43 protein-coding genes (2 of these 43 only partly in view) are annotated in these 57,671 nt (G+C 71.2%); 25 read left to right on the top strand and 18 right to left on the bottom strand.

Going from position 1 to position 57,671, the window contains the following annotated elements:
• The 4 genes in view from AB0A90_RS20340 to AB0A90_RS20325 are tightly spaced (at most 50 nt apart) and all read left to right on the top strand, a layout consistent with a single transcriptional unit that may run on beyond the window.
• A protein-coding gene (locus AB0A90_RS20340) for a multicopper oxidase domain-containing protein (RefSeq protein WP_357249971.1) crosses the window boundary here: on the top strand, positions 1–629 show its 3' portion. The gene continues 901 nt to the left of window position 1, outside the view; 629 of the gene's 1,530 nt are visible here — the last part of the coding sequence; the start codon falls outside the window, past its left edge; the stop codon is at positions 627–629.
• A 5-nt stretch (positions 630–634) separates the two neighbouring features.
• On the top strand, positions 635–1,798 hold the full coding sequence (locus AB0A90_RS20335; protein WP_357249967.1) for a sensor histidine kinase: 1,164 nt from the start codon (positions 635–637) through the stop codon (positions 1,796–1,798).
• Positions 1,795–2,460 (top strand): response regulator transcription factor, encoded by a 666-nt coding sequence (locus AB0A90_RS20330; protein ID WP_357249964.1) that lies wholly within the window; start codon positions 1,795–1,797, stop codon positions 2,458–2,460. Before AB0A90_RS20335 ends, AB0A90_RS20330 begins: the two co-directional genes overlap by 4 nt.
• A 50-nt stretch (positions 2,461–2,510) precedes the next feature.
• The gene (locus AB0A90_RS20325; RefSeq protein ID WP_357249961.1) at positions 2,511–3,419 is read left to right on the top strand and encodes an NAD(P)-dependent oxidoreductase; all 909 of its coding nucleotides are present in this window, start codon (positions 2,511–2,513) and stop codon (positions 3,417–3,419) included.
• Here AB0A90_RS20325 and AB0A90_RS20320 read toward each other — a convergent pair.
• Both AB0A90_RS20320 and AB0A90_RS20315 read right to left on the bottom strand, forming a co-directional pair.
• A complete protein-coding gene (locus AB0A90_RS20320) occupies positions 3,401–4,525 on the bottom strand; it encodes a glycoside hydrolase family protein (protein ID WP_357249958.1) in 1,125 nt (374 codons plus the stop codon). The genes AB0A90_RS20325 and AB0A90_RS20320 overlap by 19 nt on opposite strands.
• Positions 4,526–4,657: 132 nt before the next feature.
• Entirely contained in the window at positions 4,658–5,620 is a 963-nt protein-coding gene (locus AB0A90_RS20315; RefSeq protein WP_357249956.1) for an AraC family transcriptional regulator, read from the bottom strand.
• Between the two features lie 204 nt (positions 5,621–5,824).
• Between AB0A90_RS20315 and AB0A90_RS20310 the strand changes: the two genes are divergently transcribed.
• The 5 genes from AB0A90_RS20310 to araD all read left to right on the top strand — a co-directional run bounded on the left by AB0A90_RS20310 (position 5,825) and on the right by araD (position 11,756).
• On the top strand, positions 5,825–7,396 hold the full coding sequence (locus AB0A90_RS20310; protein ID WP_357249953.1) for an NAD(P)/FAD-dependent oxidoreductase: 1,572 nt from the start codon (positions 5,825–5,827) through the stop codon (positions 7,394–7,396).
• A gap of 137 nt (positions 7,397–7,533) precedes the next feature.
• Entirely contained in the window at positions 7,534–8,733 is a 1,200-nt protein-coding gene (locus tag AB0A90_RS20305; RefSeq protein WP_357249950.1) for a low temperature requirement protein A, read from the top strand.
• Between the two features lie 158 nt (positions 8,734–8,891).
• Positions 8,892–9,797, top strand: coding sequence for an acetyltransferase (locus AB0A90_RS20300; RefSeq protein ID WP_357249948.1), 906 nt, complete (start codon positions 8,892–8,894; stop codon positions 9,795–9,797).
• Between the two features lie 75 nt (positions 9,798–9,872).
• On the top strand, positions 9,873–10,847 hold the full coding sequence (locus AB0A90_RS20295; RefSeq protein WP_357249945.1) for an alpha/beta fold hydrolase: 975 nt from the start codon (positions 9,873–9,875) through the stop codon (positions 10,845–10,847).
• Positions 10,848–11,054: 207 nt separating this feature from the next.
• On the top strand, positions 11,055–11,756 hold the full coding sequence (gene araD, locus AB0A90_RS20290; protein WP_357249942.1) for an L-ribulose-5-phosphate 4-epimerase AraD: 702 nt from the start codon (positions 11,055–11,057) through the stop codon (positions 11,754–11,756).
• Between the two features lie 69 nt (positions 11,757–11,825).
• Here araD and AB0A90_RS20285 read toward each other — a convergent pair whose 3' ends face one another.
• Positions 11,826–12,929, bottom strand: coding sequence for an aldo/keto reductase (locus AB0A90_RS20285; protein ID WP_357249939.1), 1,104 nt, complete (start codon positions 12,927–12,929; stop codon positions 11,826–11,828).
• Positions 12,930–13,058: 129 nt separating this feature from the next.
• On the opposite strand from AB0A90_RS20285, the gene AB0A90_RS20280 reads away from it, so the two are divergent.
• The 3 genes from AB0A90_RS20280 to AB0A90_RS20270 all read left to right on the top strand — a co-directional run bounded on the left by AB0A90_RS20280 (position 13,059) and on the right by AB0A90_RS20270 (position 16,277).
• Entirely contained in the window at positions 13,059–13,661 is a 603-nt protein-coding gene (locus AB0A90_RS20280; RefSeq protein ID WP_357249936.1) for a TetR/AcrR family transcriptional regulator, read from the top strand.
• A gap of 12 nt (positions 13,662–13,673) precedes the next feature.
• A complete protein-coding gene (locus AB0A90_RS20275; protein ID WP_357249933.1) occupies positions 13,674–14,411 on the top strand; it encodes an alpha/beta hydrolase in 738 nt (245 codons plus the stop codon).
• 237 nt (positions 14,412–14,648) lie between these two features.
• Positions 14,649–16,277, top strand: coding sequence for an ABC-F family ATP-binding cassette domain-containing protein (locus tag AB0A90_RS20270; protein ID WP_357249930.1), 1,629 nt, complete (start codon positions 14,649–14,651; stop codon positions 16,275–16,277).
• Positions 16,278–16,384: 107 nt separating this feature from the next.
• Here AB0A90_RS20270 and AB0A90_RS20265 read toward each other — a convergent pair whose 3' ends face one another.
• From AB0A90_RS20265 to AB0A90_RS20250, 4 genes are all read right to left on the bottom strand, one after another.
• Positions 16,385–17,014, bottom strand: coding sequence for a DUF305 domain-containing protein (locus AB0A90_RS20265; RefSeq protein ID WP_357249927.1), 630 nt, complete (start codon positions 17,012–17,014; stop codon positions 16,385–16,387).
• Positions 17,015–17,085: 71 nt separating this feature from the next.
• Positions 17,086–17,979, bottom strand: coding sequence for a DUF1996 domain-containing protein (locus AB0A90_RS20260; RefSeq protein ID WP_357249924.1), 894 nt, complete (start codon positions 17,977–17,979; stop codon positions 17,086–17,088).
• Between the two features lie 252 nt (positions 17,980–18,231).
• The gene (locus AB0A90_RS20255; protein ID WP_357249921.1) at positions 18,232–18,894 is read right to left on the bottom strand and encodes a C39 family peptidase; all 663 of its coding nucleotides are present in this window, start codon (positions 18,892–18,894) and stop codon (positions 18,232–18,234) included.
• A 718-nt stretch (positions 18,895–19,612) separates the two neighbouring features.
• Complete coding sequence (locus tag AB0A90_RS20250; RefSeq protein ID WP_357249918.1) at positions 19,613–21,496, bottom strand: Xaa-Pro dipeptidyl-peptidase; 1,884 nt, start codon at positions 21,494–21,496, stop codon at positions 19,613–19,615.
• Positions 21,497–21,826: 330 nt separating this feature from the next.
• Between AB0A90_RS20250 and AB0A90_RS20245 the strand changes: the two genes are divergently transcribed.
• Positions 21,827–25,177, top strand: a complete 3,351-nt coding sequence (locus AB0A90_RS20245; protein ID WP_357249915.1) for a S8 family peptidase — start codon at positions 21,827–21,829, stop codon at positions 25,175–25,177.
• Positions 25,178–25,318: 141 nt separating this feature from the next.
• Positions 25,319–25,975 (top strand): DUF998 domain-containing protein, encoded by a 657-nt coding sequence (locus tag AB0A90_RS20240; RefSeq protein WP_357249912.1) that lies wholly within the window; start codon positions 25,319–25,321, stop codon positions 25,973–25,975.
• 4 nt (positions 25,976–25,979) lie between these two features.
• On the opposite strand, the gene AB0A90_RS20235 is transcribed toward AB0A90_RS20240, so the two are convergent.
• The 3 genes from AB0A90_RS20235 to AB0A90_RS20225 form a co-directional block, all read right to left on the bottom strand.
• Positions 25,980–26,480, bottom strand: coding sequence for a DUF2231 domain-containing protein (locus AB0A90_RS20235; protein WP_357249909.1), 501 nt, complete (start codon positions 26,478–26,480; stop codon positions 25,980–25,982).
• Positions 26,481–26,764: 284 nt separating this feature from the next.
• Entirely contained in the window at positions 26,765–27,805 is a 1,041-nt protein-coding gene (locus AB0A90_RS20230; RefSeq protein ID WP_357249906.1) for an SEC-C domain-containing protein, read from the bottom strand.
• Positions 27,806–27,878: 73 nt separating this feature from the next.
• Positions 27,879–28,709: an NAD(P)H-binding protein gene (locus AB0A90_RS20225; protein ID WP_357249903.1), complete on the bottom strand. Its 831-nt coding sequence runs from the start codon at positions 28,707–28,709 to the stop codon at positions 27,879–27,881.
• Positions 28,710–28,812: 103 nt separating this feature from the next.
• Between AB0A90_RS20225 and AB0A90_RS20220 the strand changes: the two genes are divergently transcribed.
• Both AB0A90_RS20220 and AB0A90_RS20215 read left to right on the top strand, forming a co-directional pair.
• Positions 28,813–29,739 (top strand): AraC family transcriptional regulator, encoded by a 927-nt coding sequence (locus tag AB0A90_RS20220; RefSeq protein ID WP_357249900.1) that lies wholly within the window; start codon positions 28,813–28,815, stop codon positions 29,737–29,739.
• A gap of 79 nt (positions 29,740–29,818) precedes the next feature.
• On the top strand, positions 29,819–31,888 hold the full coding sequence (locus tag AB0A90_RS20215; protein ID WP_357249897.1) for a phosphocholine-specific phospholipase C: 2,070 nt from the start codon (positions 29,819–29,821) through the stop codon (positions 31,886–31,888).
• A gap of 165 nt (positions 31,889–32,053) precedes the next feature.
• Here the strand turns inward: AB0A90_RS20215 and AB0A90_RS20210 are convergent, their stop codons facing one another.
• The gene (locus AB0A90_RS20210) at positions 32,054–32,890 is read right to left on the bottom strand and encodes an aldo/keto reductase (protein WP_357249894.1); all 837 of its coding nucleotides are present in this window, start codon (positions 32,888–32,890) and stop codon (positions 32,054–32,056) included.
• Between the two features lie 763 nt (positions 32,891–33,653).
• Here AB0A90_RS20210 and AB0A90_RS20205 point away from each other — a divergent pair.
• The 3 genes from AB0A90_RS20205 (at position 33,654) to AB0A90_RS20195 (ending at position 43,074) form a co-directional block, all read left to right on the top strand.
• Positions 33,654–34,001, top strand: coding sequence for a hypothetical protein (locus tag AB0A90_RS20205; RefSeq protein ID WP_357249892.1), 348 nt, complete (start codon positions 33,654–33,656; stop codon positions 33,999–34,001).
• Between the two features lie 275 nt (positions 34,002–34,276).
• Positions 34,277–36,796 carry a DUF262 domain-containing protein gene (locus AB0A90_RS20200; protein WP_357249889.1) on the top strand — a complete coding sequence of 840 codons (2,520 nt, stop codon included), beginning with the start codon at positions 34,277–34,279 and terminating at the stop codon, positions 36,794–36,796.
• Positions 36,797–37,065: 269 nt separating this feature from the next.
• Positions 37,066–43,074: a DUF4011 domain-containing protein gene (locus AB0A90_RS20195; protein WP_357249886.1), complete on the top strand. Its 6,009-nt coding sequence runs from the start codon at positions 37,066–37,068 to the stop codon at positions 43,072–43,074.
• 17 nt (positions 43,075–43,091) lie between these two features.
• Here the strand turns inward: AB0A90_RS20195 and AB0A90_RS20190 are convergent, their stop codons facing one another.
• The gene (locus tag AB0A90_RS20190) at positions 43,092–43,331 is read right to left on the bottom strand and encodes a hypothetical protein (RefSeq protein ID WP_357249883.1); all 240 of its coding nucleotides are present in this window, start codon (positions 43,329–43,331) and stop codon (positions 43,092–43,094) included.
• A gap of 103 nt (positions 43,332–43,434) precedes the next feature.
• Between AB0A90_RS20190 and nhaA the strand changes: the two genes are divergently transcribed.
• A complete protein-coding gene (nhaA, locus tag AB0A90_RS20185) occupies positions 43,435–45,369 on the top strand; it encodes a Na+/H+ antiporter NhaA (RefSeq protein ID WP_357249880.1) in 1,935 nt (644 codons plus the stop codon).
• A gap of 23 nt (positions 45,370–45,392) precedes the next feature.
• On the opposite strand, the gene AB0A90_RS20180 is transcribed toward nhaA, so the two are convergent.
• Positions 45,393–46,793, bottom strand: coding sequence for an MFS transporter (locus AB0A90_RS20180; protein WP_357249877.1), 1,401 nt, complete (start codon positions 46,791–46,793; stop codon positions 45,393–45,395).
• A gap of 112 nt (positions 46,794–46,905) precedes the next feature.
• Here AB0A90_RS20180 and AB0A90_RS20175 point away from each other — a divergent pair, with 112 nt between their 5' ends.
• From AB0A90_RS20175 to AB0A90_RS20160, 4 genes are all read left to right on the top strand, one after another.
• Entirely contained in the window at positions 46,906–47,472 is a 567-nt protein-coding gene (locus tag AB0A90_RS20175; RefSeq protein WP_357249874.1) for a helix-turn-helix domain-containing protein, read from the top strand.
• A gap of 215 nt (positions 47,473–47,687) precedes the next feature.
• Positions 47,688–49,268, top strand: coding sequence for an alkaline phosphatase D family protein (locus AB0A90_RS20170; protein ID WP_357249872.1), 1,581 nt, complete (start codon positions 47,688–47,690; stop codon positions 49,266–49,268).
• Positions 49,269–49,547: 279 nt separating this feature from the next.
• Entirely contained in the window at positions 49,548–50,705 is a 1,158-nt protein-coding gene (locus tag AB0A90_RS20165) for an MFS transporter (protein WP_357249869.1), read from the top strand.
• Between the two features lie 103 nt (positions 50,706–50,808).
• Positions 50,809–52,599, top strand: coding sequence for a gamma-glutamyltransferase family protein (locus AB0A90_RS20160; RefSeq protein WP_357249866.1), 1,791 nt, complete (start codon positions 50,809–50,811; stop codon positions 52,597–52,599).
• 8 nt (positions 52,600–52,607) lie between these two features.
• Here the strand turns inward: AB0A90_RS20160 and AB0A90_RS20155 are convergent, their stop codons facing one another.
• The 5 genes from AB0A90_RS20155 to AB0A90_RS20135 form a co-directional block, all read right to left on the bottom strand.
• Positions 52,608–53,234, bottom strand: coding sequence for a response regulator transcription factor (locus tag AB0A90_RS20155; RefSeq protein ID WP_357249863.1), 627 nt, complete (start codon positions 53,232–53,234; stop codon positions 52,608–52,610).
• Positions 53,231–54,469, bottom strand: coding sequence for a histidine kinase (locus AB0A90_RS20150; protein WP_357249860.1), 1,239 nt, complete (start codon positions 54,467–54,469; stop codon positions 53,231–53,233). Before AB0A90_RS20150 ends, AB0A90_RS20155 begins: the two co-directional genes overlap by 4 nt.
• 5 nt (positions 54,470–54,474) lie before the next feature.
• Entirely contained in the window at positions 54,475–54,927 is a 453-nt protein-coding gene (locus AB0A90_RS20145) for an ABA4-like family protein (RefSeq protein ID WP_357249857.1), read from the bottom strand.
• Positions 54,924–55,850, bottom strand: a complete 927-nt coding sequence (locus AB0A90_RS20140; RefSeq protein WP_357249854.1) for a hypothetical protein — start codon at positions 55,848–55,850, stop codon at positions 54,924–54,926. The genes AB0A90_RS20145 and AB0A90_RS20140 overlap by 4 nt, the downstream gene beginning before the upstream one ends.
• A gap of 174 nt (positions 55,851–56,024) precedes the next feature.
• Entirely contained in the window at positions 56,025–56,420 is a 396-nt protein-coding gene (locus tag AB0A90_RS20135; protein ID WP_357249851.1) for a hypothetical protein, read from the bottom strand.
• A gap of 209 nt (positions 56,421–56,629) precedes the next feature.
• On the opposite strand from AB0A90_RS20135, the gene AB0A90_RS20130 reads away from it, so the two are divergent.
• Positions 56,630–57,671, top strand: partial view of a beta-propeller fold lactonase family protein gene (locus AB0A90_RS20130; protein ID WP_357249848.1) — the 5' portion only. The gene runs 131 nt beyond the window's last position; the window shows 1,042 of its 1,173 coding nt (coding positions 1–1,042); its start codon is at positions 56,630–56,632; its stop codon lies off the right edge, out of view.

The raw sequence follows: 57,671 nt of genomic DNA, 5'->3' as shown, positions 1-57,671 counted from the left end.
TCGTGGTGGAGTTCCGGGCCGGCGAGTCGGTCATCCTGCGCAGCTTCCCGGCGCCGCTGCGGGCGAACCCGCTCTACGGCCGGCTGGCGGGCGGCAGCGACACCCACGACCTGATCAAGATGACGGCGGCCGAGGCGCTGCGGCCGAGCCCGCCGGTGCCGGCCGAGCTGATCCCGGCCGCGCCCGCGCCGACGGTGACCCGGCCGGCGCCCTTCCGCCTGGAGATGGGCGACTTCCTCCTCAACGGCGCGACGATGGACCCCGCCCGGATCGACCGCGTGACGCGGACCGGTTCGGTGGAGGCGTGGGAGGTCGTCAACGGGCAGTCGATCCCGCACAACATCCACGTGCACGGCGCGTCGTTCCACGTGCTCGACGTCGACGGCGAACCGCCCGCCGCCGAGTCGCGCGGGGAGAAGGACACCGTCTACGTGCCACCCGGCAGCGTCGTCCGGCTGGCCGTGCGCTTCCTGCAACACTCCGACGTCCGGACGCCGTACATGTTCCACTGTCATGTGCTGGCCCACGAGGACGCCGGGATGATGGGTCAGTTCCTGACCGTGTCGCCGCAGGACGAACCCTCCGTACCGGTCACCCTCGACGGCGGTCACGCCCACCACGGAGGATGAACCCCATGCGTGCCGCCGACCTCCTCCTCGCGTTGGCCAGCGCCGCCGCCATCACGATCGCGACCTCGGTGGCGGCCGAGCCCGCCAGCGCGTCGTCGGCCGTCGCCGCGTACGCGCTCGGGGCGGTGCTGGGCGCTCTGCTGCTCTTCCGGCGTCGTCGACCCGTCACCGTGCTCGTCCTGTCGCTGATCGCGATCATGGGTTACAACCTCACCGAGCTGCCGAGCGTCTCGCCGATCTGGCCACTCCTACTGCCCCTCTACACCGTCGCGAGGGCCGGGCAGGCGGCGATCGGCGCGGCGATCGGCGGTGCCACGCTGCTCGTCTCCGCCGGCTGGGTGCTCAACGCCGGCGTACCGCTGCTAGAACTGTTCGACGGGGTGTTCCGCGAGGCGGCCCTGCTCGCTCTCGCCCTCGTCGCCGGCACGGCGGTCCGCCACCGGGAGCTGTTCGCCCAGGAGTTCAGCGCCCGCCTCGCCGCCGAGCGCCACCAGCAGGAGCGCGAGTCGGCGCGGCAGGTCCTGGAGGAACGCCTGCGCATCGCCCGGGAGCTGCACGACGTCACCGCGCACACCGTCGCGGTCGTCGGCATTCAGATCAACCTGGCCCGGGAGCTGGTCGAGGACGATCCCGACGCGACCCGCGAGCTGCTCGACACCGCGCGCCGCGTCAACACCGACGCGATCGGTGAGCTGGAGACCGCCGTACGCCTGTTGCGGGACCCCTCCGACGCGGCGGCGACGGACCGCCACCCCGTGCCCGACGAGACCATGATCGAGGCTCTGCTGGCCCGTGCGACCGACGGTGGCCTGCGCGTCGAGTTCCACCGCGAGGGCACCCCACGGCCGCTGCCACCGGCGGTCGGGTTGGCCCTCTACCGGATCGCCCAGGAGTCGGTGACGAACGTGCTGCGGCACGCCGACGACGCGGCCGTCACGGTGACGTTGCGCTACGGCGACGAGGACGTGCGCCTCGACATCGTCGACGACGGCCGGCAGGCGACGGCGGCGGACCATCGGCCCGGCCACGGGCTCACCGGCATGCGCGAACGGGCCGCCAGCGTCGGCGGGAGCCTGACCGCCGGACCGCGACCCGACGGTGGCTTCAGCGTGCGCGCCAGCCTGCCGTCCGCCCCGGCCGAGGAGTCGACGGCGGCGAGCGCCCGGTGAGCGTACGGGTGCTTCTCGCCGACGACCAACCGCTGGTCCGCAGCGGTCTGCGGGGTCTGCTCGAACGCGACGGCGACATCACCGTCGTCGCGGAGGCGCAGGACGGCGCGGAGGCGCTGCGGCTCGCCCGACAGACCCGACCCGACGTCGCCCTCCTCGACATCCGGATGCCGCACCTGGACGGCCTCGCCGTCACGCGGCGGCTCGCCGAGGACCCGGCCACCCAAGGAGTACGTGTCGTTGTGCTCACCACCTACGACATCGACGCGTACATCTTCGAGGCGTTGCAGGCCGGCGCGAGTGGGTTTCTCGCCAAGACCGCGAGCCGGGAGGAGCTGTGTCGGGCCGTCCACGTGGTGGCGGAGGGGGAGGCCCTGCTGAGCCCGAGCGTGACCCGCACCGTGATCGCCGAGCTGGCCCGCCGCCCACGCCCGCCGCAGCGCTCACCCGAACGGTTGGCCCCGTTGACGGCCCGCGAGCGGGAGGTGCTGGCCTCGGTCGCCACCGGGCTGAGCAACGCGGAGATCGCCCAGGCGCTGCGGATGAGTCCGCTGACGGTGAAGACCCACGTCAGCCGCATCATCACCAAGCTCGGCGTCCGAGACCGTACCCAGCTCGTGGTCCTGGCGTACGAGAGCGGGCTCATCACGCCCGGCGGCTAGGTTTGTGGGGCGCGTGCGGGCCTGCGGTCGCTTTGGGCGAGGATGTGGTGATGAGCAACCCCGCACTGCCCAGGCGTGTCGTCGTCACCGGGGCCACCGGAAAGCTCGGCCGGGCCGTGGTCGCCCACCTGCGCGCCGTGGGCGTCGACGTGCTCGCGGTGGACCGCGCCGGCGGCCGCGACCCGCGCGACGTGGCCGGTGAGTTCCTCCTGGCCGACCTGACCGACTACGGGCAGGTGGTGGAGGCGTTCACCGGGGGCGCCGACGAGCACGCCGGTGGGGTCGACGCGATCGTGCACCTGGCGGCGGTCCCGGCCCCCGGGCTGAGGTCCAACGCGACGACGTTCGCGAACAACTCCGCCGCCACGTACAACGTCTTCGCCGCGGCGCGGGCGGCCGGGATCAAGCGGGTGGTGTGGGCGTCCAGCGAGACGGTGCTCGGGCTGCCGTTCGACACCCCGCCGCCGTACGCGCCCGTCGACGAGGAGTACGCGCCGCGGCCCGAGTCGACGTACTCGCTGAACAAGGCCCTTGAGGAGGAGATGGCCCGGCACTTTTGCCGCTGGGACCCGGAGCTGGTCATGGTGGGTCTGCGCTTCTCCAACGTGATGGACGTCGAGGACTACGCGCCGTTCCCCTCCTTCGACGCCGACCCCCAGGCGCGGCGGTGGAACCTGTGGGGCTACATCGACGCCCGCGACGGGGCCCAGGCGGTCGAGCGTGCGCTCGCCCACGACCGGCCCGGCGCCGACGTCTTCATCATCGCCAACGCCGACACCGTCATGACCAGGTCCAGCGCCAGCCTGATGGCGGAGGTCTACCCGGGTGTGGAGATCCGCAAGGAGCTTGGCGAGCACGAGACGCTCCTCAGCATCGACAAGGCACGACGGGTGCTGGGCTACGAGCCGCGTCACTCCTGGCGGGACCACGCGAATCCGGTTCAGCGCGCGGCCTGGTAGGCGCGACCGACGGCGGTCGCCTCGCTGCCGGTGCGGAAGAGGCCGCTCTGGTCCTTGTCGGTGGCGGGCAGGCCGAACCACGCGTACCGGTGCAGCCAGGACTGGCCGGCCAGCATCCGGGTCGCCGCGCTGAGGAACGCGGCCTGCTCGGCCTGGGTCGGGAAGCGAACACCGTTGGAGAAGTCGATCAGGGCGAACTCGGTGAGCCAGATCGGCAGCTGGTAGCGGTCGTGCACCGCCTGGAGGTACGACCTGAGCTGGTTGACCGCGTTGGCGGTGGTGAAGTCACCGCCGTACCAGTGCAGGGCGATGAAGTCGACCCGGTAACCGCGCTGCTTCGCGCCGGCCATGAAGCGGTCGAGCCACTCGCCCGGCCGGTCACCGCCCCAGGCCACCGCCGGGCTGCCCAGCGGCAGACCCGTCGCTTCCAGCTGCGGCCACAGCTCCAACGCCTGCTCCACGCTCATCTCCGCCTGACCCTTCAGGTCTGGCTCGTTGAACCCGAGCAGGTAGCGGCCGTTCTGCTTGGCCTTCTCCAGGTTGCTGGCGGTGACGCTCTTGGCGCCCCAGATCATCGGGACGAACTCGGCGTTCTTCGGGCTGGTGACGCCCTGGTGGGCGACGTCCCAGGTGTAGTACCAGCTCGCCCCGGAACTGGCCAGTGCCTGACTGACCCCGTCGAAGGTCCACACCCCGACACCCTTGCGCTTCGAGGTCACGGCGGTCGCCGCCGGGGCGGCCGGACGCCTGGTCGTCGGCGTCGCCGTCGCCGTCGGCTTGGTCGTCGGCGTGGGGGTCGGGGTCACCCCGGCCGGGCTGGCCGTCGCGGCGGGCGTGGTCGCGGTGGGTGCGCCGGACTCCGGGCTCGTCGTCGACGGTGGCGTGTCGAGCGCCTGCGTGGCAGCGGGAGCGGGCGTCGGCGCGGTCGGTTGCGCCACGACGGCCACCCCGGTCACCAGTACGGCGACCGCGGCCGCCACGGCGAGGGGCCACCGCAGGCGCCAGACGCCGATCGGAAGGCGACGGACCATCAGGCGTCGGGGCTCCGCGTGGACTCCCCGGGACCCTTTCGGGGTGTCCGCTTCACCCGGGCCGGTTGCGCGCATCGTCTCGACTCCTTCGTGTGATCGCACCGCTGATCGATGCTCCGCTGGCGGGAATCCCGCCAACACCTCACCTCAGGAGACTTGCCAGACGCGACCGGATAACAGTTTCGAAGGTGGTCGGCCGGACGATCGTCAGCGACGGAGGGTCGCCGACGGCGACTCACCGAACCGGCTCCGATACTCGGTCGCGAACCGACCGAGGTGCACGAACCCGTGCCGCAGCGCGACGGTCGTCACCGAGACCCCCGGCTCGGCCGCCCGCAGCGATCGGTGCGCCGCGTCGAGGCGACAGGCACGCAGGTACGCCGTCGGGGTGGTCCCCAACTCCCGCCGGAAGCAGTCCTGCAACGTCCGTACGCTCACCCGCAGCGCCTCGGCGACATCACCGACGGTCAGTGCCTCGCCGTGGTGGTCGGCGATCAGCGTGCAGGCCCGGCGGACCAGCCGCCCGGGGTTGGCGTGGTGGCCCGGCTCGGCGAGCAGGTCGGAATGGCTGTGCCGGTGGGCCAGCAACAACTGGCCGATGAGCCCCTGCTCGAAACGTGCGGCGACCTGCGGATGGTCGAACAGGGACGCGTCCGTCGGCTGTGCCAGCTCGTCGGCGAGGAACGCCACCCCACGCGCCCACGCCTGCGCCCTCGGCGTGGTCATGACCATGCCGATGTCCAAGCGGACCGGGTCGTCCACCGGGCGGCCCAGGAGACGGGTGAGTTCCCGGTCGACGGCGCGCCGGTCGGCGTAGAAGATCCGATGCGGCGATCCCTCGGACCACCGCATGTCCGAGGGATCGTACGGGGACAGGACGGAGGCGACGTCGGGTGTCGAGGTCACGGTGTGGCCGGAGTGTCGGACCACCGTGCTGCCGGCCCGGGGGATCTGGACGAGATAGAAGCTCTCCAGGGCGGGGGGTTGGATCCGGACCTCCTGCCCGTAGTCCAGGTCGACGACACCGACCCCGCCCACCCGGCGTGCCGCCATCCGCAACTGAACGGCGCGCACGCCCGCCTGCGGGGTGAGTCGGTGCGGACAGAAGATCTTGCCGACCTCGGCGCGGGCCTGGTCGATGTCGTCCGTCCGGACCGTCACCGCATCCATCCGACCCCTCCCGGGCGTCTCGGTGCGCTGACCATAAGGCGGGACTAGGAACGGCAGTGCCGCAAAGCCGTACACCCGACACGGGCCGGTCGGCTGCGCGGAGTGGACACACCTCGCGCGCAGCGGATAGCGACGGTCGCGGCCCGCTCGTTAGCGTGCGCTCACCACCGCTGCCGCAGTGGTGGACCCGCTTCGGAGGATGCCATGAGAATTGCCGTCGTCGGCGCCGGATTCGCCGGTCTGAGCGCAGCGAAGGTGCTGCGGCAGAGCGGGTTCGACGTCACCGTGTTCGAGAAGGCCCCCGACGTCGGTGGGGTGTGGAGCCGCACCCGGCGTTATCCCGGTCTGCACACGCAGAACAACAAGGGCACCTACCACCTGTCCGACCTGCCGATGCCCACCGACTATCCGCAGTGGCCCTCGGGCGAGCAGGTCCAGCGGTACCTCGAGAGCTACGTGGAGAAGTTCGGACTCACCGGCGTGCTGCGTCTGTCCACGGAGGTCGTCACCGCCGAGCTCATCAACGACGACACCGGGTGGCTTGTCACGTCACGGCCGGCGGGCGCATCGGAGCCGGTGACGGTGCAGCGGTACGACCACCTGATCGTCGCCAACGGCATCTTCTCCGACCCGGTCGTGCCGTCGTTCGACGGGCACGCGGCCTTCGCCGCCGCCGGCGGGCGGGTCCTGGCCACGGGGGAGTTCCACGACGTCGAGGCGGCCCGGGGCCGCAACGTCCTCGTCGTCGGGTACGGCAAGTCGTCCTGCGACGTGGCGGTTCCGCTGAGCGACCTCGCCGCCCAGACCCACGTGGTGGCCCGGGGATTGCTCTGGAAGATGCCCCGCAAGCTCGGCGGGGCGCTCAACTACAAGTACCTGCTGCTCACCCGGATGGGTGAGGCACTGTTCCGCTACCTCCACCTGAGGGGCTTCGAGCGGTTCCTGCACGGTCCGGGCAACGGTCTGCGCCAACGGATGGTCGACAGCGTCGGCTCGGTCGCGACCAGGCAGCTCAAGCTGCGTGAGTTGGGTCTGGTGCCGAATGGCAGCTTCGCAGACATCGCCCGCAGCACGGTCAGCCTCGTCACGGAGGGCTTCTTCGAGCGCGTCGCCGACGGCCGCATCGCCGTGCACCGCGACCAGGTGATCACCGAACTGCTTGTCCACGACGGTCGGCCCGCCGCCCGCCTGGCCGACGGCACGGTGCTCCCCGCCGACCTGGTGATCTGCGGCACCGGCTTCCGCCAGCACGTGCCGTTCTTCGACGACGCGCTGCACACGCGGTTGCAGGACGAGGCGGGCAACTTCCAGCTCTACCGCCAGATCCTGCCGCTCGGCGTGCCACGGCTGACGTTCGCCGGCTACAACTCGTCGTTCTTCAGCCCGCTCAGCGCGGAGATGGCGGCGGTGTGGACGGCCGCGTACCTGCGGGGTGGGATCACCCTGCCCGCCGAGGACCGGATGCGCGACGAGGTCCGCACCCGCCTGGCCTGGATGGCGGCGCGCACCAACGGGCGGCACGCCCGCGGGACGAACATCATCCCGTTCTCGATGCACAACATCGACGAGGTGCTCGACGAGATGGGGCTCAACCTCGGCCCGCTGACCCGGGCACGGCAGTGGCTGCTCCCCGTGGACCCGCGCTCCTACCGGGGCGTGACGGCGCGAATGATCGCCCGTACCGCCGATGGGGGCACGACGGGCGAGGCCGCATCGGCCCGGTCGGCGCGCGGGGGGATCCGGCATAACCACGAAGAATCTCACGTATCCGGATAAAGTACGCAGACAGGAAGCAGGCGGTACGGCCAGCGGGAGGGCCCGGGACGATGGCAGCGGAGCAGGTCGCCGAACACCGTCACCGCCCCGGCGTTCCCGTGCCGGCGGCTGTGGTCGGCTGAGCTGTCCCGCCGTCCGTGCTGACGCGCCCCAGGATGCTGCGCGGGCTCGGCGACAGCAGGAGCCCCGACTCCGCGACCGTCCTGGAACTGCTGTTCGACATCGTCTACGTCTTCGCGCTCGCCCGCCTCGCCGGGCGGGTGGCGGACGATCTGACAATCGTCCGGCACACGCTGCTGTCGGAGGCCGGCCAGACGGTGCTGTTCTTCGCGGCGATGTGGATGATCTGGTCGCTCAACGCACTGCTGGCGAGCACCTACGACCCTCGCCGGGCGGACCTGCAGGCCGTGCTGCTGGCGACGATGTTCGGCACGCTGGTGCTGGCCGTCTCGTTGCCGGAGGCGTTCGGCAGGCGCGGCGTGGTCTTCGCCTGCACGTACGTCATCATCCAGATCGGCCGACCGCTCTTCCTGACGTTCGCCCTGCGTGGCCACCCCGGTCGGACGCTCGCGGCCCGGGTGCTGACCTGGCACACGGCCTCCGCCGTGCTGTGGATCAGTGGCGGTATCAGCGGCGGCCTCGGTCGGGGCGTCTTCTGGACCCTCGCCCTCGCCATCGAGCTCACCGGCACCGCCACGGCCTGGCCCGTGCCGTGGCTCGGCACGGGGTGGTTCCACCGGGCGGGGGTCGCGGTCTCCCACGTCCACCTCGCGGAGCGGTACAACCAGTTCTTCATGATCGCCCTCGCCGAGGTGGTGCTCGAAGCCGGTGCCGCCGTCAGCTTCCCCGGCTTCACGATGGCGGGGATCATCACCCTCGTCGCCGCCTTCGTGACGGCCGTCTCGTTCTGGCGGATCTACTTCTACCACGTCCGGTCCGGTCAGGCCGCGACCCCGGGCGGGCAGGGGATTCAGCTGTCCCGGTGGGCGAGCTACAGCCTGCTGATCATCGTCGGGGGCATCATCTGTACGGCGGTCGGCTTCGGGCAGATCATCGAGCACCCGCACCCGCCGATCGACTGGGCCCTGGTGGTCATCCTGTTCGGTGGCCCGGTGCTGTTCCTGCTCGGGCGGAGCTTCCTGGAGAAGGAGAACCGATACGCGCCACGCTGCCGGATGCTGTACGTCGGTGCGGCGGCGCTGCTCGTGGCGGCGCTGCCGATGGTGCTGCTCCCGCCGGTCGCCGTGGCGGCCTCGGCGGCGGTGATCCTGGCCGGCATCGCCGTGTTCGACCAGCGCGCCCACCGGCGTGGGTCGGAGACCAACCCGACCCTGTGACACATCGTTGCGGTTCGACGGCTGCCGCGCGTATGGTGCTCTGGCACGCCGTCGAGCTGGAAGGAGGTCAGAACGATGTCCGATGTTCTGCGCCCCCTCCGCGCTCCGGCGTCCGCGCGGATCTGATCCGGGGCGCGCGCTTCCCGGAGGTTCCACCCATGACTGATCTGGTCATCCGTCCGCTCGTCGCGGGCGAGGAAAATCTGTTCGACTCCATGCCTGATCCGCTGCCCCAACTGCGCCAGGTCGCCTACGCCGACGGGATCGCCGGCGGCGGCTACCGGCCCGAGACCACCTGGGTCGCCCTGCGCGCCGGCCGGGTGGTCGGCCGGGCCGCCTGGTTGCTCCCGCCAGGCGCCGTCGGAGCCCCCTGGCTGGACCGGTTCGATCTGGACGCCGAGCCGGAGGTGGGTGCCGAGTTGCTGCACGCCGCCCACGAGGCGCTCGGCGGCCCCGGCCGGTACTACGCCGCGCTGCCGGCGCACTGGCGGCGTCGGCCCGAGGTGCTGGCCGTGGTGCGGGCGCCGATGGCGGCGGCCCGGCTCGCCGGGCTGGTCGAGCGGGGGGAGCGGGGGGAGCGGCTCAGGTGTTCCTGGGCGGGCACCCCGCTGCCGGCGTCCTCCGGGCGCTACGACTTCCGGCGGCCCGCCGACGCGGCGGAGATCAACGCCCTGGTGACCCGGATCGCCGAGCCGGACGTGCTGACCGGCGTCGAGATCGCGCGAGCGGTCGCCGGCGTCGACCTGGCCACCGACCCGCTGGCCTGGCTCGGCGACGCAACCGAGGAATGGCGGATCGCGCTGGACGCCGGGGAGGCGGTGGGTCTGGTCGGCACGGCCGGAGACGCCTGCTACCCGCTGCTGGCCTACCTCGGCCTGCTCGACGACGCGGCCCGACCCGAGCTGTTGGTCGAGGCGGTCCGGGTGCTGGCCGCCGGCGGTGCCCGGGAGATCATCGCCGACGTGGACTCCCACCAGGTCGCGGTGCTCGCGGAACTGGAACGAACCGGGTTCCGGCAGTTGCGCTCCCGGATCGTCTTCGCGCCGCAGGACGCTCCGGAGTAGCCGACCGGGGTGCGCCCTGTCACCGGGGCGCACCCCTCGGCAGACCCCGACCCACACCCCTGTCAGCATCGGGGCATGCCGGAGATCATCGCCCTCGCCCTCAGTGGGTTGGCGCTGGTCGCCGGGCTGTATCTCTGGCCACCGCGCCGCCGTGGGCTGCGCGTCGCACCGTCGCCACCGCTCGACTTCGACACCGCCATCCGCGCCGCCGAGGCCATCATCGCCGCCGAGACGGCGGATCCGGCGGTCCGGCCGGAATCGCGGAGCCGCCTGCTGAGCCACGGCTCCCGTACCGGCCGGGTCGTTCTGCTGCTGCACGGATACACCCTCGCGCCCGAGCAGTACGACGGGCTGGCCGAGGAGTTCTTCGACCGCGGGTACAACGTCTGGATTCCGCGGGCTCCGCGCCACGGGACCGTCGACGAGCGGGCCCACCACCGGGTCGAGGCCGACGAACTGACGACGTACGCCGCCCGGGCGCTGGCCGTCGCGGCGGGCCTCGGCGACGAGGTGGGCATCGTGGGGATCTCCGGCGGCGCGGTGCTGGCTGCCTGGCTGGCCCAGGTGCCGGGCGACGTCGTACGGCATCTGCTGTTGCTGTCGCCTTTCTTCGGCCCGGACCCGCGTCAGGCGCCGGCCTTCGCGGTCCGACCGCTCATCACGCTGTACGGGCGGCGTCTCCTCCCGGATCGCGTCACGTCACGCGGCTACTCGCTCTCCGCCGTCACCCAGTACCTGACGATCGCGCGTAGTCTCCCGAATCCGCCGCGCCGGACCGGTCTGCGGACCGCCGCGGTCGCCGTCAGTCCGCTCGACGGTGTGGTGCACCTCGCCAGGGCGGTGACCGTGCCCCGCCGGATCGCCGACGCGAACGCGATCCCGCTGCGGGTCTGCACCCTGCCCGAGGCGTTGGGCGTCGGCCACAACATCCTCGACCTCGCCGCGCTGGGCGCGGAGGGATCCGAGCTGCGCCGGCGGTACGTCGCGCTCTACGAGGGCGATCCGGCGCCGACGCCCGGACTCACCCCGGCGGCCCGCGTCGACGAGTGACGTCCCCCGCGCGCTGTCGCGCCGGCGTCTAAACTGCGCCCGTGTCGTGCCCCGTGCGGGCGCGTCACCCCTACCCGGCATGGCGCTCCCGCTATTGACCGGGCAGGATGTTAGCGCTAACGTGCCGCGCTACCGCATCGCGTGGCGCCGGATGCCACCCCCACCCGAAAGGCGTCACCTGCAATGAGTACGGCCGGATCAACCGACTTGCGCGCCGCAGTCCTCGCCGCGAACCGCCTCATCGCCTCGGCCGGCCTGGCCGCGCTGACCTGGGGCAACGTGAGCGGGGTCGACCGCGAGGCAGGTATCTACGTCATCAAGCCCTCCGGCGTGGCGTACCAGGACCTCACGGCCGACCTCCTGGTCCCGGTGGATCTGGAGACCGGGCAGGTCGTCGCCGGAGAGCTGCGGCCCTCCGTCGACAGCGAGACGCACCGCGCGTTCTACCTGCACTGGCCGTCCATCGGCGGGGTGACCCACACCCACTCGACGAACGCCGTCGCCTTCGCCCAGGCCGGACGGGACGTGCCGGTGCTCGGCACCACGCATGCCGACACCTTTGCCGGCCCGATCCGGGTGACCCGCGACCTGACGGCCGACGAGTGCGCCCACGACTACGAGTTCAACACCGCTCGGGCGATCATCGAGCTGATCGGGGGAGAGGCCGAGGCGCTGGCCAACCCCGTCGCCCTCGCCGCCAACCACGGCCCCTTCACCTGGGCGAAGGACCCGCTCAAGTCGGTGGAGAACGCGATCGTCTGCGAGGCGGTCGCGGAGATGGCCATGAAGACGCTGTCGCTGAACGCCGCGGCGGCCGCGCCCCAGTGGCTGCTGGACCGCCACTTCACCCGCAAGCACGGCGCCGGCGCCTACTACGGCAACCAGCTTCCCGAGCAGAGCCGGCCGTGACCGTCGCCGTGCGGTGACACCGGCGCGGGCGGTCGCCCGTGCCGGTGCTCCGCGCGGTCCGCAGGTCTCTCACGTGGTGGGCTGGGTGGCCCCGTTGAACACCGGCGGGGCGTAACCCGCCGGCTTGTCGCCGATGCCGAGGCCGGGGCTCACCACCCAGGACTGGTACTGCGCCGTGAACATGCCGTACGGCAGCCCGAGGTCCGGGGCGCTGGCCTCGTCGAGTCGGCGACGAGCGTCGGCCGGGATCTCGAAGTCGAGCGCGCCGACGTTGCTGGCGAGCTGCTCGGAGCTGCTCGCCCCGACGATCACCGAGGCGACGGCGGGCTGGGTGGCCACCCAGTTGATCGCGACCTGGGCCATGCTGCGACCCAGGTCGGCGGCCACGCTCTCCAGCGCCTCGATGACCTTCCAGTCGCCGGGGCTGATCTCCCGACCCGCGGCGTCGGGGTTGGTCAACCGCCCGGTCCCGCTCAGGCCCTCGCCGGTCCGCCGGTACTTGCCGCTGAGCAGCCCGCCGCCGATCGGACTCCACGCGGTGAGCCCCATCCCCAGGCTCTGCGCCATCGACACGAACTCCGCCTCGACACCCCGGGTCACCAGGGAGTACGGAAGCTGCACGTTGATCATTGGGGCCAGTCCGTGTGCCTCGGCGTAGCTCTGTGCGCGGGCCGCGTACCAGGCCGGCACGTCGGAGAGCCCGGCGTACCGGATCTTGCCGGCGCGGACCAGGTCGTCGAGGGTGTGCACGACCTCCTCGACCGGGGTGATCCGGTCCCAGGTGTGCACCAGGTACAGGTCGATGTAGTCGGTGCCGAGCCGGCCCAGTGACCCTTCCACGGCCCGCGTGAGGTGCTTGCGGCCGTTGCCGCTGGCGTTCGGGTCGGTCGGGTCGACGGTGTTGGTGGCCTTGCTGGTGAGCACGAGCCGGTCACGGACGCCGGCGCGATCGATCAGACGACCGAGGATCCTCTCGCTCTGCCCGGCGGTGTAGAAGTCCGCCGTGTCGATGAGGTTGCCGCCCGCCTCCAGGTATTGGCGGAAGATCGGCTCCGCCTCCTCCTCGGTCTTGCCGTACGGGGCGTGGAACCCGTCGACGCCGAAGTTCATGGTGCCCAGCGCCAGCCGGCTCACCCGCAGGCCGGACCGCCCGAGCAGGTAGTAGTGGTTCACGGTGGTGCCCTCCCGATCGTGGTGTCGGCCCGGATCGGACCGCGCTCCAGACCCTTGCTCGCCAAATTTGGACCCGCAAGTCCAAAAGTTGAGTAGGGTTGGGTCCGCAGGTCCAGACCAGGAGGTCCCATGACACGGGCGTTGACCCGCAAGGGCGAGGCGACCCGCGCGCGGATCGTCGTCGGCGCCGCCGCCGAGGTCCGCGAGCGTGGCGTCGACGAGGTACGCCTGGAGGACGTGCTGGCCCGCACCGGCACCAGCAAGGGCCAGCTCTTCCACTACTTCCCCGACGGCAAGGAGGAGTTGCTGCTCGCGGTGGCCCAGCACGAGGCCGACCAGGTGCTCATCGACCAGGAGCCGATGCTCAGCAACCTGACCTCCTGGCCGGCCTGGCTGGCGTGGCGCGACCGGCTCGTCGAGCGGTACCTCGCGCAGGGCGTGAAGTGCCCGCTCAACGGGTTGCTCGGGCAGACCGGCCGACGCGCGCCGGGCGCGCAGGCGATCGTGACCGGGCTCATGTGGCGCTGGCAGGGGGCGATCACCGAGGGGATCCGGCACATGCAGTCGACCGGCGACATCGCCGCGGACGTGGACGCCGAGCGCGCCGCCGCGGCGCTGCTGGCCGGCATCCAGGGCGGCGTGCTGCTGCTCCTCTCCACCGGCAAGATCGATCACCTGGAGGCGGTTCTCGACCTCACCATCGACTCGCTGCGGGCGAGCGCCCGGACGTAGAAGGGTGAGGTCATGACGGATGACGACCGCGCACCTCTGGTGCTGCTGCACGGCCTCACCTTCGACCGGCGACAGTGGGACCCGGTCCGGCGCGAGCTCGCGGTGATCGATCCTGCCCGGCAGGTCCTCGCCCTCGACCTGCCAGGGCACGGTGACGCACCCCGGCGGCAGTCCTACGGGATGGCGGAGGTGGCCGACGTCGTGCACGAGCAGGTGACCGAGGCGGGCCTCGCCCAGCCGATCGTGGTGGGACATTCGGTTGGTGCGGTGGTCGCCACGACGTACGCGGCCCGGTACCCGGTGCGCGGCGTGGTGAATCTGGACCAGATCCTGTTGCCCGGCCCATTCGGCGTGGCCGTACGCCAGGCCGAGCCCGCACTGCGCGGCCCGGACTGGCGGCGGGTGTGGGACGGCATGCTGGCGGGGATGGGCATCGAGGCGCTGCCGGCCGAGGCACGCGAGATCGTCACCACCGCGACCGATCCCCGACCGGACCTGCTGCTGGGTTACTGGGGCGAGATCCTGAGCGGGTCCGACGAGGGGATCTCCACCGAGCGGCAGCGCGCTCTGCGGTCCATCGGCGAGCGGAGGGTTCCCTACCGGTGGGTGACCTCGTCCGAGCCACCGCCCCGTTATCTGACCTGGCTGACGGATGCCCTGCCGGAGGTCGCGGTGACGGTGCTACCCGGTAGCCACTTCCCGCACCTGGCGGAACCGGCGACGATCGCCCGGCTGCTGGCGACCGGCTGAGAGGACGATCGGGCGAACGCCAGCCGTGGCCGGGGCCGCTGACGGTGAGCTAATCTCGGACTCCAGTTGCCAGAGATCGGAGCAGGCGTGGCAGGTGACGACGACATCTCCGGGTGAGAGCCCGGACCGGCCGCCGACAGGCGCGTGAACGCGCCACCGTCGCCGCGGCCCCGTCGTCATGCCCTGCTCCCGCCGGGCCACCCGTGTGCGCCCGGATCTGCCTTCTCCGAGGTCCCCATGTCTGTTCGACCTGCTCTCATCGCCCGTGACCTGGTGCGGATCCGCGGCACCCGTCGGGTGCTCGACGGCGTCTCCCTGACCACCGCGCCCGGTCACCGGATCGGCCTGATCGGTGAGAACGGCACCGGCAAAACGACCCTGTTGCGGGTCCTGGCCGGTGTCGACGAACCCGACTCCGGCACCGTCTCCCGGCCGGCGGAGTGCGGCTTCCTGCACCAGGAGATGCCCTTCACCCCGTCGACGACCATCGCCACGGTCCTCGACGACGCGCTTCGCGAGGCCCGGGCGGACCTCGCCGAGCTGAACCGGATCGGTGTCGCGCTCGCCGACTCGCCGGGGGGCGGCGCGGAGCACGACCGGTTGCTGGCCGCGTACGGCGAAGTTCTGGAGCGGGCGCAGGACCGCGACGCCTGGGACGCCGACCGACGGGCCCGGACGGTGCTCGCCGGCCTCGGTCTCGACGGGATGCCGCACGACCGGACGCTGGCCGCGCTCTCCGGCGGGCAACGCGGCCGCCTCGCCCTCGCGGCGATGCTGATCCGTCGGCCGGCCGCGCTGCTCCTCGACGAGCCCACCAACCACCTGGACGACGGGGCGGCGGCGTTCTGCGAGGACCAGCTTCGGGCCATGCCCGGGGTGGTCGTGGTGGCCAGTCACGACCGGGCCTTCCTGGACGCGGTCTGCACCGACGTCATCGATCTGGACCCGGCGGTCGACGGGCCGGTCCGCCATGGCGGCGGCTACACCGAATACCTGGCGGCCAAGCGCGCCGAGGCGCAACGGTGGCGTCGGCGCTACGACGACGAACAGGCGCTCCTGGCCGAGCTGCGCGATGCCGCCGCCGTGACCGGGCACCAGGTCGCCCACGGCCGCGGCCCTCGCGACAGCGAGAAGATGGGATACGGGCACACGGCCGGCCGTGTGCAGAACCAGATCTCCCGCCGGGTCCGCGCTGCCGCCCGCCGACTGGAGACGCTGGAACGCGACCAGGTCCCCGCGCCGCCGGAGCCGTTGCGTTTCCACGCGCCCGTTCTCGCCAACGGCAACGGCGACGAGCCCATCGTCACGGTGACCGGGCTGGAGGTCCCCGGCCGGCTCGAAGTGGCGCACCTTGACCTCGCGGCCCGTGACCGGCTTCTGGTCAGTGGTCCCAACGGAGCGGGCAAGTCCACTCTGCTCGCCGTCCTGGCCGGTCACCTGACCGGTGCCGGAGTCGTTTGGCGGCGACCGGGTCTACGCGTCGGCCTGCTCGGTCAGGACAGCGTCTTCGAGGATCCGCACCGGACAGCCAGGGAGATCTTCGCCCGCGCGGTCGGGGAAGAACGGGCCGAAGCCGTGCCGCTGTCGTCACTCGGTCTGCTCGCCGCAACGGACCTCGACCGCCCGGTTGCCGACCTGTCCGCCGGGCAGCGTCGTCGGCTCGATCTCGCCGTGCTCGTCGCCGACCCACCGGAGTTGCTGCTGCTGGACGAGCCGACCAACCATCTCTCGCCGCGACTCTGCGACGAGCTGGAAGAGGCCCTCGGCACCGGACCGGGCGCCGTCGTCGTCGCAAGCCACGACCGGCGGCTCCGCTCCCGCTGGCAAGGCCGCAAGCTCCCCCTCACCGCACCCCTTCACCGGTGATCAAGAGGTTTGCGTCACGACACGCCGGGCCGGATGACAGCAACCATTCCGGTGCCACGTCGCGGGCTGCGTACCGCTATGGGCTCCATGGCGCTCCCGAGCCGCCATCACGGCCGGTCCAGCCGTCCGAGTCCGGCGAGGTCGATGTTTCCCGTCCGGATGACCGCCGTGGCCAACGCCGTGGTCGCGGGGTGGGTGCCGACTAGCTGCTCGGCGGTGGCGATCCGGATCGCCTGGTCCAGGTGCGCCCGGACGTGCTGGCCGGCCCGCCGCTGAAACGCGACGCCGGTGGCCGACCGCAACGCGGTCAACTCCTCGTCGGTGACCATGCCCGGCATGTCGTGGCCCTCGTGCGGATTGGTCGCCGGGGCGCCGGACTCGGCAAGCAGCCGTCGAGCCGTACTCAGGTCGGCGTGATGTCCCGTACCGAGCCGAGCGGCGAACGTTCGCCATGCCGGGTCGGTGGTCCGGCTCGACACCAGGTCCAGCACCGGCAGGAGTCGTTCGTTCATCGCCACCGTCAGCTGAAGCCACGCGATGTCGGTGGCGCTGAACGGACCCGCCGAGCCGACGGGTGCGGTAGCGGTCGTCGCGGTGGTTGACGCGGTGGTGGTGGTCGGCCCGGTGGTGGTGGTTGCTGTCGCGGGCTCGGTCGGTGACCCGCCGGTGCAGGCGGTGACGAGCAGTAGCGCCGCGAGGAGCAGGCACCCGGTCGCCCGCCCGGGGATTCCTCGCATCCGGCCTCCTCCCGCCCGGGACGGCGGGCCCGGCGTGACCGGACCCGCCGCCGCGGGATGCGCCTGTCGGCTCAGAGCGGTCGCCCGTCGGCACCGCACTTGATGACGGGACGGATGCAGTCCTGGACCCGCCGGGCCATCTCCGCGACCGGCCAGGCGTTGAAGAAGTCGCCGTGCATCGTGTAGCCCGGCCCGGAGGCCAGCCGGAACCGCGACGGGTCGCCGTTGACCGGGTACCGCAGCACCTGCCGCAACTTCGGCACGTGCACCGGGTGGGTGCTCGGGCAGGCCTGGTTCACCGGGTACGCCAGGTGGCTCTTGTGGTCCGACGAGTCCAGGTCGCGGCCGTTCCAGCACTGCGGGAAGTCCAGGTACGACTCCAGCATCGTGCCGGACGGGCAGTTGACGAAGTTCTTCGACGGCGCCACCTGTCCCGCGTGCAGACACGACCACCGGGCGATGCTGTCGTTCGACCCGGTTGCTTTCGCGTTGCCGGCGACGAGTCGCAGCCCGAGCGGGAACGGCTGGGTGTTCGCGACGACGTCGGAGCGTACGCCCTCGCCCAGGTAGTAGAACGTGGCGATCGCCGGCTCCACCGGGACGTTGTCACGGTAGAGGGTCGGCACCCAGTAGGACGAGACATCCACCCGCGGGTTGCAGGTGGTCTGGGAGTTGACCAGGTCGGGCAGGGTGGTGTTGGCGTTCGTCACCGTGCTGCCGAAGAAGCTGTGCATGTGCGACGCCCCGGGCAGGCCGGGGAAGACGATCGGGTCGTCCGGCAGCCGGTGGCTGTAGGTGCAGTCGGCGGGGAACTCGGCAACCCGGATGGCGTTGGCGACCGGGGCGGCGTCGGCCCGTGCGGTGGTGGAGACGACGTACGTGCCGAGTAGCACCAGTAGAGCGCCGATCGCCGTGGCGAGGCGCAGTCGGCGGCGGTTGCCGGAGAGGGGTGCGGCCCTGTCCATCTCGTGACTCCTGTCGGGGAACAGGTCAGGGTAGCTCCGGCGCCGCCGCCGAAGACGTCGGAGATTGCCCTGGCCGGACTGGTGATGACCGGCGGAGCGTGGAAGAGAGAGCGCTCTCACCGGCCGCCCAAGCCTTACCTCTGCGTCGAAACTTGTCAATACGTACCGCAGTTGGCGGAAATGACGACGCCGAAGGGCCGGTCCCCGGTGGTGGGGTCCGGCCCTTCGGTGTAAGCGGTGGTGGTGTGTGGGTCAGCTGGTGGCGTAGCCGCGGGTGGCGATCCAGTCCGCGAGGTGCTCGACGGTGATCCAGTAGGAGGCGGTGTTCGGGTCGGCGGAGTCGGCGATCTTGACGGTGGTGCCGTTGTCGCGGTAGCCGACGACGCTGATGTAGTGCCCGCCCTCGTAGGAGTGCACACCGCCGTCGGTGTCGGTGCTGGTGCCGGCGATGTTCGCGACCACGGCCCGGCCGTCGTCGACGGTCGTGACGATGTCGGCGCGTAGCCGGTCGGTCTGCTTGGCGTCGGCGTCGGGGCTGCTGATCTCCACGCTGTGGTAGGCGTCGGTCTTGCCGGTTTCCTTGTTCAGGACCGGGGTGATGTCGTTGATGCTGTTGGTGCCGGCCTCGGTGGTGCCCATTTCCTTGGCCATGTCGTCGACGTTGATGTTCTTACCCTGCACGGACAGGGCGTTGCGGGTGGCGGCGGGGCCGCAGTAGTAGAAGTTCGGCTGCGCCTCGTAGCGCACGCCCAGTTCGCGCTCACCGTGACCCTTACGGTCGTTCTGGGTCTGGGTGGTGGGCTTGTCGGTGCTGGGCGCGGCGAACGCGGTGGTGACGGGTCCGGCGATGGCGCCGCCGGTGAAGGCGAGGCCGGCGGCGGTCAGGGCGGTCTTACGGATCAGATCGGTACGCATGATGGCGTGCTCCTCTGCATCGGGGGTGCCCACACCACACCCGGGGGTGGGTGATCGTGCGGGAAGTGCGAGGGGGGTTCTTGCCCGGCGACCCGCAGGGGTCGGCGTCGGGACAGGGTGTAACCGTTCGCGGTGGCGGGTCATTCCGCCTCCCACCGGGGGTGGCGCAGTCCGCGTGCCCGGGGGTTGGCCGGTGGTGGTGCTCGGCCGTGCGGGGGATGTAACCGGGGCGGCCTGCCGGATGTTCCCGCCGGCTGCCGCGCTCCGCGACCCTGACTGCTGCGGTGGGCTGCCAGGTATAACGACCCCGCCCGGCCACCGATTCCGCCGTGCGGGTGACCCCGACCTCAGGACGCGGGGGGCGAAACCAGACAACCACCTCACCCCGACACCCCCGGAACCGGACATCAGGTCCCCGGCACCCCCACCCCACGCAAGCCACGACTCGCGCACGATCCGGGAGACTGCTGCCTCAGATCGCAGCCGGGCAGCAACGACACCCACCCCATGATCGTGCTCGATCCCGGAAACAGGCCCCTCGCCGTGCGGACGAGACCACTACAACCAGGATCGAGCACGATCATGCAAGGGAACGGCCTGTCGCCGCGACCGGCGACGGCGCCGGGGGCGCGCGGCGCGGGGGCGCACGGCGCAACGGCGCAACGGCAGGGGGCAGCCCGAACGCTTCGGACTGCCCCACCTGGGTGCGAGGACGGGATCAGAACCCCAGGACGCTCCGCCCGCCGACCACCGGCAGCCGCAGTTCGCTGTCGTTCGGTGCGACCCGCAGTTCGGTGCCACCCAACGGCAGCAGGGTGTACTCCTGGTCGCTGGAGAAGACGACCACACCGATCCGGTGCCCGGCCGGGAAGATGTAGTCCTTCGGCTCCAGGGTCCACCGGTAGTCGTACAGCTTGCCCTGCTTGACCGGCTCGGTGCGGGCGGCGCTCTTGCGGTTCTGCGGGTCCATCCAACCTCGCGTTACCACGGTCGGCGCGGCGGTCGACCCGGCGGGGCCGTAGTCGACCAGGTACGCGGTGAGGTTCGCGTCCGGCTTGTTGTCGATCGCCATCCGTAGCCGCATCTCCGGGCGTCCGGAGATGCGGACGTCCTGCGTCAGTGCGGGGGAGCGGTAGGCGAGCCGGTTGGCGCTCGCCGTGTCGGGGTTGGCGACCAGGGTGTCCGGGTGGATGGTGCGGCCCTCGTCGACGAAGCTCTGCTCGATTGTGGCCTTCGATGGCTTGCCCGTGGTGAGCGCGCCCGGGGCGGTGGCGTCGGTGGCGGCGAACCGCAACCCGACCGTACGCGCGGCCGGGTCGGGCCAGTTGGCGTACGTGGTGTAGACGCGGTCCTCGCGCTGGAGCACCGCGGTCGGCTCGTCCATGATGCCGTTGCGCACGTTCCACAGCCAGAAGTCGAACCAGCGGTTCTCGGTCTGCTTGTAGGTCCACGTCTGCCCGCTCGGCAGGGTCACCGACGCGCTGCTGCCCGGCCCGCCGTGCCCGCCCTGGTGCAGCCAGATCTTGCGCGGCACGTCGCGCTTGGCGAGCTGGTCCCACCAGCCGGCGAAGTGCTCGGTCTTGACGTTCCAGTCGTTGAGGCCGTGCACGACGAAGACGCTGGCCTTGACGTTACGGGCGTCGAGATAGTCGCGGTCGCGCCAGAACTTCGAGTAGTCGCCGGTGACCCGGTCCTGCTCCGCGGTGATGGTGGCCAGCTCGTCGGCGCACGGACCCTCGGCCCGGGCCTGCCCGGCGGTGTACTGGGCGAGGATGTCGAGGTCCTCACCCTGGAACGTCCCGGGGGCGACGACCAGACCGTTGGCCCGGTAGTAGTCGTACCAGCTGCTGATGGCGGAGACCGGCACGATGGTCTTGAGTCCCTTGACCCCGGTGGTGGCCACCTGGTTGGGCAGCGTCCCGTTGTAGGAGACGCCGGTCATGCCGACGGCGCCGGTGGTCCAGCCGGCGGTGATCGGGGCGCCGTTGGCGTCGTACCCCTTCGCCCGGCCGTTGAGCCAGTCGATGACCGCCTTGGTGCCGAGCGTCTCGGCCTGGTCGCCGCTGGTGGGGCAGCCGTCGGAGTCGCCGGTGCCGACGCTCTGACCGAGCACCACCGCGTAGCCGCGGGGCACGTAGTAGTCGTCGAGCGAGCCGGGCAGGTTGGCCTTCGCCTGGGCGCGCTGGGTGCCCGCGTCGAGCGCCCGCCGCCCGGACCGGTCGACCAGACCGTTCTGCGGCAGGTCGTCGACCAGCACGCTCGGGTACGGCACGTCGCCCCAGGTGCCCTTGCGGTACGGGCTGTGCTCGAAGATGACCGGCACCTTGAAGCCCTGGGTGGCGGTCTCCCGGGGGCGGGAGATGTCGATCGCCACCCGGTCGAGCCGACCGTCGTGATCGGTGTCGACCGGGGTCTGGACGAACACCCGCTCCTCGATCGCGTCGGCGAGCGAGAACACCGGTTGGGTCATGCCATCGCTGACCACGATGCCGGTGGGCGTGGTGGTCGTGGGCGGGGCCGCGGTCGCGGTGGCGGCTGCGGTCAGGACCAGTGCGCCGGACACGCCGACGCTCAGTAGTGCCAGATGGCGGGGTCGACGCATCCGCGTCTCCCTTCGGTTGGGCTGGGTGCCGGGTCTCGGCAGGAAGCTGTCTCGAAGATCCATTCGTGGTCATGCTAGGTCCGGGCTCGGACCCCGTCGATGCCTTCGGAGGGGGATGTGCGCTTTATTCACAATGTGCTGTTCTGGACGAGGTGGGCGGCAATCGAAACGTCATCGAACCGAGCCGGACGGTGACACGCTGCGGAAATCCGGGCCCCACCAGCGGAAAAACCTGTCGTCGGGAACCTTCGAAGATCACGTACTCGTGCATATGATCTTGCGGGAAGTCGCCCGAAGAGGCGCTTTCGTCCACATTAGACGAGGAGCAGCATGCTCAGGACAACACGGTGGCTGTTGGCCGTCGCCGTCACGGCCACGACGCTGACCGCCCTACCGGGCGGCAAGGCCACGGCGGGACCCAGCGGCATCGGCCGGACCGGCCCACCCGCCACCTCGATCGACGGCAAGACCCACACCGTCACCCTGCTGACCGGTGACGTGGTGACCGTCCGCAGCACCGGCTCGGGATGCCCGCACGCCACCGTCCGACCGGCCGACGAGAACGCGGTGATCCGCCAGACCTGTGGCCCCGACGGTCACCTGCACGTCATCCCCGCCCGGGTCGCGTCCCAGATCGGCGCGGTCCTCGACCCCGACCTCTTCGACGTCACCACGCTGATCGCCGACGGGTACGACGACGACAACGCCTCGGAGCTGCCGCTCATCGTGCAGCCCGCCACCGCGACCGCCCGGGTCGCCGCGCTCGGTGACGTACTGCCGCTGCCCAGCATCGGCGCGGTGGCCGGCCGCGTACCCAAGAAGAGCCCGGCCACCGCGAAGCTGGCGACCAACTCGCTGACCGCCGGCGCGAAGAAGGTCTGGCTCGACCGCAAGGTCCGCGCCACCGCGCTGACCGGCGGCGGGCAGCAGCGGGACCTCGACCACAACCTGGGCCAGATCTCCGCACCCGAGGCCTGGAAGTCCGGCTACACCGGCGTCGGCGTCCGGGTCGCGGTGCTCGACACCGGCGCCGACTTCACCCACCCGGACCTGGTCGGCCGGGTCACCGACCGGTCCGACTTCACCGCCGAGGGCGGTGACGCCGTCGACCACAACGGCCACGGTACGCACGTCGCGTCGACGATCGCGGGCACCGGCGCGGCCGCGCACGGGCAGCGTCGCGGCGTGGCGCCGGACGCCAAGCTGGTGATCGGCAAGGTCCTCGACGACCACGGCTCCGGCGCGGACTCCGGGATCATCGCCGGCATGGAGTGGGCCGCCGCCCGAGCCGACGTCATCAACATGAGTCTCGGTGGCACTGACCCGGACGACGGCAACGACCCGCTGTCGCTCGCCGTGGACGGTCTGAGCAAGCAGACCGGCGCGCTGTTCGTCATCGCCGCGGGCAACAGTGGCGGGGCCATCTCCTCGCCCGGCTCCGCCGCCAGCGCCCTGACCGTCGGCGCTGTGGACCGCAACGACGAACTCGCCGACTTCTCCAGCCGCGGGCCGCTGGTCACCAGCAACGTGGCCAAGCCCGAGCTGGTCGCGCCCGGTGTCGACATCGTCGCCGCGCGGGCCGCCGGCACCAACCTGCAGGACCCGATCGACAAGCACTACGAGGCGATCAGCGGCACCTCGATGGCCAGCCCACACGTCGCGGGCGCCGCCGCGCTGCTCGCCCAACGGCACCCGGACTGGACCGGTGCGCAGCTCAAGGCGGCCCTGGTCGGCGCCGCCGACCCGCTGACCGGCATCGACGCGTACGCCGTCGGCGCCGGCCGGCTCAACGCGGTCCGCGCCCTCGGTGGCCCGACCAGCAACCAGCCGGTGGTCAATCTCGGCACGTTCGCGTACCCGCAGTCCGGGACCAGCGAGGCGACGCTGAGCTGGACCGGCGCGGCCACCCCGGCGACGACGGTCCTCGACCTCGACGTGGCGGTCGTCAACCACGACGGCCAGCCGGTGCCGCGCGGCGCGGCGTCGCTCTCGACGAACCGGGTGACGGTCAGGCGCGGCAGCACCGCCGGGGCGACCCTGCGGGTCAACCGCGCGGCGCTGGCCACCCGGCCGGGCTTCTACCTCGCCACCGTCACCGCCCGCACCGGCCGCAAGGTGGTCGCGACCACGCCGGTGAGCTTCTACGTCGAGCCGCCCAGCTATGACCTGACGATCCACACGAAGCCGTTGTCCGGTCTGAAGGACGGCGCGGAGAGCTGGATCAACCTCGCGATCACCAACCTCACCGACCCGGTGATCTACTACGGCGGAGCGGGCGGTGCGCCCGGCGACGACTTCACGCTGCGGGTACCGGCCGGCCGGTACTCGGTGCTCGGCGCCTCGGTCGCCTACTACGTGGACAGCGACGTGCTGGAGACGACGCTCATCGGCGAGACCGACCTGAACGTGACCGGCAACCGGAGCGTGACGCTCGACCCGGCGCGCGCCAAGCCGGTGACGGCCACCGTCGACGGCGTCGCCACCACGGCCACCAAGATTGATTTCACGAACGTGCAGACCGCGTCGAACGGTCTGTCCTGGTGGAACCAGATCAGCGGGTACGGGACCGCGACGGCCGTGCGAAGTTCCGCACTGCCGAAGCCCGGTGTCGGATCGCTGCGCAGCTGGGCCGCTGTCAACCTCGGCGCACCGGCCGGCACGGCGAAGCCGTACCGCTACAACCTCGTGCACGAGTACCCGAGTGGTGTGCCGGCCGATCCGGCGTACCGGGTCAACGCGGCGGAGCAGGCGAAACTCGCCCGGATCGAGGAACGGTTCCACCAGGCCGACTCGGAGGGGATGGTCACCCAGCTCATCCGCAGCGGCTTCACTCCGGACGGGGTGCCGGTGACGGAGACCCACGAGGGCAACCTGCCGCCGTACCGCACCGACTACCTGTCGCCCGGCTACCTCTGGGCCGACGAGGGCGTCTACGGTGGCCTGTCGGCCCAGGAGGCGCCCCGCAGCTACCAGCCGGGAAGCCGGCAGGCCAAGGTCTGGGCGCGGCAGCCGCTGCACTCCGGCTGGTACGACGACCCGGCCGGCGCCGGCCACAGCTGCGCCACCGCGCCGTCGCGGACCCGGGGCAACCTGCACATCGACCTGGTGACCCTCACCGACCAGCACCAGCGGGCCGACTGCCTGCAGGGCGACTCGATCGGCGTGAACCGCACCCTGTCGTTGTACCGCGACGGCAAGCTCGTCGACGAGCGGAACCGGCCACTCGCCGACTTCACCGTGCCGCAGCGGATGGCGGACTACCGACTGGACCTCGACGTCGACACGAGCCTGATCCTGCCGATCTCGACGAAGGTCAACACCTCCTGGACGTTCCGGTCCGCCGGGCCGGACGGGACGGGGAGCGTGCCGTTGCCGCTGCTCGCGCTGGACTACGCGTTGCCCATGGACACCACCAACCACGTCACCGGCGCGACCGCCGAGTTGGCCGTCCGGCAGGCGCACGGCGTCAAGGCGCAGAGGGTGACGTCGTTCCAGGTCTGGACCTCGACCGACGACGGCGCCACCTGGACGTCGGCCCGGGTCACCGCGAGCGGCGACAGTTGCCGGGTCGCCCTGCCGAAGGCCAGCGCCGGGCAGGCCGTCTCGCTGCGGGTGAAGGCCGCCGCGAACGGAGGTAGCGGCATCGACCAGACCATCATCCGGGCGTACCACGCCGGCTGACGGTCACCGCTGCTGGTGCGGCCCGAGCTCACGGCCGGGCCGCACCAGCACCCCGCCGGATTCGCCGCCGGGCAGTGTCGATCCGGGGTGGCCCCGTTCGTCGTGACGGTGAAACGTGACGCCGATCCGAGAGGTACGCCCATGACGTCCCGGACGACCGTCCCCGAGACCCGTCTTCGTCCAACCCGGCTCCTGCTGGGCTGCGGCACGATCGCCGGCGTTCTCTTCCCCGCCCTGTCGTTCGGGCAGGCGTTCACCCGATCCGGATTCGATCTGCGCCGGCACGCGCTGAGCGCGCTCACCCTCGGTGACCTCGGCTGGTTGCAGGTCCTCGCGTTCGCGGGCACCGGCGTGCTGGCCGTCGCCTTCGCGGTGGGCCTGTGGCGGGCACTGCGCCCGGGGCCGGCCGCAACGGTGGTGCCGGTGCTGGTCGGCGTCTACGGGGTGGCGATGGTCGGCGGCGGATTCTTCGTCCCCGATCCCGCGCTCGGCTGGCCGCCCGGTGCCCCGCGTGGGTTGCCCGAGCAGGCCAGCACGGGCAGCATCCTGCACGTGGTGTGCGGCGCGGCCGCGTTCCTGTCGCTCATCGCGGCCGGGCTGCTGATCGCCCGACGCTTCGCGGGCCAGGGCCACCGGGGATGGGCGCTCTACAGCGCGGCCAGCGGTGCCGTCGCGTTCGTGCTCACCGCCCTGCCCTGGAGCGAGGAGAGTGCGAGCATCCGCTTCGCCGTCGGAGCGGTGCTCATCTCCGGCTGGCTCGTCGCGGTGTCCTGGCGGGTACGCGACAAGGTGGCCTGAGGGGTCACTGTCCCTCCCAGACCGCCTTCGCGCCGGAGTCGCCGGTGCGGACCACGTAGTACACGGCGATGCCGGCGGCCACCACCGACAGCACCTGCAACGCCACCGTCAGCGCGCGGCCGGGCCGCCGGTCGTCGGTGGCGCTCGCGTCGGCGGAGCGCGGCGGGACGAACCGGACCAGTGCCAGCGTCACGATCGCCAACAGGAGGGTCGCCCAGAACGTGATGTCGCCGAACTCCTGGTGCGCCTCGATCTTCGGCAGGAACTCGGGGGTGATCCGGTTGGCCTTCTGCATGCGCTCGAAGAAGGCATCCCCGGAGAGCTTCGTCAGCAGGGCGGCGACCGGCGCACCCACGGCGAGCAGCCCCAGCACCCACCGGGTGTGCGGCCGGATCGGCGCGACGAGCGCGTAGCCGACCGCCAGGAGGGCCAGCAGCGGGACGAACACGACCGCGGCGTGCAGCACCAGAGGGTGGGCGGGGATGCCCATGAACTCCTCGAACATCGGCGTCTCCTCCGGAGGCGTCAGGTGGACGTCGATCGTCCAGAGATGGACCGTAGCGGTTCAGCGGTCGCGGCGCAGTATCGGCTTCAGCGGTCGCAGCGCAGTACGGCCAGGTCGACAGCCTCAGCCATCGCCCGCATGCCCCTGTCGTTCGATGGACGCCCACCCGCTCGGCACTGGCGGCCCAGGTGACCGTGAAGTGCTGCTGGTCGCGACTCGCCACCGGAGCCGGACCCCGGCCGCAGACGGGATTATGTCGCAGCGGACGACACCGACGCCCCCGGCTACCGGGAGCGCGGCAGGCAGTCCTTCTTGTACTTCAGGCCCGAGCCGCACCAGCACGCGTCGTTGCGCTCCGGCGGCCAGGCGATCCGCGCGCTGGGTCGCGCCTGCACCTCGGCCGCGTACCCCGCCCGGACCGCCGCGTCGCCCGGGTCACCGTCCCGTCGACCGGCGAACGCGTTCAGTCCGTCCACGGTGGCGCGGAACACGCCCAGCCCGGCCTGACCGGCGTCCCTCAGCCGGACCAGCTCCTTCTCCAGCCGGCCCCGATGCGCGTCCCAGTCCGGCCCGTACACGTCGCTGAGCGTCGCGTGCTCGGCGAGCAGCCGATCGAGTTCGGCCCGAGGCCAGAAGAGCAGGTCCGACTCCGCGTCCCGACGCTCTCCGGCCCGGCGCACCAGCTGGGCCTCCAACCGGTCCGCCAGGTCGTCCTGCCGATCGTGCGGCAGGTTAAGGTTCCGGCGTACCCGGTGCCGCTGTTGCAGCAGGAAGAAGACGACACCGGGCGCGTCCGGCGGACCCAGATCGACCACCGGGTCGATCGTGGTGCTGGCCGGTCCGGACGCGGCGCTCGCGCGTTCGTTGAGCAGGGTGTCGACCGCCTCACTCAGCCAGGTCTCGGCGGTCGCCGAACGACCACCCGCGTCCAGCGCGGCGCTCACGTAGGCGGGGGCGTCGGGCTGCGTGAGCAGCGACGGGCGCAGCGCGGTCAACTCGGCCATCGCCTCGTCGTCGCGACCGCCGGCCCGGAACAGCGCCCGGGCCCGCAGCGTCCGGGCGACCCCGGCGCGCGGGTCGTCCCCGGACGGGTACGCCGCCAGGGCCTGCTCCGCGTAGCGCAGGGCGGCCTCGGGTCTCGCCCGGATCTCGGCGATCTCGGCGGCCAGGGTCAGGGCGTCCCCGGCGTCGTCCGGATCCTCCAGCCGACCCTGCTCCGCCGCCTCGGCGACGTCGGCGGCGACGCCCAGCGGGTCGGCCGTCCCGAGCGCCGAGCGGCGCAGCTCAGCCAGGTCAGCCTTGGTGAGTACGTCTCTCGTCGGCACGATCTCACCGTACGTCGGGGTGCTCCCGGTATGCGGGCAGATCACCCGTTACCCCGCTCGCACGCTCCCGGAGCTACGACCAGGCTCCGGCCGCCGCGGCCCGAGCGGCGTAGCTGTCGAAGTCGAGCGGATCACGTCCGAGAACCCGACGCACCCCGTCGGCCGGCTCGGCGAGATGTCCCGCCCGCATCCCGGCGAACAGGGCGTTCAGCGCCGTGGCGGTCTCCTCCGGGTAACCCTCGGCGAGCAGTTCGGCCTGGTACTGCTCCGCCGTGAGCTCCACGTAGCGCATCGAACGCCCGGACTCCCTGGCGATCGTCGCCACCGCCTCGGCGAAGGTGAGCGCACGCGGACCGGACAGGTCGTACACCTGTTCGTGGTGACCGGGTGACGTCAGGAGCGTCGCGGCCACGTCGGCGATGTCCTGGGCATCGACGAACGGTTCCGGGGTGTCACCGATCGGCAGGGCCAGCCGACCGTCGAGCAGCGGTTGGCGAAACAGGTCCTCGCTGAAGTTCTGGCTGAAGTTGTTCGGCCGGATGATCGTCCACCGGACGCCGGACTTCCGCACCGCCTCCTCCGCGGCGACCATGCCCGGGGAGAAGTCGCTGACCCGGTCGATCCCGCGCCCGGACAGCGCCACGAAACGGCCGACACCCGAGTCGACCGCCTGCGCCACGAAGCCGGGGGCCAACGCGGGGTCCTCCGGAGCCAGCAGGTAGACCGCCGAGACCCCGTCCAGGGCCGGTCCCCAGGTGGCCTGCCGCGACCAGTCGAAGCGCACCTCACCGGAGCGGGAGGCGGCCCGGACCTGCTGACCCGCCGCCCGCAGCGTCCGCACCAGCCGGCGACCGGTCTTGCCGGTCCCGGCCAGCACGAGGATCGAACCCGCGTCTGTCGTCATGGCTACCAGCCAACTCGGCCACCGCGCACCGGTCCATGTGCTGTCGTACGCCGCGCATGTCCGATCGTCCAAGCCCGGTCGTCGGCGACCTATCGTCGATGTCATGGACCCGTTCGACAGTCTGCTGCGGGGCGTGCACGCCGAAGGTGCGGCCTTCGGCCGGTCGGTGCTGACTCCGCCGGGAGCGCTGCGGTTCACCGACGGCGCCCCACTGACGCTCTGTGTGCCCATGCGCGGCGAGGGGTGGATCTCCCACCCCGAGAGCGACAAGCCTCGCCTGGTCCGGGTCGGGGAGGCCGCCACCGTGCGCGGCCCGGCGCCGTTCGTCTTCTCCGCCGAGCCACGGTCGAGCTTCGAGCCGGGGGAGCTGCGGGACGTGCGGCGCGGTCACACCGGCACGTCCGCGCCGGCAGGCACGGATCCCGCCGACCGTCTGGTGCTGCTGGTCGGGGTGTACCACGTGCGCGCTCTGGTGCCCCAGCGACTGCTGAGCGCGCTGCCGCCGGTGCTTGTCGTCCCGGACGACCAGGACTGTGCCGCGCTACGCGACTACCTGGACGCGCAGCTCGACGCGGGTCGGCCCGGCCGGCAGGTCGTGCTGGACCGTCTCCTGGACTGGTTGTTGGTGTGCACGGTGCGGGACTGGTTCGACCAGCCGGAGGCCGAGGCTCCCGGCTGGTACCGGGCGTTGGGCGACGACACCGTCGGTCCGGTGCTGCGCGCCATGCACGACGCGCCGGGCCGGCCGTGGACGCTGGCCAGCCTGGCCGCGCAGGCGGGAGTCTCCCGGTCCACACTGGCCACGCGGTTCACCGCGTTGGTCGGCGAACCGCCGCTGACCTACCTGACCGACTGGCGCATGACCCTGGCGGCCGACATGCTTGCCGACTCCACGGCGACGGTCGCCGCCGTGGCGAGACACCTCGGGTACGCGGACGCCTTCGGCTTCAGCGCCGCCTTCAAGCGGGTGCACGGGATGAGCCCGAGCGCGGCGCGGAGCCGGTCGTCGAATGGTCGTAAAACGAACTAACTACTGTCATCTGCCGTCAACTCGTCGACGATAGCGTCCGGTCGCCAGTTTCTCGACAGGTCGCACAAAAGGCGGAGTTATGGGCACGGTAGATCGACGTACCTTCCTCAAGGCGATGGGCGCACCCGCGATTGGCGCGGCGCTCCCGCTGGACCTCAGCAAGGCACTCGCCATCCCGGCGAACAACCGGACCGGCTCGATCAAGGACGTCGAGCACGTCATCATCCTGATGCAGGAGAACCGCTCCTTCGACCACTACTTCGGCACCATGCGCGGCGTACGCGGGTTCGGTGACCCCCATCCGGCGACACTGCCGTCCGGCAAGGACGTCTGGCACCAACCCAACGGCGACGACGAGTTGCTGCCGTTCCGCCCCGAGGTGAAGGATCTCGGTCAGACCTTCCTGCCGGACCCGCCGCACGGCTGGAACGACGGCCACGCCGCCTGGAACGACGGCCGGTTCGACGGGTGGGTGCCGAACAAGGGCGTCACGGCGATGACCTACCACACCCGCCAGGACCTGCCCTACCACTACGCGCTCGCCGACGCGTTTACCGTCTGCGACAGCTATCACTGCTCGCTGATGGGGCCGACCGACCCGAACCGCTATCACCTGTGGAGCGGCTGGGTCGGCAACGACGGCAAGGGCGGCGGCCCGGTCATCACCAACGCGGAGGCCGGCTACGACTGGTCGACGTACCCGGAGCGGCTGGAGCGCAACGGCATCTCCTGGAAGATCTACCAGGACGTCGGCACCGGCCTCAACGCCGCCGGGTCGTGGGGCTGGACGAACGACCCGTACATCGGCAACTACGGCGACAACTCGCTGCTCTACTTCCACCAGTACCAGAACGCGCAGCCCGGCACGCCGCTGGCCGAGAAGGCGAAGACCGGCACGGAGATCAGGACCCAGGGTCGCGACCCGGAGGCGCTGCTCGCCGACTTCCGCGCCGACGTCGAGGCGGGACGCCTGCCGGAGGTCTCCTGGATCACCGCGCCCGAGGCGTACACCGAGCACCCGAACTGGGGGCCGGCCTTCGGCGCCTGGTACATCTCGCAGGTCATCGACATCCTCGCCTCGAACCCCGAGGTGTGGAGCAAGATGGCGCTCTTCGTCACGTACGACGAGGAGGGCGGCTTCTTCGACCACGTGGTCCCGCCGACACCCCCGCAGACCCGCGAGCACGGGCAGTCGACGGTCCCCACCACCAACGAGATCTTCCCAGGCGACGCCGACCACCCGGCCGGGCCGTACGGCCTCGGTATCCGGGTGCCGATGGTCATCGTCTCGCCGTGGACGCGGGGCGGCTACGTGAACTCGCAGCTCTTCGACCACACCTCACTGATCAAGTTCCTGGAGGCGCGGTTCGGGCACGGCCGCCCGGACCTGATCGAGCAGAACATCACCCCGTGGCGGCGCGCCGTCGTCGGTGACCTGACCACGGCCTTCGACTTCCGGCACCCGAACCGCTCGCGCGAGGTCAGGTTGCCCGACACCGACGACTTCAAGCCCGAGGAGCTGATCCGGCACCCCGACGAGGTGCCGGTCCCGCCGGCCGACCAGCGGCTACCGAAGCAGGAACACGGGGTACGTCCGGCGCGCGCGATCCCGTACACCCTGCACGCCGACGCCCGGGTCGACGACGGCGCGCTCCGGATCGACTTCCGCAACTCCGGCAGGGTCGCCGCGGTCTTCCAGGTCCGCCAGGCCGGCAGCGCGGACGCCCCGCGCAGCTACACCGTCGAGCCGGGCAAGCACCTGACCGACACCTGGCCGGTCGAGTCGTCCTACGACCTTTCGGTGCACGGCCCGAACGGGTTCTTCCGCCGGTTCACCGACGGCCGGTCCCACCTCGACGTCACCCCCGCCTACGACGAGCGGGACTACAAGCTCGCCCTCACCCTCAAGAACCGCGGGTCGAAGCGGGTCGAGGTGACCGTCCGGGACGGATACAACTCCCGCCCGGTGAAGCTGTCCCTGCGCCCCGGCGAGACCGAGCGCGCGACGTGGGCGCTCGCCCGCACCCACGGCTGGTACGACCTGACGGTCTCCGTCGCGGGCGACGTCGACTTCGCGTACCGCTGCGCGGGTCATGTCGAAAACGGCAAGGACAGCATCAGCGACCCGGCGCTCGGCGGGCTCGTCTGAGCGTTCGTCCCGCCGACATCCGAGCGCCCTGGAACAGCCGGGCAATGTGGTGACGAGCGTGATGACTGTGCGGCATCAAGATGCCTGTGAGTCATCACGCTCACCACCGCGTCCGATCCCTCAGACGTCACGTTCCGTGGTCCAGGCCGAGCGTAGTGGGGGCGATCAGAACTCCTCGTACACCGCCGGGTCCTGGTCCGCGAGCCGCCCGTCCGGGCGGCCCAGCGCGGTGATGGCCTCGACCTGCGCGTCGGTGAGCTTGATGTCGAAGACGTCCAGGTTCTCGACCTGCCGCTGCGGGGAAGCGGCCTTGGGCAGCGGAATCACCTGACGGGCCACGTGCCAGGCGAGGATCGTCTGTGCCGGGCTGACACCGTGCGCGGTCGCGATTTCCACGACGACGGGATGCTCCTGCAGGTCGTTGCCGTGGCCGAGCGGGCTCCAACCCTGCACCAAAATCCCGTGCTCCCGGTGGTAGTCGATCGCCTCCTGCTGCGGAAAGTACGGGTGCACCTCGATCTGGTTGACCACCGGGGCGACCCCGGTCTCGGCCACCAGCCGCTCGATGTGCTCCGGCAGGAAGTTGGACAGCCCGATGTGCCGGACCAGGCCACGCTCGCGCGCCTCGATCAGCGCCCGCCACGCCTGCACGTACAGGTCGGTCTTGGGGTTCGGCCAGTGGATGAGGTACAGGTCGACGTGGTCGAGACCGGTGCGGAACGCACTCTCCTCAATGGTGGTCAGCGCCTCGTCGTAGCGGTGGTGCCGCCCCGGCAGCTTCGAGGTGACGACCAGCTCGTTCCGCACCTCACTGGCCGACCGGGCGGCCCGGCCGACCGCGCCCTCGTTCTCGTAGTTCACCGCCGAGTCGATCAACCGGTAACCCGCCCGGATCGCCTGCCCGATCGCGTCGACACCGGCCGAGCCGTTCAGTCGGTACGTGCCGAGCCCGATCGCCGGCAGGGTCGTCCCGTCAGCTGCCGTGAGGTGGGGAATCGTCATGATTGGGACCCTACCCGCACGAGATGCGGGGCGACGGTGGCTCGATGTCGAGCACACGCGACGGGACGAGCACCCCGGGCGGCGCAGAAGACGGCGGGATTCAGCAGACGTGCGTCCGCCAACTCACCTTCGTCACGGTCATGGGAACGTAGAAGAATCCGTCACCAGGAGGAGCACAGTCCGTGCCGGTGAAGGTCCTCCCTTGGGTGGTGAACGACCAGCTAATCTCGGCGTTCCGGTTCGTGTAGTTGTAGTAGTTGAAACCCGTGATGTTGCCGCTCCACTCCGTGGTGGTCACCAGGGACGGAGTCGCCGTCGGAACCCCGTTCGGGTGATCCCAGTGGGGCCAGACGCAGAATGTGCCCGGCTGGCAATTCCCGGGCGGGTAGACGCCGGCCCCCGACTGGGGTGCCGCCGAGGCAGGGGGTGCAACAGCCAGCACACCTGCGATGACCCCGGCGATGGCGAAGGGTTTCAACAGCACAGCTACCCACTTCCATTGATGGGAATGAATTAACTTACGCTACCGCGGGAAAGTTGCACCGTCAAGAACCGGCCGCCGGCGGACCCGGCCGCCTCCGAGCGCCCCCGCGGCGCGGATGGCAGGCGACCAGTTCGCAGCCAGCCCTGCGTTCGGGACGCTCAGCGACAGCGCTCAGCGGCAGGTTGCTTGACACGGGGAACATAATCGATGCAAGTAAATCTCTCCCTGAGCTGATCGAGCTCCGGTCCCGTCCCTGAACACCGCTAGGAAGGGAAGCCCATGCGCAGATTTACCAGCCGAATCGCTGCGGGTCTCGCCGCCGCCTTGATCACCACACTGGCCGTGACGATGCCGGCGTCGCCCGCAGCCGCTGCCGAGACGCTCAAGGTTCCCGACACCGGCCTCGTCTTCTACCAGGCCTACACGCAGATCATCGTCGGCAGGCAGGCCACGCCCGACGGTATCTGCCGCCCGGTCCCGGCCGAGGCGATCTGGGCGATCGGCTGGAACGGCTTCGGATCCGTCTCTGGCTACCGGACCTCCGACTGCACCGGCGCTGCGTCCGAGCTCAACAACTTCCACAGCTGGCCGTACGAGGGCTACTACCTCTCCTACCGGGCGGGTTGACCAGCGTTCCCGGTGGTCGATCGCGCGAACTGAACTCTGTGCCGAGATGAAGAGACGTGCGGGTGTCACTCCCGGGTAGGCGTCCTCGCCGACGAGGCGGAGCTCCCCCGCTGACCGGCGGCGATGCTGAGGCTGGTCAGCATCTCTGCGGCGAACTCGGTACCGCGCCGACTTGCCGTGGCCGAACAGAGAAGTCGCGTTCTTGACTGAGGCGTTGATCCGATTCGGGTGTCTGGTTGGCTGGCCGGATTACGCCAGGGACGAGGGGAGCGCACATGGTTGCGGCACACGAGACGACGCTGCGGGAGTTGCTCGAAGGCGCGAAGCAGTATCGGGTGCCGCTGTACCAACGGACCTACTCGTGGACGGACTCACAACTCAGACGACTCTGGGACGACATCCGTAAGTTGGCCGAGGAGCGAGTCGAAAACCAGAACCTCACGCACTTCATCGGCTCGCTTGTGCTCGCGCCCAGCCCCACCCTAGGCCCGGCGGTCTCCGAATTCCTTGTGGTGGATGGTCAGCAACGTCTCACCACCCTGTCCATTCTGCTCTGCGCCATCCGCGACCACCGCGCCACACATGAGGGTCCAGACCACCGAGACCGCATCAACCAGGAATACCTGATCAACAAGTACAAGCCGACTCATCGGTTGAAGCTCGTTCCCACCCAGGCCGACCGCACCGCCTACGAGGCCTGCCTCGAAGCGACGCCTCAGGCCGGCGGCAGCGACCAGGTGGGTGCGGCGTACCGGTTCTTCGCGGCCCAACTCGTCGCCGTCGACGACCCGGACGACCCGCTGGATATCGAACGCATTGAGGACGCGGTCATCTCGGGGATGGCGCTGGTCTCGGTTGTTGCGCAGTCCGGCGACAACGTCTATCGGATCTTCGAGTCGCTCAACAACACCGGCCTGAAACTCACACAGGCTGACCTGCTGCGCAACTACCTGTTCATGCGCCTGCCCAACCGTGGCGAGGCAGTCTACGACTCGCTGTGGTTCCCCCTGCAGAAGCAGTTGGACGCCGGGGAAATGGAACAGTTGTTCTGGCTCGACATGGTGCACCGCAACCCCGAGGTCAAACAGACCGACACCTACGTCGGGCAGCAGGCGAGGCTGAACGGCCTGCACACCGAGGCGGAGATCGAAGCCGAGGTGCGCCGATTCTGCCGCCTCGGCGCCCTCCTGCGGATCATCCTGCATCCCGAGGAGGAGCCGGACCCGGAGGTACGGCGGCGGTTGGCCCGGCTCAACGCCTGGGACACCACCACCGTCCTGCCGCTCCTGCTGCACCTGCTGGACCGCCGCAAGCAGGGAACGGCGACGTCGGAGCAGATTGCCTCGGCGATGCTGTACGTCGAGAGCTACTTCATTCGCCGTCTGCTCATCGGTCGCGCCACCGCGAGCATCAACCGGGTCCTGCTGCGCATCGTGACCGACATGCGTAAGGATCTGCCCGTCGACGAGGCGGTCCGGGCGTTCTTGTCGGTGGGCCGCAAGTACTACGCCACCGACGTCAGCCTGCGCGAGGCGGTACGGTCCATCCCGTTCTACCTCAACGGGCGGGCGACCCAGCGCAAGTTGGTGCTTCAGTGGCTGGAGGAGTCGTACGGCAGCAAGGAGCCGGTCGCGCCGCAGTCGCTCACCATCGAACACGTCATGCCGCAGAGCCCGACCGCGGAGTGGCGGCAGATGCTGAGCGAGGACCTGCAGGGCGAAGAGAGCTTCGCCGAGGTGCACGAGGCCCTTGTGCACACGTTGGGCAACCTCACCCTGACCGGCTACAACTCGGAACTGAGCAACAGCTCTTTCCTTGTCAAGCGGACCCAACTCGGCAAGAGTGGGATCGCGCTCAGCCGGGAGATCGCCGACCAGAAGCGTTGGGGACGCCCCGAGATCCACGCGCGCGCCGACGGGCTCGCCGAACGGATCATCGCCACCTGGCCCGGGCCCACCGAGGAGGCGGGCAACAAGTCCGAGGTGCCCTGGGACGTCATGAACACGGCGCTCGCCGCGCTGCCCGCCGGCTCGTGGACCGCGTACGGTGATCTGGCCGCGCTGATCGGCAGTCACCCTGTCTCTGTCGGTGCCCGGCTCGCCCACCATGCCGCACCGAACGCACACCGGGTGCTCCAGGCCGAGGGCGTGCTAGCCCCGAACTTCCGCTGGCTTGAGCCGTCCCGCACCGACGACCCGCACGACCTGCTGCGCGAGGAGGGTGTCGACTTCGACACGTACGGTCGGGCCAGCCAGGCTCAGCGGATCGGTGTCGAGGAACTGGCCCAACTTGCCGGGATGCCGCAGCAGGACGGGCCCGGCCAACTCCTGCGTCCACGGTCCCGACATAACAATCCGCTGGACGACCGCTTCCTCGAACAGCTGAGGGACCTTCAGCATGCGCAGGTCGCGCACGGCACGGTCGCGGTGCTCGAAGCCTGGGCCGGGATGGGCGGCATGTTGTTCTATGGCACCGGCGGCGAGACCTCGTGCTTCCTCATGGCGCGTGGCAAGGACCACGAGCTGGGCAACATCTGGCCCGCGACGATCTACCCGAGCGGTAAGTTCGAGATAGTGTTCCAGCACCTGAGCACCCGGCCACCGTTCGACGACATCGAGTTGCGGAAGCAATTCCGCGAGCGGTTGAACGAGTTGGAGGGCGTGAATATCGCGGCAGCCAAGCTCGCGCTCCGCCCCGGGTTCCCTCTGGACATCCTCGTCAACGTCAAGGCTCGCGAGGCGCTCATCGAGCATCTCCGCTGGTTCTACGGGCAGGCCGTACAACCAGAGGCCTGACCCGCGGCCTATCCCCGCTGTTCGTGGCCCGGGGGCCATGGCACGGGCAGTGCCTTGGCGAAGGGGGGTGACTCGTGGAGTGGTCAGCTCCGTCCCTTTCTCTGCAGTGCGACAGCCTGGCCGAAGGAGCTGACAGAGATCGCGGCCGACGTCGAGTTGGGCTCTGACGCGGCCTCGCCTGTGAAAGCTGGCGCGAAGAGGGGATCCCCCCAGGCGGCCAAGGTGGCCGCTAGGCTGGCCCCCCTGGTCTGCCCACCTGGAGAAACGCCATGTCCGACAGCGTCTTCGCGCAGTTCACCGCCGACGACGACCAGCTCGAGGTCGGGCTGCTCGTGCAGCCGGCGATCAACGCCGCCCTGGTGCACAACCGGGTGCCGCTGGTCCGTCACCTCACGCTCGTCAACCGAGGCGTGGTGCCGCTGACCGACGTCACACTGACGCTGGAACTGCGTGGCCCGGACGGCGCGCTGACCGAGCCGTGGGTACGGACGCTGACCCAGCCGTTGCGGCCCGGGGCCAGCACCAGCTGGGACGACTTCCGCGACTTCACACCCGACCGCACGCTGCTGTACCGCACCGACGAGGCGTTCCCGGTCGACTACACCCTCCAGGTGCAGGCGCAGGAGCAGGCACTGACGCTTGTCGCCCCGTCCAGGGTGTTGGCGCACAACGAGTGGTTCAACACCCCCGCCCTGTACGACAGCCTGGCGGCGTTCGTGCAGCCGAACACCAAGGCCGTCGAGGCGGTCCTGCGGGCCGCTGCCCAGCTCCTGCTCGCACGGACCGGCTCCGGCTCGTTGCAGGGCTACCAGGAGGGTTCGGAGCGGGCGGCGCTGATCGCCGGCGCGGTGTACGAGGCGCTGCGCCAACTCGAGATCACCTACCAGACCCTGCCGGCGTCCTTCGAGAACACCGGCCAGAAGGTGCGCACGACGGCGGCGGTGCTCGACGGTCGGCTCGGCAACTGCCTCGACCTGTCCGTCACGTACGCCGCGTGTCTGGAGGCGGCGGGGCTGCACCCGCTCGTCTTCATCGGCGCGGGGCACGCCTTCGGCGGTTTCCTGCTGGAGGAGGAGCGGCTGGGCTCGGCCGCGGTGACCGAAACCAACCTGCTGGTTTCCATGGTGGACTCGGGCCGGGCCGTGCCGGTCGAGCTGACCCGCATCGGGCCGGGCGCGCAGTCGGCGACCTTCACCGAGGCGGTACGCGTCGGGCTCGGCCACTTCCGCGGCGACGGCGAGCGCGTGCAGGGCGTCGTCGACGTGCACCTGGCCCATCGCTCGGGGATCCGCCCCCTGCCCGCCGCGGTAGACAGCGAGGCGACGCCGAAGACAGCCGAGGCGACGCCCGCGACAACAGCGTCCCTCGACCTGCCTCCCGGCGTCGCCGCCGCGCGGCTGCGCCAGTTCGCCGACGAGGGCGAGGAGGTGCCGCAGCAGTCCGACGGGTCGCCGGCGCGCGTCCAGCAGTGGAAGAAGTCGCTGCTCGACCTGAGCCTGCGTAATCCGCTGCTCAACCTGCCCAAGCGGGGCCGTGGTCTGGACCTGCACGTGCCGGCGGGTGCGTTGGCCCTGCTCGACGACCTCATCCACGACGGCCGCCAGGTGCAGGTCATCCCGCAGGACGCCATCAGTCACGTCCACGAGTTGGCCGGGACGCGTCGGGCGCAGGACCTCGACGCCGAGATCCTCACCCGGGAGCTGCGTACCGACCGGCGGGTCTACGGCGCGGTCACCGACGCCCGCTACAAGACCGCGATGCGCGCGCTGCAACGCGAGGCGCGCACGATGGAGCAGGAGACCGGCAGCAACTACCTCTACCTGACCATCGGCACCCTGGTGCACACGAAGACGACCGGGGGAGAGGCGTACGCGCCGCTGTTCCTCCTGCCGGTGCGCATCGAGGGCGGCAGCGGCCGTCGCCCGTACGCGATGGTCATCGACGGCACCGAGGTCGCCAGTCCGAACCACTGCCTGGTCGAGTGGTTGCGGGTCAGGCACAGCGTGCGGATCCCGGAGCTGGAGCGACCGGTCCTCGACGAGCACGGCATCGACATCGCCAAGACCCTCGCGGCGATCAACGCCGGGCTGCTCGACAACCGGCTCAACTACCGCATCGACGAGACCGCCAGCCTTCGACTGTTGCAGTTCTCCACCTTCCAGATGTGGCGGGACCTCACCGACCACTGGCCCCGCTTTCTGGAGAACCCGGTCGTCCGGCACCTGGTCGAGTCCTCCGGCGCCACGTTCGACGATCCTGCCCGCCCGGAGCACGACGTCGAGATCGCCGTCGACGAGGCCGACCTGCACCTGCCCATCCCCGCCGACGGGTCGCAGATGCAGGCCATCGTGCGCGCCGAGCGCGGCCACTCCTTCGTCCTGGAGGGTCCGCCGGGCACCGGCAAGTCCCAGACCATCACCAACATGATCGCCCAGGCGGTCGGCGCGGGCCGGTCGGTGCTCTTCGTCGCCGAGAAGCAGGCCGCACTGGAGGTGGTGAAGCGCCGCCTCAAGCAGGTCGGCCTCGGGCCGTTCGCGCTGGACCTGCACGGGCGTAAGCAGTCCCTCAACGCGATCCGCCAGCAGTTGCGCGACGCACTGGACCAGTACGACCAGGGCGGCGACGGCACGTGGACGGCCGTCGAGACGGCCTACCGGACGCGGCTCGCGCCACTGGCCGACTACCCGGCCCAGGTGCACACCGCCAACCCCGTCGGGCTGTCGCTCTGGTCGGCCTACGAGCAGACCCTGGCGTACGGCGACGGCCCGGTCGCCCCGATCCCGGTGGCCTACCTGCACGCACCCGCCCCGGCACGCGTACAGGTCGAGACGACCCTGCGGGAGTTCCCGGCGGCCGCACGATCGGCGCGACTCCGGGCGGCGCACCCGTGGGCGCTCAGCGGCTGCCGCACTCTCGACGGGCTGCACGGCGACGCGGTCACCGAGATCGCCGGTGAGCTCGAACGCCTCCGTGCCGACCTCGCCGCCCACCCGCACCTGGTCGAGCTGCTGCGGACGTTGCCCGCCCCGGAAACGGTGAGCGAGCTACAGGCGGGCGCCTGGCTCGCCGTACGCGGACTGCTGCCGGACCGGCAGACCACCCTGCACGCCGGCGACCGACGGTGGGACGAGGCGGTGGCCCGGCTCCAGGCGGACCTGGCGGCCTTCCGGCAGGGCTTCGCCGGTGAGCTGGCCACCTTCCGGCCGGACGTGTTCGCTCGACCGGAGCTGGCCGCCTGGCACGCGGCGGCCCAGGAGGCGGCGAAGAAGCTGTTCGGCAAGCGCAAGCGGCGGCAGGCCGTCGCGGATCTGCTGGCGGTGCACCTGGTCGCCGGTGCGACGCTCGACGTGGATCGGGTGGAGGTCACCACCGGTCGGCTGGTCGCCGCCCAGGCGCAGGCGGCGGCCCTCCACCAGCATGTCGGCGCGGTGGGCGGGCTGCGGCTGTCGCGGTGGCAGCCCACCGACCCCGCCGCGCAGGAGCGGCTGACCGAGGCGATCGAGGCGACCCGGGTGGGCCGCACGCTCCTGACCCGGCACCCGCGAGCCTGGGAGCTGTTCGACGGCGGGTGCACCGATGCCGACGCGGTGGTGCTCGACCGCTTCGCCTCGCGGTGGCGGGCCTGGCGCGGGGTGTTGCGCTCCGGTGCGGCCGAGCTGGCCCGGTGGGCCGCCGGTGCGCACTGGGTGGACGCCTGGCAGCGCGACGGCGCGACCTGGCTGCACGAGTTGCGGAGCGAGGAGTTGTTCCCGCTGCGCCGGTGGGCGACCGTCCTGGCCCACGCCGACGTGCTCGCCTCCGCCGGTCTCACCGACTATCGGGACCAACTGCTGCGTGCCGAGGTGCCCGCGCGTCTCGCCGAGGAGGTCTACCGGCGGGGAGTCGCGACGGCATCCCTCGCCGAGCGGGTCCGGGCCGGCGGCCTGCAGTACTTCGACGCGGAACTGCACGACGACGAGATCAGCCAGTTCGAGGCGGCCGCCGGTGAGCTGCGGTCCGCGCTGCCCACGCAGCTGCCGTCGGTGCTGGTCCGTCGCCGCCCCTTCAGTCCGACCGACCGGCGGGGTCGCTTCGCCGACTTCGCCGCGGAGCTTCGCCGCAAGCGCGGCGGGCGGTCCTTCCGGGAACTGTTCGAGCAGTACCCGGACGCGGTGCTCGCACTGACCCCGTGCGTGCTGGTCAGCCCCGCGTCGGCGGCGAACTTCCTGGCACCGGGGAGCCAACGTTTCGACCTGGTCATCTTCGACGAGGCCTCGCAGATTCGCGTGGCGGAGGCGATCGGCGCGATGGGTCGGGGCAGCGCCGTGGTGGTGGTCGGCGACTCCCGGCAGATGCCACCGAGCAGCATCATGCAGGCCAGCCACAGCCCGGACGACGTCGACGAGGGTGACGGTCCCGTGCCGGAGGACCTGGAGAGCATTCTCAGCGAGGCCGTCGAGTCGGGACTGCCGCAACGGTGGCTCTCCTGGCACTACCGCAGTCACGACGAGTCACTCATCGCCTTCTCCAACCGCTACTACTACGACAACAAACTGTCCAGCCTCCCGTCGCCCGGTGCCGCCAGCGAGGCGGGCGTCAGCTGGCGGCGCGTCGCCGGCCGGTACGACCGGGGCGGATCCCGCACCAACGAGGTCGAGGCGCGGGCGATCCTCGGGGACATCACCCGGCGGCTGCACGACCCGGCGACCGCCACCCAGTCCGTCGGCGTGGTCACCTTCAACATCCAGCAGCGCGACCTCATCCTCAACCTGCTGGAGGAGAGCGCCGATCCGATCATCCGCGAGCACCTGTCCGGCGCGGTCGCGGAGCCGATCTTCGTGAAGAACCTGGAGAACGTGCAGGGCGACGAGCGGGACGTCGTCCTGTTCTCCCTGGCTTTCTCCACCAGCCCGGAGACCGGTCAGCTTCCGCTGAACTTCGGCCCGCTGAGCCAGGCTGGCGGCGAACGGCGGCTCAACGTGGCCATCACCCGCGCCCGCCGCCAGGTCGTCCTCTACTCGTCCTTCGACCCGTCCGACATCGACCTGTCCCGCACGTCCGCGCTGGGCACCCAGCACCTGCGCGCGTACTGCGAGATGGCCGCCGCCGGCGCGGAGCGCCTGGGCGACCTCGCCACCGACCGCACCGAGCGGCGCAGTCGGATCCGCGACGAGGTGGCCGCGGCGCTGCGCGACCGCGGCCACGAGGTCCGTACCTCGCACGGCCTTTCCGACTTCACCGTGGACATCGCGGTACGCCGACCAGGCGCACCACGGTGGCAGGTCGCCGTCATGCTCGACGGCCCGGACTGGAGCGCACGCCCGACGGTGGCCGACCGGGACTCGGCGCCCGCGCTCCTGCGCTCGATCATGGGCTGGCCGGAGGTCGTGCGGTTCTGGCTGCCGGCGTGGATCCACGACCGGTCGGCGCTGCTCGACCGGGTCGGCGAGGCGGTCACCCGGGCCGACGCGCCCGCGACCGCCGAACCGGAAACCGACTCGTCGGCGGCTGCCGCGCCGCCCGGGGCCATCGCGCTGCCGCAGCCGCGCTCCGAGGCGGACGTGGAGCCGCCGCACCCGACCGCGACGGCCGAGCTGCCCCAGCCGCGCCTCGCCGTGGACGACGAGCCCGCCCCGGATGTCTCGGCGCCGCCGGTCAACGCGCTCGCCGCCGCAGCCACCGCACCCGCGCCCACCGCACCCCAGGTCACGGCGGCCTCCGATGGGGACACCAGCACGGTGAGCCCGTTCGTGCCCTACGTGCCCACGCCGCTCGGCGACCAGGCCGACCTCGACCTCCTGGCCACCGACCGGCGGGTACGTGAGCTGATGCGGAACGCGCTCCGCGAGATCATCGAGGCGGAGGGACCCATCGAGCAGCACCGCCTCGCCCGCCTCGCCCTCGCCCGGTTCGGTTTCCTCCGGACCCGGGAGGACCGGCGTGTCGCCGTCCTGTCGCTCGTCGACTCCCGCCGCCTGCACGCTCACCCGACCGTGAGCCGGTACGCCTGGCCCGAGGACGCCGACCCGCGGACGTACCGCGCGTACCGGGTCACGCAGGCGAGCAACGACCGCGCGTTCGAGGAGGTGCCACCCGAGGAGGTGGCCAACGCCCTCGTGCACGTCCTCCAGGGCGTACCGAGCATGGACGAGGAGCGGTTGCTGCGCGCCGGCCTGGAACGGCTCGGCTACCGCCGCCGCACCGAAAAGATCGACAAACTGCTCCGGTACGGGCTGCACGTCGCCGTGACCAGCGGTCGCCTCCGCGTAGACCAGGACGGTCGCCTCACCCGCGCCTGACGAGGGTCACGACACGTTCAGCCGAGACCGTGCTCCTCCGGACGCGTGTTGAGGACCCCCTCGGAGCCGGGGGAGACGATCTCGATCACGAGGAGCACGTCGGCGACCGGCAGCCACACGCCGTCTGCCTGAGCCTTGCTCCAGACGACCAGGTCTGGAATCCGTCCACCGACGCCGCCGTCACGACCCGGTATGCGTAGCCCGACTGCTTGGGCGATGTGTTCCGCCGGGACACCGCCCTGGGCGAGCCACACCATGAGCCGGGTCGCGATGATCGCGTGGTTGGTCCCTCCCCACCGACGCCGTACGCGGTGGACGATTCACCGCCGCGTCGAGATCAGTTCGACAAGGATTGTCTCCGTGACGAGCGACGACACGCACCGGGGATGGAGCAGCCGAACCGCCTGGGAGGGGCGGTTCAACGCTCCGCTGCGCGCGTTCCTGCGTACCGAGACCGGGGGTGCCCGGCTGGTGCTGGTCGCCGCGGTGGTGGCTCTCGCGTGGACCAATCTGCACGTCCGGTCGTACGAGTCGCTCTGGAACACGTCGTTGTCGGTCCAGCTCGGCGACTGGTCCCTGTCACACGACCTGCGTACCTGGGTCAACAGCGGCCTCATGACCTTCTTCTTCCTGGTGGCCGGGTTGGAGTTGCGCCGCGAGTTCGACATCGGCGAGTTGCGGGAGCGGCGTCGACTGGCGTTGCCGATGCTGGCCGGCTTCGGCGGCATGCTCCTGCCGATCGGGATCTATCTCGCGATCAACTCCGGGCACACCACCGCCGCGGGTTGGGGGGCGGTGATGGCCACGGACACGGCGCTCGCGCTCGGCGCGCTGGCCGTCTTCGGGCCGCGCTTCTCCGACCGGCTGCGGGGTTTCCTGCTGACCGTCGCGGTCGTCGACGACGTGCTGGCCATCGTGGTGCTCGCGATCGCCTACCCGAAGCATCCTTCGCCGATGGCGCTGCTCGTCGCGGTGGGCATCTTCGCCGTCGTCCTGCTGGTACGGGGGAGCGGCGTGCGGTTCGGGCCGATCTACGCGCTGCTGGGGGTGGCGGCCTGGGTCGCCGTCTCGAAATCCGGTGTCGACCCGGTCGCGGTGGGTCTGGTGATGGGGTTGCTGACCTACGCCTATGCCCCCGGTCGCGGCGACCTGCAGCGGGCAACCGACCAGTTCCGCCTCTTCCGGGAACAGCCCACCCCGCAGCTCGCCCGGATGGCCCGAGCCGGGCTCACCTCGGCGGTGTCGCCGAACGAGCGGCTGCAGACTCTCTTCCATCCGTGGGCGAGCTATGTGGTCGTGCCGCTCTTCGCACTGGCGAACGCCGGAATCGTGGTCGACGGCGAGCTGCTGGCCCGGGCCGTGACCTCCCCGGTCACGCTCGGCGTCGTGGTCGCGTACGTCGTCGGCAAGCCGGCCGGGATCCTGACCACGTCGTGGCTGGTGGCCCGGCTGAGCGGCAACCGGTTCCGCCCGCCGGTGGGCTGGCTCGCCGTCGCGGGGGTCGGCACGGTCTCCGGCATCGGGTTCACCGTCGCCCTCCTGATCGCCACCCACGCGCTCAACGGTCCCGCCCTGGACGAGGCGAAACTCGGCATCCTCGTCGCGACGCTCGGCGCGTCCCTCGTCACCTGGCTGGTGTTCCGCTCGGCCGGGCGACTGTCGCCGGCACGGCGCACCCGGGCTCTGCTGGGCGTCACCGAGGGGATCGTCGACCTGATGCTGCCGGTCGACGAGCAGCGCGACCACATGCGGGGGCCGGTCGAGGCGCCGGTGACGGTCGTGGAGTACGGCGACTTCGAGTGCCCCTACTGCGGGCAGGCCGAGCCGGTGGTCCGGGAACTGCTGGCCGACTTCGCCAACATCCGGTACGTGTGGCGGCACCTGCCGCTCACCGACGTCCACTCACACGCCCAACTCGCGGCCGAGGCCGCCGAGGCGGCGGGGGCGCAGGGCGCGTTCTGGGAGATGCACGACCTGCTCCTCACGCACCAGCACGCACTCGACCCTGCCGACGTGCTCGGCTACGCCGTACAGCTCGGCCTGGACCCGGACCAGTTCCGGGAGCACATGGTGAAGCGGATGGGCGTCGACCGGGTCGCCGAGGACGTCGACTCCGCCGACCTCAGCGGCGTCACCGGCACCCCGACGTTCTTCATCAACGGCCGGCGGCACCACGGCGCGTACGACATGGCCGCGCTCTCCGCGGCGGTGAAGGGGGCGTTCGCCAGCGCGAAGCTCTGCCCCGAGTACCACCCTCGGCCTCCCGGGCGGCGCGAGGGCGGGCTGTCGGGCTGACCGCCCCGACAGCCCGCGCGCGCTCAGCCAGCGGGGAGAACCGCGAGCTGCCGGGCACGACGTCCCGCGATGGCCACGACGACCGCCAAGGCCAGTGCGATCAGGAAGAAGACGTCCGCGCCGGTGAAGGCCGCGTGGAAGCCGGCGGTCGGGTCGGTCGTCGCACTGGCCCGGGTGTACGCGATGGTCAGGACCGCGATGCCGAGCGAGCCGCCGAGCTGGTGGGCGACGTTTACCAGCCCGGATGCGGCGCCGGCGTCCTGCGGCTCGACCCCGACGACACCGCCCTGGGTCATCAGGATGATCGCGATGCCCTGACCGATTCCGATCACCAGAAGCGGCAGCAGCACGTCCGGGAAGTAGCTGGACTCGGTCGAGATCCGGGACAGCCACGCCATGCCGATCAGTGCGATGGCGAGAGACGCCACCAGCAGGATGGGACGGCCGAGCCGGTTCTGCAGGGGCCGGATGACGTAGACCATGGCGAAGAACATGCCGGTGATGGGCACGTACGCGAAGCCGGTCTGCAGGGCGCTGAGGTGCAGCACCTCTTGGAGGTACTGGCTGAGGAAGTAGAAGGTGGAGAAGGTCGCGCCGACGATGAGGATCCGCCCGGCGTACGCCCCGGAACGCTCCATGCTGCGGAAGAGCCGCAGCGGGGTGATGGGTTGCGGCGCCCGGTGCTCGATCAGCACGAAGGCGATCAGGAGGACGGCGCCGAGGCCCAGCGAGACCACGGTGGTGGGCGCACTCCAACCGGCTGCGGCGGCCTGGATGAAGCCGTACACGAGGGCGGTCATGCCGGCGGTGGAGGTCAGCGCGCCGCCGAGGTCGAAGGTGCCGGGGCGGCGTTCGGTCTCGACCAGGAACCGCGGGGCGAGGAGCGCGATGGCGATGCCGATCGGGACATTGACGAGCATTCCCCAGCGCCAGGACAGCAGGTCGGTGAAGACTCCACCGATCACGATCCCGACGCTGCCGCCGGCGCCGATGACCGCGCTGTAGAGGGCGATCACCTTGGCGCGGGCACCCGGCTCGGGGTGGTCGGCGACCAGCAGGGCGAGCGTGGAGGGCACCGCGAGCGCGGCGGCGAGCCCCTGCGCAACACGGGCGGTGATCAGCCAGCTTCCGTTCAGCGCGAGACCGGCGGCGAGGGATGCCGCGGTGAACAGGACGATCCCCACGACGAAGACGCGGCGGCGGCCGAGGAGGTCGCCGGCCCGGGCGCCGAGCAGGAGCAGGCCGCCGAATGCCAGCACGTAGGCGTTCTGCACCCAGGAGAGTCCGGACTGGGTGAAACCGAACTGCCGCTGCACGTGTGGCAGCGCGGTCGTGATGATCGAGGTGTCAAGCGTCATCATCAGCTGCGAGCCGAGGATGAGCGACAGGGCGATCCCGCGGCGGGAGGCGGGAGTCGGGGACATGGTCTGCCTTCTTTCGGGCTAGACTGATAGGCGACCTCCGGATAAGTGGAGGCGACTTATCACTATAGTGATAGGCGGCCTCCGTTTGCTGGCACTGGGAGACATCGGCACCGTGACGGCCCTCACCCACCTGCGCGTGGCCCGCCCACACCGGGCGGACGCGGCGCGCAACTACGACGCGATCCTCGCGGCGGCCCGTGTCGCCTTCGCTGAGCAGGGCGCCGACGCTCCCCTCGAGGAGATCGCCCGGCGCGCTGGCGTGGGCATCGCGACGCTCTACCGGAACTTCCCGACCCGCGAGGTGCTGATCGAGAACGTCTACGTCACCGAGGTCGAGGCGGTGTGCGAGGCGGCCGAAGACGTCGGCTCCCTGGCCCCCCGCGCCGCCCTGTACGCGTGGCTGCGGCGCTTCGTGGAATACATCGGAGCGAAGCAGCCCCTGGCCGCCGGCCTCAACCGGGAGTCCGCCGCGTACCAGGAGTGTCGGCGGGCGCTCTACGCGGCGGGCGGACCGCTGCTGGAGCGCGCGCAGCTGGCGCACGAGGTGCGTGCCGACGTGACGATCGACGACGTGATGCGGCTCTCCAGCGCCATCGCCTCCGGGCACTTCCCGCGCTCCGAGCAGCGCGACCACGTCCTCGTTGTCGCATTGGACGGGTTGAGCACGACGACCGGGTGACCTCGACGTCACGGTGACGGCGCAGACGTACAACTCCCAGGAGCACGCGGGGGAAGCGGCGCCGCGCGGGCCGCTTCCCCGTGACCCGGCGGTGTCACCGTCGTCAGTGGAATGCCCCGGCCCTGTTCACTGGGTGTTCCGGCGGGCGTCATGTCGGACAGTTGGGATCAAGGGAGCACACGCAACACCGTCTGCCCTCCGGAAGGTATCCCTCCATGTCGCAGTCACCCCGGACGCTGCCGCGTCGTCACTTCCTCGCCCTGGGAGGTGTCGCCGCCGGCGCGACGATCCTGGCGGCCGAGCCCGCCTCGGCGAACCCCGGCGCCTCGGGCGACCACCGCACGCTGCCCGGCTACGCGTTCACGCTCGGTGTCGCCTCTGGCGACCCGTCGCCCGACGGCGTCGTGCTCTGGACCCGACTGGCACCGGACCCGCTCGCCCTGGACGGCCTCGGGGGCATGCCCGACCGCGCCGTGAACGTGCGGTGGGAGGTGGCCGAGGACGAGAGGTTCCGCCGGGTGGTGCGGCACGGCGTGGAGCGGGCCACCGGCGACTGGGCGCACTCGGTGCACGCCGAGGTGCACGGCCTGCGGCCGGATCGCGTGTACTGGTACCGGTTCCGTGTCGCGGGCCAGGTCAGCCCGGTCGGTCGCACACGCACGGCCCCGCGGCCGGGTGCCGCTCTGCAATCGATGAGCTTCGCGTTCGCGAGCTGCCAGGCGTACACCGACGGCTTCTTCACCGCCTACGAGCACATGGCCCGGGAGGACCTGGACCTGGTGGTCCACCTCGGCGACTACATCTACGAGGGTGCCGGCGCCGGCACGATCGGCCGCCCGCACATCCCGGCGGCGGAGACGTTCTCGCTGACCGACTACCGGATCCGCTACTCGCAGTACAAACTCGACCCGGCACTCCAGGCGGCGCACCGGGCGGCGCCCTGGGTGGTCGCCCCGGACGATCACGACGTGGAGAACAACTGGGCCGGTGACCACTCGCAGCCGGACACCGAGCCGGACCAGGACCCCGCGGTGTTCCGGCTGCGCCGGGCCGCCGCCTACCAGGCGTACTACGAGAACCTGCCGCTGCGCCGCTCGTCCATGCCCAGGGGTCCGGAGATGCAGGTCTACCGACGCCTGACGTTCGGCGACCTGCTCCAGCTCGACGTGCTCGACACCCGGCGCTTCCGGGACCAGCAACTCACCGACCAGTCGTTGCGCTGGGACCCGAACCGGCAGATCCTCGGCGCCAAGCAGGAAGCCTGGCTGCTGGCGGGCCTCGGCGCGTCGCGCGCACGCTGGAACGTCCTCGGTAACCAGGTCTTCGCGATGGAGGCCGACCACACCGGCGGCCCAACCGAGACGTTCGGCATGGACACCTGGGACGGGTACGCGGCGGCGCGGCAGCGGCTCTTCGACGGTCTGGCGAAGCGGAACGTCGAGAACTTCCTCGTCGTCACCGGCGACGCGCACCGCAGCGTGGCCGCCGACCTCAAGCTGAACTTCGCCGACCCGGCCTCCCGCACGATCGGCACCGAGTTCCTCGGCACGTCGATCAGCTCGGGCGGCAACGGCACGGACATGGACGCGCTCGGGGTGACCTGGCTGGCCGAGAACCCGCACATGAAGTTCCACAACTCCCAGCGCGGATATCAGGTGGTCCACCTCGGCCGTCGCGAGATGCGCACCGACTACCGCGTCGTGCCGTACGTCGACGTGCCGGGCGCCCCGATCGCGACGCGGGCCAGTGTCTACGTGCAGAGCGGCCGGCCCGGGGTGGCGCACGTGTCGGCCTAGGACGGGGTGCGCCTGGTGGTTGGCCACCGAGCCGGGTCCGCGGCGTCGGTGTCCAACCGCCGGGCGCGGGACGGGCCGTGCACCCCCGGAGGGGTGCCACCTGATGAGGGCTTTTCGGGCTGTTGTCACACCCGCGCGGTGGGCCAGGACCCATGCTGCACGGGGGACAGGAGCCGCGATGGCCCGCAGCAGGGGCGTCCGAGCCCGAAGGGACCGATTATGTCCAACGCCAGCCGTGCCGATGGCGCAACGACACGGTCGGGTTCCACGTCCGGCGCCGTGCGGGTCACGTTCGCCTTCTGGATCACGCTGGTGGGCACGACCGTGCCGACTCCGCTCTACCCGCTCTACGAGATGGAGTTCGGCTTCGCCTCGCTCACCGTGACAGTGGTCTACGCCCTGTACGCGTTGGGCGTGGTCGTCGGCTTGCTGGTCTTCGGTCGGCTCTCCGACCAGATCGGCCGACGCCCGGTCATCCTCGTCGCGTTGCTGCTCTCGGTCGCCGCGGACGCCGTGTTCCTGGCCGCCGTGGACCTGGCGATGATCATTGTGGGTCGGATCCTGGCCGGTCTCTCCGCCGCGCTGATCATCGGCGCGGCGACCGCGGCGCTGGCCGAGTTGATCAGCCCTCGGCACCCGAAGCGCGCCGCGACCGTTTCGATCTTCGCGAACCTGGGCGGCCTCGCCACCGGCACCCTGCTGTCCGGGATCGTGGCGGACGTGGCGCCCGACCCGCTCCGGCTGCCCTGGGTGATCGTGCTGCTCCTGGCGGTCGCCGCGATCGTCGCGTTGCGCGGCGTACCGGAGACGGTGCGGGAGCGCTCGCCGGTGACGCTGCGGGTGCAACGGTTGCACGTGCCGGCGAACATCCGGGGCGCCTTCGTCCGCTCGGCGATCACCGCTGGCGCCGGGTTCGCCGCGCTCGGGGTGCTCACGTCGGTGAGCGGGCTGTTCCTCGGCATGGTCCTGCACGAGACCTCGCACACCCTGGCCGCGCTCGTGGTCTTCGTGGCGTTCGCCGGTGCGGCGTTCGGGCAGCTGCTGACCCGCGTCCTGTCCTCGCGCGCCGCGCTGGCCGGCGCCTGCGTCGGTCTGATCGTGGGGGCGGGCCTGCTCGCGTTCAGCATGTGGATGGCGCTGCTGGGGACGCTCGTCGTCAGCGCGGCGATCATCGGGGTCGCGTCCGGGGTGGCGGTCGGCGACGGGATCGCGACGATCACGATGAAGACCGAACCGCAGCACCGGGCCGAGGCGGTGTCGACCTTCTTCGCGATCCTGTTCGCCATGCTCGGCGTGCCCGCCGTCGGGGTGGGCCTGCTGATCCAGGGCACCGGTCTGCGTCCCGCCGCCGAGATCTTCAGCGCGGTGGTGGCGGTGCTCGCCCTGGTAGTCCTGCTCAGCCTCTTCCGCGGCGACCGGACCCGGCCCGCGCACTGAGCACCGCCGGGCCTGAGCCCGCGCACTGAGCACCGGGCGGGGCGGTGCGCGGGTAGACCCGGAGGTCTTGCGTTCGCACCGTGGATCCGAGTGAGGTGTGATCATGACGTTCACCACCCGGCCCACGCTGCGGGGCACCTTCGGCATGGTCTCCTCGACGCACTGGCTCGCCAGCCAGTCGGCGATGGGCATCCTGGAACGCGGCGGCAACGCCTTCGACGCGGCGGTCGCCGCCGGATTCGTCCTGCACGTGGTCGAACCGCACCTCAACGGACCGGGCGGCGAGGTGCCGGCCATCGTGGCCACCGCGCAGGACCCCAGGCCGAAGGTGCTGTGCGGGCAGGGTCCCGCGCCGGCCGGCGCCACGATCGCGCACTTCCGGTCCCTCGGGATGGACCTCGTCCCGGGGGCCGGGCCGCTCGCGGCGGCCGTACCCGGCGCCGTGGACGCCTGGCTCCTGCTGCTGCGCGAGCACGGCACACGTACCCTCGCCGAGGTGCTGGAGCCGGCCATCGGCTACGCCGCCGCCGGACACCCGCTGGTGGGTCGGGTCGGTGCCACCGTGGCGGCCGTCCGGTCACTGTTCGAGGAGCACTGGCCCACCTCCGCCGCCCTCTGGCTGCGCGGCGGCCGGCCGCCGGCGGCGGGGGAGCTGGTCACCAACCCGGCGTACGCGGACACCCTGCGCCGGCTGGTCGAGGCGGGACAGGCGGCCGGCGGGGACCGGGAGGCGCAGATCGAGGCCGCGCGCCGGGCCTGGAGCACGGGTTTCGTGGCCGCGGCGATCGACGCGTTCAGCCGGCGGCCGTTCCAGGACTCCAGTGGACGGCCGCACGCCGGGCTGGTCACCGGCGACGACCTGGCGGCGTACTCGGCGACCTGGGAGGCGCCCGTCACCCTGGACTGGCACGGCTACTCGGTGGCGAAGACCGGTTTCTGGGGCCAGGGTCCGGTGTTGCTGGAGACGCTGGCCACCCTGGACGCGCTCGACGATCCCGGCGCGTACGACCCGGCGACCGCGGCGGGGGTGCACGCCCAGGTCGAGGCGCTCAAGCTCGCCTTCGCCGACCGGGAGGCCTGGTACGGCGACGGCGTCGACGTGCCCGGCGCGGCGCTGCTCTCCCGGGAGTACGCGCGCGAGCGGGCGGCGCTGATCGGTGCTCGCGCGTCGGCGGAGTTGCGGCCGGGGCGACCGGACGGTTCGCGGCCACGCCTGCCGGCCCACGTCCGACCCGACACCGTACGGCGAGCACCCGCGACGGATCCCACGACCGGGGAGCCGACCGTGCAGGCGGACGGGGTGACCCGTGGCGACACCTGCCACGTGGACGTCGTCGACCGCTGGGGCAACATGATCTCCGCGACCCCCAGTGGTGGCTGGTTGCAGAGTTCGCCGACCATTCCGGAACTCGGCTTCCCGCTGGGCAGCCGGTTGCAGATGTGCTGGCTGGAGGAGGGGCTCGCGTCCTCGTTGGCGCCGGGCCGTCGACCGCGTACGACGTTGAGCCCGACGATGGTGCACCGCGACGGCGAGCCGGTGCTGGCCTGCGGGACCCCCGGCGGTGACCAGCAGGACCAGTGGCAGGTGCCGTTCCTGCTGCGGCATCTCGTCGCCGGCCAGCCGCTTCAGGAGGCGATCGACGCGCCGGCGTGGCACACGCTGAGCCTGCCGGAGTCGTTCTATCCCCGCGAGATGGCGCCCGGCGTCCTGGTGGTGGAGGACCGGTTCGACGAGCGCGTGCGGGCGGCGCTGCGGGCGTACGGGCACGAGGTGCGGGTCACCGACGGGTGGAGCCTGGGTCGGCTCTGCGCGGTGACCCGCGATCCGGCGACGGGTGTGCTGTCCGCCGGCGCGAACCCCCGGGGGATGCAGGGCTACGCCTGCGGCCGTTAGGGCGTGGGTCAGACGCCGCGCGCGAACAGGGCGAGGCGTACCCGGTTGGGGCTGTCGGTCTTGGTCATCAGACTGGTGATGTGGGTCTTGACCGTGGTGACACCGATGTGCAGCCGGTCGGCGATCTCGGTGTTGGACAGGCCCTCGGCGACCAGGTCCAGCACGTCGTGTTCGCGGGCGGTCAGACCCGGCGCCTGCCGTGGTGTCTCGGGCCGGGCGTGCACCGCGCGCTGGACGAGACGCCGCAGCACCTCCGGGCTGAACGGGCTGTCACCGACGGCGGCCCGCCGGATGCCGTCGAGCAGTTCGGTCGGGGGCGCGTCCTTGAGCAGGAACCCGCAGGCTCCGGCGGTCAGGGCGGGGTAGAGGTGGTCGTCGTCGCCGAACGTGGTCAGCACCAGGATGCGGGTGCTGGGGCGGTCGGCGAGGATCCGGCTGGTCGCGGTGATCCCGTCGACACCGGGCATCCGCAGGTCCATGACGACGACGTCGGGCAGCAGCCGCCCGGCCAGCGGGATCGCCTCCCGGCCGTTGTCGGCCTCGCCGACGACCTCGATGTCGGGTTGGGCGTCGCAGAGCATCCGCAGCCCGGCGCGGATGAGGTGCTGGTCGTCGACCAGCAGCACCCGGATCACGCCGGCTCCGGCGCGGGCGCACCGGCGGGGGACGTGCGGTCCCGGGGCACCGTGGGGGCGGGCGGCTGGGCGCCGGAGGACGGGAGCACGGTACGCACCCGCCACCCCGTCGGGGTCGGGCCGGCCTCCAGCCGACCGCCGAGGACCTCGACGCGCTCGCGCATCCCGGTGATGCCGTGCCCGCCACCGGTCGGAGCGCCCACCGGCGTCCCACCGTGTCCGTTGTCGGTCACCTCCCAGTGCACGGCACCGTCGCGAACGGCGACCACGAGGTGCGCGAGCGCGGACGTCCCCGCGTGTTTGGCCACGTTTGTCAGCGCCTCCTGGGTCAGTCGCAGGACCGCCATGCCGCGGACCGCGTCGAGCGAACCGATCGCCGGGTCCAGGTCGGCGTCCACGGTGATGCCGGCGTGCCGGGCCCGGTCGATGGACGTGCCGATCGCCGCCGGCAGCGCGGAGGGTTCGATCGCGGTCAGCGCCGCGTCACCGCGTACTCCGTCGGGGTTGCGCAGCACCGCGACCAGCCGGCGCAGCTCCGCCAGGGCCGCGGTGCCGGTGCCGTGCACGTCGTCGAACACCTCGCCGACCCGGGGGTCCAGGTCGGTGAGCACGTGCCGGGCCACGCCGACCCGCAGGACCATCGACGCCACGTGGTGGGCGACGACGTCGTGCAGCTCGCGGGCGATGGCGGTGCGTTCGTCGGCGCGGGCCGCGCGGGTCTCCGACGCGTGCTGGCGCTGTTCGGCCACGGCGCGCTCGACGGCCTGTCGACTCAACTGGCGGTTGGCGCGGATGACGAGGCCGAGCAGCACCGGCACGCCAACCTCCAGGGCCAGTCCGACGACGCCGGAGGCGACCCGGTTGACCGGGGCGCCGATCGAGTCGGTCAGGTCGACCGCGACGAGCAACGCGGCGGACAGCCAGATGACCCGGGGGCGGTGCGCCCGCATGGTGACCTCGAGCAGCGCCCAACTGGCACCAACCTGGTTGATGGTGAAGTCCTCGACCAGGCTGAGCGCGACCGCCAGCAGGACGGTCTGGATCACCAGGTTGACCACCGGTCGACGGTGTGTCGCCAGGGCCACCGCGAACGCGAGCGCCGCGAGGATCCACTGTGTTGTGCTGGCGGCGCGGCCGTAGGGGACGAGGAGCAGGAAACCCAGCCCGCTGAGGTCGAGCAGCACCATCCGCACGAGCGTGTCGCGCATGTCGAACAGTCGCGCCGGCCATCCCACGGTGGTCAGCCTAGGTGCTGTGGGTCGGTGGCGGCAGCCGCCGGCCGCCGCCACCGGGGCCGGACCGCGAGGTACGCGGCCAGGCCCAGCGGTCCGAGCAGGATGGTCAGCAGCAGCACCGGAGCCATCACCAGCGCCGGCACCCCCCGTTCCCTGCTGTCCAACCACGCCCAGCGGCCGACGAACAGGTCGAACGCGATCATGTGCGCCCAGCCCGCCGCCGCCCCGGTGGAGGTGCCGAGCAGGTCACGCACCCCGTCCAGGGTCGGCGACCCCACGGCCGTCAGCACGTCGCCCATCGCCGGGATCACCAGCAGGGCGTAGATCACCACGACCGGCAGCACGATCAGCGGCGAGGCGATGATCCGGGCGGTCCACGACCAGCGCGGCAGCAGGATCATCAGCGCCCAGAACGGCGCGGCCACCGTGAACGTCAGGGAGAACAGCGTCTCGGTCATGCGACCAACGCCAGTTCCGGGCGGCGTCGGCCGGCCAGCACCAGCCCGCTGGCGGCCGACGTCGCGAGCACCAGGACCGCGACCGCGGCCAGCGTGCTGGCGTCCGGGCGCAGCAGCGGCTGTCCGCGCATCGCCTGCCAGGTCAACAACACGGTGAGTACGCCGTAGGCGCTGCCCGCGACGACCAGCAGGCGGACGTGGGTGCGTTGGTCCAGCCGCGTGGCGAACCGGGTCAGGAGGATCGCCAGGATCGGCAGCGCCTGGAGGGCGTGCAGCCCCACGAAGTGCCCGATCCGCAGGTCACCGCCGGTGGTGCTCCAACCGACGATCGGCAACCCCGGCCCGCCGTCGGGCACGCCGACGCTGTGCGCCCCGCCGATCCCTTCGATGCCCGGGTCCTGCATCGGCAGGATCATCGGTACCGCCGCGAGCATGCCCAGCAGGGACAGGCCGAGCCCCCACCGGACGGCGGTCGCGGCGGCCCGGTCGGGGATCCGCTGGATCAGGACGACGACCCCGATGACGAGGTGCGCGAAGAACAGAAACATGATCGCCAGGCCCGTCGACGCGGTCAGCACCGTGTTCAGGGGGGTGGTGACGTTGTAGTGGCTGGCCTCCCCGCGGAGCATCTGACCGACGATCCACGCGTTCTCGACGACCGCCACCGCGACGATGACGACGGCCGCCCTCTCGGTGGCCCGGCTGCGTCGGGGCAGCAGGGAGAGCATCCAGGCGAGCGTCGCGCCGTACAGCACGAAGGACACCCCGAACTTGAACGGCTTGAGCCAGATCGGAGCCCCGATGAGGACGCGCGAGTCGGCGAGAACGCCGACCGCGGCGATGACGGTGAGCACCGCCATCACGGAGACCAGGACCATCAGTGGGCGGTTCCAGTGCGTCGCCCGACGCAGCACGGTAGTCATGTCTGTAGATGCTCGCGGCCGGTGCGGTCGAAAGCGTCCGACCGCGAGCCCCGGTTGCGGCCGGCGGTCGGAGCGGGCCTCCTCCCTGGGTAGGAGGCGAAAACGGGCCTCGAACCTCCCCGCGCCGCGCCCAGATCCGCGAAACGGCAGTGATGTCGTCGCCATCCGAGTCCGTCAGGGCCGCAGCTTGCCGTCGTCGTCGAGAACAACTCTTGCCAGCCGCTCGGGGAACATGCGGCGCACACTCGCGGAGTATTCGCTGCCGTCGCCGGGCTGCGTTACGCGATCGCCGTCCACTCGCACCGGCACGGAGACGCTCCAACCGCCCTCGGACCCCGGGGCCGCATCGCAGTGCGCCCACGCAAACGAGGAAGAGCCGTCGCGCCCGAGTAGTCGGACCTTGCAGGTGCCTGGTCCGCCCAGCAGCTCGCCGGGCAGGAGCGTCGCGAGCCGCTTCTCCTCAGCCTGAACGTCAGCCGAGTTTCGATCCGGCAGCGGGTACGCCGCCTCGGAGCAGCCGGCGAGTAGCGCGATCGCCAGCCCGAGCCGGACGGCGTGTCGGCGAATCACCCGTGCAGCATCCCATCCGGTGGCCCGTGCACGCCATCACCGTCCGCTTTGCGATATGCCATCCGGGCACGTACGTCTGCTCGTTTCACGTAACGGTATGAAATTACCGCTTTAGGGTAAGACCGCCCTTCATGACTACATCCTCCGATAGCTTTCGAAGTAGAGGAAAACTCGTATTCCTCCCTTCGTGTGCGTAAAGGAGTTCAGTGATGAAGCGCAGCGTTGCGCTCGCGGCAGCCCTCCTGGCGGGTCTGACCAGCGTCGGATCAGCCCCCGGGACCGCTCTCGCCGACGGTGGTGGCCCCGGATACCACGACGACCGCAAGGGGGGTGAACACCACCACGGCGACGAGGGCGCGGTCTTCGTCCAGACCAACAAGGCCGAGGGCAACACCATCAAGGTGTACGACCGCGACGAGGACGGCCGTCTCACCAAGGCGGGCGAGTACGAGACCGGCGGGCTGGGCGGCTTCACCATCGGCGCGCCGCTCGACGCGCTGGCCTCGCAGGGCTCCCTGATCTACCACAAGGGGTTGCTCTTCGCCGTCAACGCCGGCAGCAACACCGTGACCGTCTTCGGTGTCGAGGGCACCAAGCTGCACAAGCTCCAGGTCATCTGGTCCGGGGGCCTGCTGCCGGTCAGCATCGCGGCCCGCGGCGACCTCGTCTACGTCCTCAACGCCGGTGGCGAGGGCTCGGTGCAGGGCTTCGAGCTGCACAAGGGCCGCCTGTCGCAGATCGAGGACGCCAACCGGTCGCTCGGGCTGCACAACGGCAACCCGCCCGCGTTCGGCACCGCCCCGGCGCAGGTCAAGATCGACCCGGACAGCGAGTTCGTCCTGGTGTCGACGAAGGGCGCCAACGTCATGTTCAGCTACGAGATCGGTCGCCACGGCGAGCTGGCCTCGAACCCCGTCATCAGCGACGCGGGGAACACCCCGTTCGGCTTCACCTTCGACAGCGAGGACTCGCTGCTGGTCACCGAGTCGGGTGCCAACGCGGTCAGCCGGTTCGAGCTGGAGGACGACGGCACGCTCGACCAGGTCGGACCGTCGGTGCCCAACGGTCAGCTGGCGCCGTGCTGGATCCAACGCGTCGGCGACTACTTCTTCGTCGCCAACGCCGGCAGCTCCACCATCAGCTCCTACCGGGTCAACGACGACGGCAAGCTCGAAATCGTCAAGAACGTCGCCGCCGACACCAACGGCGGGTCGATCGACATGACCACCAGCGACGGCTTCCTGTACGTCC

The sequence above is a fragment of the Micromonospora sp. NPDC049204 genome, assembly GCF_040647935.1.
Classification (GTDB): domain Bacteria; phylum Actinomycetota; class Actinomycetes; order Mycobacteriales; family Micromonosporaceae; genus Micromonospora.
The sequence above is the reverse complement of the archived record's forward strand: the minus strand, read 5'-3'. Positions and strand labels throughout refer to the sequence as shown.

Bases quoted from the DNA above. Each gene is read 5' to 3' on its own strand.
- AB0A90_RS20335 (WP_357249967.1), top strand. From the start codon at position 635: ATGCGTGCCGCCGACCTCCTCCTCGCGTTGGCCAGCGCCGCCGCCATC.
- AB0A90_RS20325 (WP_357249961.1), top strand. From the start codon at position 2,511: ATGAGCAACCCCGCACTGCCCAGGCGTGTCGTCGTCACCGGGGCCACC.
- AB0A90_RS20320 (WP_357249958.1), bottom strand. From the start codon at position 4,525: ATGCGCGCAACCGGCCCGGGTGAAGCGGACACCCCGAAAGGGTCCCGG.
- AB0A90_RS20315 (WP_357249956.1), bottom strand. From the start codon at position 5,620: ATGGATGCGGTGACGGTCCGGACGGACGACATCGACCAGGCCCGCGCC.
- AB0A90_RS20310 (WP_357249953.1), top strand. From the start codon at position 5,825: ATGAGAATTGCCGTCGTCGGCGCCGGATTCGCCGGTCTGAGCGCAGCG.
- AB0A90_RS20300 (WP_357249948.1), top strand. From the start codon at position 8,892: ATGACTGATCTGGTCATCCGTCCGCTCGTCGCGGGCGAGGAAAATCTG.
- AB0A90_RS20295 (WP_357249945.1), top strand. From the start codon at position 9,873: ATGCCGGAGATCATCGCCCTCGCCCTCAGTGGGTTGGCGCTGGTCGCC.
- AB0A90_RS20280 (WP_357249936.1), top strand. From the start codon at position 13,059: ATGACACGGGCGTTGACCCGCAAGGGCGAGGCGACCCGCGCGCGGATC.
- AB0A90_RS20275 (WP_357249933.1), top strand. From the start codon at position 13,674: ATGACGGATGACGACCGCGCACCTCTGGTGCTGCTGCACGGCCTCACC.
- AB0A90_RS20270 (WP_357249930.1), top strand. From the start codon at position 14,649: ATGTCTGTTCGACCTGCTCTCATCGCCCGTGACCTGGTGCGGATCCGC.
- AB0A90_RS20265 (WP_357249927.1), bottom strand. From the start codon at position 17,014: ATGCGAGGAATCCCCGGGCGGGCGACCGGGTGCCTGCTCCTCGCGGCG.
- AB0A90_RS20260 (WP_357249924.1), bottom strand. From the start codon at position 17,979: ATGGACAGGGCCGCACCCCTCTCCGGCAACCGCCGCCGACTGCGCCTC.
- AB0A90_RS20255 (WP_357249921.1), bottom strand. From the start codon at position 18,894: ATGCGTACCGATCTGATCCGTAAGACCGCCCTGACCGCCGCCGGCCTC.
- AB0A90_RS20250 (WP_357249918.1), bottom strand. From the start codon at position 21,496: ATGCGTCGACCCCGCCATCTGGCACTACTGAGCGTCGGCGTGTCCGGC.
- AB0A90_RS20245 (WP_357249915.1), top strand. From the start codon at position 21,827: ATGCTCAGGACAACACGGTGGCTGTTGGCCGTCGCCGTCACGGCCACG.
- AB0A90_RS20240 (WP_357249912.1), top strand. From the start codon at position 25,319: ATGACGTCCCGGACGACCGTCCCCGAGACCCGTCTTCGTCCAACCCGG.
- AB0A90_RS20235 (WP_357249909.1), bottom strand. From the start codon at position 26,480: ATGTTCGAGGAGTTCATGGGCATCCCCGCCCACCCTCTGGTGCTGCAC.
- AB0A90_RS20225 (WP_357249903.1), bottom strand. From the start codon at position 28,709: ATGACGACAGACGCGGGTTCGATCCTCGTGCTGGCCGGGACCGGCAAG.
- AB0A90_RS20220 (WP_357249900.1), top strand. From the start codon at position 28,813: ATGGACCCGTTCGACAGTCTGCTGCGGGGCGTGCACGCCGAAGGTGCG.
- AB0A90_RS20215 (WP_357249897.1), top strand. From the start codon at position 29,819: ATGGGCACGGTAGATCGACGTACCTTCCTCAAGGCGATGGGCGCACCC.
- AB0A90_RS20210 (WP_357249894.1), bottom strand. From the start codon at position 32,890: ATGACGATTCCCCACCTCACGGCAGCTGACGGGACGACCCTGCCGGCG.
- AB0A90_RS20205 (WP_357249892.1), top strand. From the start codon at position 33,654: ATGCGCAGATTTACCAGCCGAATCGCTGCGGGTCTCGCCGCCGCCTTG.
- AB0A90_RS20200 (WP_357249889.1), top strand. From the start codon at position 34,277: ATGGTTGCGGCACACGAGACGACGCTGCGGGAGTTGCTCGAAGGCGCG.
- AB0A90_RS20195 (WP_357249886.1), top strand. From the start codon at position 37,066: ATGTCCGACAGCGTCTTCGCGCAGTTCACCGCCGACGACGACCAGCTC.
- AB0A90_RS20190 (WP_357249883.1), bottom strand. From the start codon at position 43,331: ATGGTGTGGCTCGCCCAGGGCGGTGTCCCGGCGGAACACATCGCCCAA.
- AB0A90_RS20180 (WP_357249877.1), bottom strand. From the start codon at position 46,793: ATGTCCCCGACTCCCGCCTCCCGCCGCGGGATCGCCCTGTCGCTCATC.
- AB0A90_RS20170 (WP_357249872.1), top strand. From the start codon at position 47,688: ATGTCGCAGTCACCCCGGACGCTGCCGCGTCGTCACTTCCTCGCCCTG.
- AB0A90_RS20160 (WP_357249866.1), top strand. From the start codon at position 50,809: ATGACGTTCACCACCCGGCCCACGCTGCGGGGCACCTTCGGCATGGTC.
- AB0A90_RS20145 (WP_357249857.1), bottom strand. From the start codon at position 54,927: ATGACCGAGACGCTGTTCTCCCTGACGTTCACGGTGGCCGCGCCGTTC.
- AB0A90_RS20140 (WP_357249854.1), bottom strand. From the start codon at position 55,850: ATGACTACCGTGCTGCGTCGGGCGACGCACTGGAACCGCCCACTGATG.